The 56,463-nt window shown below is 69.1% G+C and carries 54 protein-coding genes and 2 pseudogenes (1 of these 56 only partly in view); 21 read left to right on the top strand and 35 right to left on the bottom strand.

Translation table 11 applies throughout. The features are described from left to right. The 9 genes from G3I71_RS36710 to ngcE form a co-directional block, all read right to left on the bottom strand. Positions 1-527, bottom strand: partial view of an amino acid permease gene (locus tag G3I71_RS36710; RefSeq protein WP_164321762.1) — the start only. 979 nt of this gene lie to the left of the window's left edge; the window shows 527 of its 1,506 coding nt (coding positions 1-527); the start codon lies at positions 525-527; the stop codon falls past the left edge of the window. Between the two features lie 193 nt (positions 528-720). Continuing rightward, the gene (gene dxs / locus G3I71_RS36705) at positions 721-2,649 is read right to left on the bottom strand and encodes a 1-deoxy-D-xylulose-5-phosphate synthase (protein ID WP_164321761.1); all 1,929 of its coding nucleotides are present in this window, start codon (positions 2,647-2,649) and stop codon (positions 721-723) included. A 308-nt stretch (positions 2,650-2,957) separates the two neighbouring features. Beyond that, on the bottom strand, positions 2,958-4,280 hold the full coding sequence (locus G3I71_RS36700; protein ID WP_164321760.1) for a sugar ABC transporter permease: 1,323 nt from the start codon (positions 4,278-4,280) through the stop codon (positions 2,958-2,960). Beyond that, positions 4,277-5,068, bottom strand: a complete 792-nt coding sequence (locus G3I71_RS36695) for an ATP-binding cassette domain-containing protein (protein WP_164321841.1) — start codon at positions 5,066-5,068, stop codon at positions 4,277-4,279. The genes G3I71_RS36700 and G3I71_RS36695 overlap by 4 nt, the downstream gene beginning before the upstream one ends. Before the next feature lie 258 nt (positions 5,069-5,326). Next, positions 5,327-6,415: a sugar ABC transporter substrate-binding protein gene (locus tag G3I71_RS36690; RefSeq protein ID WP_239149558.1), complete on the bottom strand. Its 1,089-nt coding sequence runs from the start codon at positions 6,413-6,415 to the stop codon at positions 5,327-5,329. Positions 6,416-6,537: 122 nt separating this feature from the next. Further along, positions 6,538-7,737 (bottom strand): ROK family transcriptional regulator, encoded by a 1,200-nt coding sequence (locus G3I71_RS36685; RefSeq protein ID WP_164321759.1) that lies wholly within the window; start codon positions 7,735-7,737, stop codon positions 6,538-6,540. Positions 7,738-7,929: 192 nt separating this feature from the next. After that, positions 7,930-8,856, bottom strand: a complete 927-nt coding sequence (locus G3I71_RS36680; protein ID WP_164321757.1) for a carbohydrate ABC transporter permease — start codon at positions 8,854-8,856, stop codon at positions 7,930-7,932. 5 nt (positions 8,857-8,861) lie between these two features. Next, positions 8,862-9,788, bottom strand: coding sequence for a carbohydrate ABC transporter permease (locus tag G3I71_RS36675; RefSeq protein WP_164321756.1), 927 nt, complete (start codon positions 9,786-9,788; stop codon positions 8,862-8,864). 266 nt (positions 9,789-10,054) lie between these two features. Next, positions 10,055-11,551, bottom strand: a complete 1,497-nt coding sequence (gene ngcE / locus G3I71_RS36670) for an N-acetylglucosamine/diacetylchitobiose ABC transporter substrate-binding protein (RefSeq protein ID WP_203732322.1) — start codon at positions 11,549-11,551, stop codon at positions 10,055-10,057. A gap of 523 nt (positions 11,552-12,074) precedes the next feature. Between ngcE and G3I71_RS36665 the strand changes: the two genes are divergently transcribed. Beyond that, entirely contained in the window at positions 12,075-15,827 is a 3,753-nt protein-coding gene (locus G3I71_RS36665; protein ID WP_164321754.1) for a GH92 family glycosyl hydrolase, read from the top strand. Positions 15,828-15,986: 159 nt separating this feature from the next. Here G3I71_RS36665 and G3I71_RS36660 read toward each other — a convergent pair whose 3' ends face one another. The 5 genes from G3I71_RS36660 to acnA all read right to left on the bottom strand — a co-directional run bounded on the left by G3I71_RS36660 (position 15,987) and on the right by acnA (position 26,354). Further along, positions 15,987-19,274 (bottom strand): GH92 family glycosyl hydrolase, encoded by a 3,288-nt coding sequence (locus G3I71_RS36660; protein WP_164321752.1) that lies wholly within the window; start codon positions 19,272-19,274, stop codon positions 15,987-15,989. A gap of 381 nt (positions 19,275-19,655) precedes the next feature. Further along, positions 19,656-20,756, bottom strand: coding sequence for a lytic polysaccharide monooxygenase (locus tag G3I71_RS36655; protein WP_164321750.1), 1,101 nt, complete (start codon positions 20,754-20,756; stop codon positions 19,656-19,658). 370 nt (positions 20,757-21,126) lie between these two features. Continuing rightward, positions 21,127-22,632 carry a cell wall metabolism sensor histidine kinase WalK gene (locus G3I71_RS36650; RefSeq protein WP_164321748.1) on the bottom strand — a complete coding sequence of 502 codons (1,506 nt, stop codon included), beginning with the start codon at positions 22,630-22,632 and terminating at the stop codon, positions 21,127-21,129. Further along, positions 22,629-23,354, bottom strand: a complete 726-nt coding sequence (locus G3I71_RS36645) for a response regulator transcription factor (RefSeq protein WP_164321746.1) — start codon at positions 23,352-23,354, stop codon at positions 22,629-22,631. The genes G3I71_RS36650 and G3I71_RS36645 overlap by 4 nt, the downstream gene beginning before the upstream one ends. A 282-nt stretch (positions 23,355-23,636) precedes the next feature. Further along, positions 23,637-26,354, bottom strand: a complete 2,718-nt coding sequence (gene acnA / locus G3I71_RS36640; RefSeq protein WP_164321743.1) for an aconitate hydratase AcnA — start codon at positions 26,352-26,354, stop codon at positions 23,637-23,639. A 209-nt stretch (positions 26,355-26,563) separates the two neighbouring features. Here acnA and G3I71_RS36635 point away from each other — a divergent pair, with 209 nt between their 5' ends. Next, on the top strand, positions 26,564-26,761 hold the full coding sequence (locus G3I71_RS36635; protein WP_164321742.1) for a DUF4236 domain-containing protein: 198 nt from the start codon (positions 26,564-26,566) through the stop codon (positions 26,759-26,761). Between the two features lie 71 nt (positions 26,762-26,832). Next, complete coding sequence (locus tag G3I71_RS36630) at positions 26,833-28,362, top strand: UDP-N-acetylglucosamine 1-carboxyvinyltransferase (protein ID WP_164321740.1); 1,530 nt, start codon at positions 26,833-26,835, stop codon at positions 28,360-28,362. Positions 28,363-28,490: 128 nt separating this feature from the next. Here the strand turns inward: G3I71_RS36630 and G3I71_RS36625 are convergent, their stop codons facing one another. Then, positions 28,491-29,717 carry a site-specific integrase gene (locus G3I71_RS36625; RefSeq protein ID WP_239149557.1) on the bottom strand — a complete coding sequence of 409 codons (1,227 nt, stop codon included), beginning with the start codon at positions 29,715-29,717 and terminating at the stop codon, positions 28,491-28,493. A 112-nt stretch (positions 29,718-29,829) separates the two neighbouring features. Between G3I71_RS36625 and G3I71_RS51620 the strand changes: the two genes are divergently transcribed. The 3 genes from G3I71_RS51620 (at position 29,830) to G3I71_RS36610 (ending at position 32,634) form a co-directional block, all read left to right on the top strand. Next, on the top strand, positions 29,830-30,117 hold the full coding sequence (locus G3I71_RS51620) for a mobilization protein (protein WP_239149556.1): 288 nt from the start codon (positions 29,830-29,832) through the stop codon (positions 30,115-30,117). After that, a complete protein-coding gene (locus G3I71_RS36615) occupies positions 30,114-31,832 on the top strand; it encodes a relaxase/mobilization nuclease domain-containing protein (RefSeq protein ID WP_164321734.1) in 1,719 nt (572 codons plus the stop codon). The genes G3I71_RS51620 and G3I71_RS36615 overlap by 4 nt, the downstream gene beginning before the upstream one ends. 277 nt (positions 31,833-32,109) lie before the next feature. Further along, positions 32,110-32,634 (top strand): DUF6328 family protein, encoded by a 525-nt coding sequence (locus G3I71_RS36610; RefSeq protein ID WP_164321732.1) that lies wholly within the window; start codon positions 32,110-32,112, stop codon positions 32,632-32,634. A gap of 134 nt (positions 32,635-32,768) precedes the next feature. On the opposite strand, the pseudogene G3I71_RS36605 reads toward G3I71_RS36610, so the two are convergent. The 4 genes and pseudogenes from G3I71_RS36605 to G3I71_RS36590 all read right to left on the bottom strand — a co-directional run. Next, a pseudogene (locus G3I71_RS36605) lies at positions 32,769-32,975 on the bottom strand (hypothetical protein); the annotation flags it as partial. Between the two features lie 134 nt (positions 32,976-33,109). Then, on the bottom strand, positions 33,110-33,283 hold the full coding sequence (locus G3I71_RS36600; protein WP_164321727.1) for a CsbD family protein: 174 nt from the start codon (positions 33,281-33,283) through the stop codon (positions 33,110-33,112). A gap of 107 nt (positions 33,284-33,390) precedes the next feature. Beyond that, positions 33,391-33,576 (bottom strand): hydrophobic protein, encoded by a 186-nt coding sequence (locus G3I71_RS36595; protein ID WP_203690934.1) that lies wholly within the window; start codon positions 33,574-33,576, stop codon positions 33,391-33,393. 139 nt (positions 33,577-33,715) lie between these two features. Further along, positions 33,716-33,904: a hypothetical protein gene (locus G3I71_RS36590; RefSeq protein WP_239149555.1), complete on the bottom strand. Its 189-nt coding sequence runs from the start codon at positions 33,902-33,904 to the stop codon at positions 33,716-33,718. Positions 33,905-34,635: 731 nt separating this feature from the next. Between G3I71_RS36590 and G3I71_RS36585 the strand changes: the two genes are divergently transcribed. The 3 genes from G3I71_RS36585 to G3I71_RS36575 all read left to right on the top strand — a co-directional run bounded on the left by G3I71_RS36585 (position 34,636) and on the right by G3I71_RS36575 (position 36,804). Continuing rightward, positions 34,636-34,992 carry an ANTAR domain-containing protein gene (locus G3I71_RS36585; RefSeq protein ID WP_164321725.1) on the top strand — a complete coding sequence of 119 codons (357 nt, stop codon included), beginning with the start codon at positions 34,636-34,638 and terminating at the stop codon, positions 34,990-34,992. Between the two features lie 27 nt (positions 34,993-35,019). Further along, a complete protein-coding gene (locus tag G3I71_RS36580; RefSeq protein ID WP_343243172.1) occupies positions 35,020-35,853 on the top strand; it encodes a YhjD/YihY/BrkB family envelope integrity protein in 834 nt (277 codons plus the stop codon). Positions 35,854-35,967: 114 nt separating this feature from the next. Further along, on the top strand, positions 35,968-36,804 hold the full coding sequence (locus G3I71_RS36575) for a DUF1206 domain-containing protein (RefSeq protein WP_164321723.1): 837 nt from the start codon (positions 35,968-35,970) through the stop codon (positions 36,802-36,804). Between the two features lie 156 nt (positions 36,805-36,960). Here G3I71_RS36575 and G3I71_RS50465 read toward each other — a convergent pair whose 3' ends face one another. Then, positions 36,961-37,131, bottom strand: a complete 171-nt coding sequence (locus G3I71_RS50465) for a hypothetical protein (RefSeq protein WP_203690932.1) — start codon at positions 37,129-37,131, stop codon at positions 36,961-36,963. Between the two features lie 185 nt (positions 37,132-37,316). Between G3I71_RS50465 and G3I71_RS36570 the strand changes: the two genes are divergently transcribed. Beyond that, positions 37,317-37,745, top strand: a complete 429-nt coding sequence (locus G3I71_RS36570) for a hypothetical protein (protein WP_164321721.1) — start codon at positions 37,317-37,319, stop codon at positions 37,743-37,745. Between the two features lie 162 nt (positions 37,746-37,907). Here the strand turns inward: G3I71_RS36570 and G3I71_RS36565 are convergent, their stop codons facing one another. The 5 genes from G3I71_RS36565 to G3I71_RS36550 all read right to left on the bottom strand — a co-directional run bounded on the left by G3I71_RS36565 (position 37,908) and on the right by G3I71_RS36550 (position 41,466). Next, positions 37,908-38,624, bottom strand: a complete 717-nt coding sequence (locus G3I71_RS36565; RefSeq protein ID WP_164321719.1) for a GAF and ANTAR domain-containing protein — start codon at positions 38,622-38,624, stop codon at positions 37,908-37,910. Between the two features lie 79 nt (positions 38,625-38,703). Continuing rightward, positions 38,704-39,465 carry an ANTAR domain-containing protein gene (locus tag G3I71_RS36560; protein WP_343243171.1) on the bottom strand — a complete coding sequence of 254 codons (762 nt, stop codon included), beginning with the start codon at positions 39,463-39,465 and terminating at the stop codon, positions 38,704-38,706. Beyond that, positions 39,462-40,124 carry a hypothetical protein gene (locus tag G3I71_RS51615; RefSeq protein ID WP_343243170.1) on the bottom strand — a complete coding sequence of 221 codons (663 nt, stop codon included), beginning with the start codon at positions 40,122-40,124 and terminating at the stop codon, positions 39,462-39,464. Before G3I71_RS51615 ends, G3I71_RS36560 begins: the two co-directional genes overlap by 4 nt. Further along, positions 40,121-40,546: an STAS domain-containing protein gene (locus G3I71_RS36555; protein ID WP_164321715.1), complete on the bottom strand. Its 426-nt coding sequence runs from the start codon at positions 40,544-40,546 to the stop codon at positions 40,121-40,123. Before G3I71_RS36555 ends, G3I71_RS51615 begins: the two co-directional genes overlap by 4 nt. 680 nt (positions 40,547-41,226) lie before the next feature. Next, the gene (locus tag G3I71_RS36550; protein ID WP_164321713.1) at positions 41,227-41,466 is read right to left on the bottom strand and encodes a hypothetical protein; all 240 of its coding nucleotides are present in this window, start codon (positions 41,464-41,466) and stop codon (positions 41,227-41,229) included. A gap of 302 nt (positions 41,467-41,768) precedes the next feature. Between G3I71_RS36550 and G3I71_RS36545 the strand changes: the two genes are divergently transcribed. Next, positions 41,769-42,089, top strand: a complete 321-nt coding sequence (locus tag G3I71_RS36545) for a three-helix bundle dimerization domain-containing protein (RefSeq protein ID WP_164321711.1) — start codon at positions 41,769-41,771, stop codon at positions 42,087-42,089. A 42-nt stretch (positions 42,090-42,131) separates the two neighbouring features. On the opposite strand, the gene G3I71_RS36540 is transcribed toward G3I71_RS36545, so the two are convergent. From G3I71_RS36540 to G3I71_RS36530, 3 genes are read right to left on the bottom strand one after another with little or no spacing between them, the layout of a single operon-like run. Next, a complete protein-coding gene (locus tag G3I71_RS36540) occupies positions 42,132-43,145 on the bottom strand; it encodes an NAD(P)/FAD-dependent oxidoreductase (protein ID WP_164321709.1) in 1,014 nt (337 codons plus the stop codon). Continuing rightward, positions 43,142-43,672 (bottom strand): isoprenylcysteine carboxyl methyltransferase family protein, encoded by a 531-nt coding sequence (locus tag G3I71_RS36535; RefSeq protein WP_164321707.1) that lies wholly within the window; start codon positions 43,670-43,672, stop codon positions 43,142-43,144. The genes G3I71_RS36540 and G3I71_RS36535 overlap by 4 nt, the downstream gene beginning before the upstream one ends. A gap of 55 nt (positions 43,673-43,727) precedes the next feature. Then, a complete protein-coding gene (locus tag G3I71_RS36530) occupies positions 43,728-44,795 on the bottom strand; it encodes a type III polyketide synthase (protein ID WP_164321705.1) in 1,068 nt (355 codons plus the stop codon). 148 nt (positions 44,796-44,943) lie between these two features. Here G3I71_RS36530 and G3I71_RS36525 point away from each other — a divergent pair, with 148 nt between their 5' ends. Next, entirely contained in the window at positions 44,944-45,813 is an 870-nt protein-coding gene (locus G3I71_RS36525; RefSeq protein ID WP_164321703.1) for a UbiA family prenyltransferase, read from the top strand. Positions 45,814-46,108: 295 nt separating this feature from the next. On the opposite strand, the gene G3I71_RS50460 is transcribed toward G3I71_RS36525, so the two are convergent. The 3 genes from G3I71_RS50460 to G3I71_RS36505 form a co-directional block, all read right to left on the bottom strand. After that, positions 46,109-46,855, bottom strand: a complete 747-nt coding sequence (locus G3I71_RS50460; protein ID WP_203732317.1) for a hypothetical protein — start codon at positions 46,853-46,855, stop codon at positions 46,109-46,111. After that, positions 46,852-47,295 (bottom strand): STAS domain-containing protein, encoded by a 444-nt coding sequence (locus G3I71_RS36510; RefSeq protein ID WP_164321701.1) that lies wholly within the window; start codon positions 47,293-47,295, stop codon positions 46,852-46,854. The genes G3I71_RS50460 and G3I71_RS36510 overlap by 4 nt, the downstream gene beginning before the upstream one ends. A 538-nt stretch (positions 47,296-47,833) precedes the next feature. Further along, positions 47,834-48,580 (bottom strand): DUF317 domain-containing protein, encoded by a 747-nt coding sequence (locus tag G3I71_RS36505; protein WP_164321699.1) that lies wholly within the window; start codon positions 48,578-48,580, stop codon positions 47,834-47,836. 368 nt (positions 48,581-48,948) lie between these two features. On the opposite strand from G3I71_RS36505, the gene G3I71_RS36500 reads away from it, so the two are divergent. The 7 genes and pseudogenes from G3I71_RS36500 to G3I71_RS52405 all read left to right on the top strand — a co-directional run. Next, a complete protein-coding gene (locus G3I71_RS36500; protein WP_053744568.1) occupies positions 48,949-49,179 on the top strand; it encodes a hypothetical protein in 231 nt (76 codons plus the stop codon). Further along, the gene (locus G3I71_RS36495) at positions 49,157-49,669 is read left to right on the top strand and encodes a DUF6879 family protein (protein ID WP_203732335.1); all 513 of its coding nucleotides are present in this window, start codon (positions 49,157-49,159) and stop codon (positions 49,667-49,669) included. The genes G3I71_RS36500 and G3I71_RS36495 overlap by 23 nt, the downstream gene beginning before the upstream one ends. A 27-nt stretch (positions 49,670-49,696) precedes the next feature. Continuing rightward, complete coding sequence (locus tag G3I71_RS36490) at positions 49,697-50,542, top strand: helix-turn-helix transcriptional regulator (RefSeq protein ID WP_164321697.1); 846 nt, start codon at positions 49,697-49,699, stop codon at positions 50,540-50,542. A gap of 97 nt (positions 50,543-50,639) precedes the next feature. Continuing rightward, positions 50,640-51,029 (top strand): hypothetical protein, encoded by a 390-nt coding sequence (locus tag G3I71_RS36485; RefSeq protein WP_164321694.1) that lies wholly within the window; start codon positions 50,640-50,642, stop codon positions 51,027-51,029. Next, a complete protein-coding gene (locus G3I71_RS36480) occupies positions 51,026-51,568 on the top strand; it encodes an NUDIX hydrolase (RefSeq protein ID WP_164321693.1) in 543 nt (180 codons plus the stop codon). The genes G3I71_RS36485 and G3I71_RS36480 overlap by 4 nt, the downstream gene beginning before the upstream one ends. An 83-nt stretch (positions 51,569-51,651) precedes the next feature. After that, positions 51,652-51,897 (top strand): hypothetical protein, encoded by a 246-nt coding sequence (locus G3I71_RS36475; protein WP_164321691.1) that lies wholly within the window; start codon positions 51,652-51,654, stop codon positions 51,895-51,897. A gap of 60 nt (positions 51,898-51,957) precedes the next feature. Continuing rightward, positions 51,958-52,212: pseudogene (locus G3I71_RS52405) on the top strand (diaminopimelate epimerase); the annotation flags it as partial. A 176-nt stretch (positions 52,213-52,388) separates the two neighbouring features. Here the strand turns inward: G3I71_RS52405 and G3I71_RS36460 are convergent. Continuing rightward, the gene (locus tag G3I71_RS36460; RefSeq protein WP_164321690.1) at positions 52,389-52,724 is read right to left on the bottom strand and encodes a helix-turn-helix domain-containing protein; all 336 of its coding nucleotides are present in this window, start codon (positions 52,722-52,724) and stop codon (positions 52,389-52,391) included. 64 nt (positions 52,725-52,788) lie between these two features. Between G3I71_RS36460 and G3I71_RS36455 the strand changes: the two genes are divergently transcribed. Then, complete coding sequence (locus tag G3I71_RS36455; protein WP_164321688.1) at positions 52,789-53,634, top strand: SDR family oxidoreductase; 846 nt, start codon at positions 52,789-52,791, stop codon at positions 53,632-53,634. A 188-nt stretch (positions 53,635-53,822) separates the two neighbouring features. Here the strand turns inward: G3I71_RS36455 and G3I71_RS36450 are convergent, their stop codons facing one another. Both G3I71_RS36450 and G3I71_RS36445 read right to left on the bottom strand, forming a co-directional pair. After that, the gene (locus G3I71_RS36450) at positions 53,823-53,972 is read right to left on the bottom strand and encodes a hypothetical protein (protein WP_164321687.1); all 150 of its coding nucleotides are present in this window, start codon (positions 53,970-53,972) and stop codon (positions 53,823-53,825) included. Positions 53,973-53,995: 23 nt separating this feature from the next. Then, positions 53,996-54,835, bottom strand: a complete 840-nt coding sequence (locus G3I71_RS36445) for a hypothetical protein (protein WP_164321686.1) — start codon at positions 54,833-54,835, stop codon at positions 53,996-53,998. Between the two features lie 92 nt (positions 54,836-54,927). Here G3I71_RS36445 and G3I71_RS36440 point away from each other — a divergent pair, with 92 nt between their 5' ends. Then, positions 54,928-55,977 carry a sodium-dependent transporter gene (locus G3I71_RS36440; RefSeq protein ID WP_164321685.1) on the top strand — a complete coding sequence of 350 codons (1,050 nt, stop codon included), beginning with the start codon at positions 54,928-54,930 and terminating at the stop codon, positions 55,975-55,977. Positions 55,978-56,062: 85 nt separating this feature from the next. Here G3I71_RS36440 and G3I71_RS36435 read toward each other — a convergent pair. Beyond that, positions 56,063-56,463, bottom strand: a 401-nt coding sequence (locus tag G3I71_RS36435) for a response regulator transcription factor (RefSeq protein ID WP_164321684.1), incomplete at its 5' end; no start/stop codon positions are given.

Raw genomic sequence — 56,463 nt, 5'->3', positions numbered from 1 at the left:
AGTACGAGGATGCCGGTCAGCGCCAGGACCAGCCCGGCGGCGAGGATGTCGAAGCCGAAGCCGTCGGCCCCGTCCCGGCCGCTGAGCGCCTCCGGCAGGTGCCAGCCGGCGTTGTCGAGGAGCGAGGTGATGTAGCCGGACCAGCCGACGGCCACCACCGCCGTTCCGAGCGCGAACTCCAGTACCAGGTCCCAGCCGATGATCCAGGCGGGCAGCTCGCCGAGCGAGGCGTACGAGAACGTGTACGCGGACCCGGCCACCGGGACCGTGGAGGCGAACTCGGCGTAGCAGAGCGCCGCGAGGGCGCAGACGACCCCGGCGACCGCGAAGGCCAGGGCGACGGCGGGGCCGGCGTTGTTCTTGGCGACCGTGCCGGTGAGGACGAAGATGCCGGTGCCGATGATGACACCGACGCCGAATACCGTCAGATCCAGCGCGGACAGGGATTTCTTGAGCGCGTGTTCTGGTTCCTCGGTGTCGCGGATGGACTGTTCGACCTTCTTCGTCCTGAAGAGGGTGCTGCTCACGGGCGTACCTCCCACGCTGTGTCGTCCCGGACATGATCAAGAGCGGGCGATGGGGGTCCCCCCGGTCGAGTGAAGCCGAGACTGGGGGAGCGCCTGCCCCGGCGCGAGGGATTTCACGCTAATGGGCCGGTTCCACCACCGTAAAGAGTGGGGGAACCGGCCCATTGGGGATCAGTGGTGGGTCAGCCGTGGGTCAGTCGCGGGCGGACTCCACCGACGAGTCGACCTCGGACTGCTCGAACCGTCCGTCGATCCTGGAGACCAGCCCGGTGACCTGGCGGGCGATGTCCGGTGCCGTCAGGCCGATCTCCGCCATGACCTCGGCCCGGGAGGCGTGGTCGAGGAAGCGCGGCGGGATGCCGAAGTCGCGCAGCGGTACGTCGACCCCCGCGTCCCGCAGGGCCTGCGCGACGGCCGAACCGACGCCGCCCACCCGGGAGTTGTCCTCGACGGTGACGACCACGCGGTGCCGCTCGGCAAGCGGCGCCATGGCCTCGTCGACCGGCTTGACCCAGCGCGGGTCGACGACGGTGGTCGAGATGCCCTGCTGGTCCAGCAGCCCGGCGATCTCCAGACACATCGGCGCCAGCGCACCCACGGAGACGAGGAGCACGTCCGGCGTGTCGGTGCCGGGCTCGCGCAGCACGTCCATGCCGCCGACGCGTCCCACGGCGGGTACGGCGGGGCCGACGGCGCCCTTCGAGAAGCGGACGACGGTCGGCGCGTCGTCGACCTCGACGGCCTCGCGGAGCTGGGCGCGGACCTGGTCGGCGTCGCGCGGGGCGGCGAGCCTGAGGCCCGGGACGACCTGGAGGATCGACATGTCCCACATACCGTTGTGCGAGGCCCCGTCGGTGCCGGTGACGCCGGCCCGGTCGAGGACGAACGTCACTCCGCACTTGTGCAGCGCCACGTCCATGAGGACCTGGTCGAAGGCCCGGTTCAGGAAGGTGGCGTACACCGCGAAGACGGGGTGCACTCCCCCGGTGGCGAGCCCGGCCGCCGAGACGGCGCCGTGCTGCTCCGCGATACCGACGTCGTAGATGCGGTCCGGGAAGGCGTCCGCGAACTTCTTCAGGCCGACGGGCTGGAGCATCGCGGCCGTGATGGCGACGATGTCCTCGCGCTCCCGGCCCAGCTCGACCATCTCGTCGCCGAAGACGGAGGTCCAGTCGGCGCCCGAGGCCTTGACCGGCAGGCCGGTGTCGGGGTGGATGGGGCCGATGCCGTGGAAGCGGTCGGCCTCGTCCTGGAGGGCGGGCTGGTAGCCGCGGCCCTTCTCCGTGAGGCAGTGCACGATGACCGGGCCGCCGAACCGCTTGGCGCGGGCCAGCGCGGACTCCAGGGCCTCGATGTCGTGGCCGTCGATCGGGCCGACGTACTTGAGCCCCAGGTCCTCGAACATGCCCTGCGGGGCGATGAAGTCCTTGAGGCCCTTCTTGGCGCCGTGCAGGGTCTCGTACAGCGGTCTGCCGACTACCGGGGTCCGCTCCAGCAGGTCCTTGCCCTTGGCGAGGAACCGCTCGTAGCCGTCCGTCGTGCGCAGGGTGGCCAGGTGGTTGGCGAGGCCGCCGATGGTCGGCGCGTACGAACGTTCGTTGTCGTTGACGACGATGACCAGCGGGCGGTCCTTGGCGTCGGCGATGTTGTTCAGCGCCTCCCAGGCCATACCGCCGGTGAGCGCGCCGTCACCGATGACGGCGACCACGTGATGGTCGTCGCGTTTCAGTACCTGGTTGGACTTGGCGAGACCGTCGGCCCAGCCGAGGACCGTCGAGGCGTGCGAGTTCTCGATGACGTCGTGCTCGGACTCGGCCTGCGAGGGGTAGCCCGACAGGCCGCCCTTCATCTTCAGCCTCGAGAAGTCCTGGCGGCCGGTGAGCAGCTTGTGGACGTAGGACTGGTGGCCCGTGTCCCACAGCACCTTGTCCTTCGGCGACTCGAAGACCCGGTGCAGCGCGATGGTGAGCTCGACGACCCCGAGGTTGGGGCCGAGGTGGCCGCCGGTCTTGGAGACCGCGTCGACGAGGAAGGTCCGGATCTCCTCGGCCAGCTGGTCGAGCTGTTCCAGGCTGAGCCGGTCAAGATCGCGCGGTCCCTTGATGCGGGTCAGCAGCGGCACCCGTGCCTCCTTGCAGTAGAGCTGATCGAGCTTTCGCCGGGCGTGTCGAGTCTAGTGTTCCGCCTTCGCGACCGACGCCCGGCCTCTGCGTGATACGTCACGCGATCGGCCGTACCCAAGAAATGTGTCGCCTATGACACAGCTGTGCCCGGCACCGCGCTTGCGGCACCGGGCACATTTGTCTGAAAGGCCGCCGCAGGCGCCTTTCAGGGGCGCGGGGCTGTGTTCAATTTGCGGCTCCGCCGCGCGGGCGCGACAAGCCACAGCGGGCCGGCAGCAGAAGACCAACCCGCACCCCTACGGCGCTCTCACGCCCGGCCGGCGGCCTTCTGGCTCCGCCGGGACACGGAGTCGATGACGACCGCGCCCAACAGCACCGCACCGGTGATCATGTACTGGATCGACGTGTTCATGTTCAGCAGGTCCAGACCCGTCTGGATCGACTGGATCACCAGCATGCCCAGCAGCGCGGACCATACCGTGCCGCGCCCACCGAACAGGCTGGTGCCGCCGATGACCGCCGCCGCGATGGCGAGCATCAGCGTGTTGCCGCCACCCGCGTTCAGCGTCGCGCTCGCCGTCTGACCGGCGAAGAACATGCCGCCGATCGCCGCGAACCCACCGGAGATGGCGAACACGGTGATACGGATCATCGGCACGTTGATACCGGCCCTGCGGGCCGCCTCGATGCCGCCGCCGACCGCGAAGACCTTGCGGCCGTACGTCGTACGGCGGAGCACGAAGTCCACGATCACCAGCGCCGCGAGGAAGATCACCAGGGCGTTGGACACACCGGCCGAGTTGTTCAGCACGGCCGCGGCGGCGAAGGACGCCACGGCGAGCGCGCCGACCCGCAGAGCGATCTCGCTGGTGGGCCGGAAGGGCACCCCGGCGGCCTTGCGCCGACGCTGTTCACCGAAGGAGCCGACGAGCATCGACAGGACACCGAGACCGGCGAGCAGATAGGCGCCGATGACGGCCTGGTCCATGAAGAAGGAACTCTGGCCGAACAGCTTGACCGGGCCGTGGTCGGCCGGGATGTTGATGGTGCCGCTGGAGCCCAGCAGCCACAGCATCAGGCCGTTCCAGCCGAGGAAACCGGCCAGCGTCACGACGAACGCGGGTACGCCGATCTTGGCGAAGAACCAGCCGTGCAGCGCGCCGATGCCGACACCGGTCGCGATGGTCAGGACCAGCGCAAGCCAGCCGTTCATCCCATGGGTGACCACGAAGACGGCGAAGAGCGTGGACGCGAAACCGCTGACCGAGCCGACGGAGAGGTCGATCTCACCGAGCAGCAGCACGAACACCAGGCCGATGGCGAGCATGCCGGTGGCCGAGAGGTAGTAGCTGATGTTGGAGAGGTTGTCGGCGCTGAGGAAACGGTCGTTCTGGAGCTGGAAGATCGTCCAGATGACGATCAGACCGATGACGACCGGCAGCGAGCCCAGCTCACCGCCCTTCACCTTGCGCTTGAACTCGGTGACGTAGCCCTTGAGGCCCTCGTCGCGGACCAGCAGACGCGGGTCGACGACGGACACCGGCGCCGCGGTCGGGTCGTCGGCGGGTGCCACCGTGTTCTGGTGCTCCGCTCCTGGGTCGGGCTTCACGGTCTTGGACGTGTCACTCACTTTGCCGCCTCCGCGTCGCGACGCCCCGCACGACGGGTCACGGCGTTGTCCGTGGCTCCGGTGATCGCGGCGATGATCTCTTCGTGGCTCGTGGTCTTCACGGGGAAGGAGCCGTTGTTCCTGCCGAGGCGCAGGACGTGGACGGTGTCCGCGACCGCCTTCACGTCGGCCATGTTGTGGCTGATGAGGATGACACCGAGGTTGCGCTCGCGCAGCCGCTCGACGAGGTCGAGGACCTGGGCGGTCTGCTCGACGCCGAGGGCTGCGGTGGGCTCGTCGAGGATGACGACCTTGGGGTCGCCGATCAGGGCGCGCGCGATGGCGACGACCTGGCGCTGACCGCCTGAGAGGCTGGCGATCGGGATGCGCACGCTCGGGATGCGGATGGAGAGCGTGCTCAGCAGTTCCCGGGCGTTCTTCTCCATCGACACCTCGTCGATGACGCCGCGGCGCAGCAGCTCACGTCCGAGGTAGAGGTTGCCGACCACATCGAGGTTGTCGCACAGAGCGAGGTCCTGATAGACGGTCGCGACGCCGAGTCCCTGGGCGTCGTGCGGCTTGTTGATGCTGACCGGGTTGCCCTCCCACTCGATGACGCCCTCATCGATGGGGTGAACGCCCGCGATCGTCTTGACCAGGGTCGACTTTCCTGCGCCGTTGTCGCCCACCAGGGCGACCACTTCTCCGGACTGGACCTCCAGCTCTACGTCGGTGAGGGCCTGGACCGCACCGAACCGCTTGGAGACTCCGCGCAACGCCAACACGGGCGTAGCGGACACGTGAACCATCTCCTTCGCCGCCTGACCGGCGGGGATGCCGCGCTTGGGGTAGGCGCGGAGGGGTGTGCGCGATGGCACTGGATTACAGAACGAACATGCGCGAATCCGGTGCCGATGGCAACGGTTCCGTCCGACGCCCGGCCCGGCAGCGGGGTATGAAGGCCGGGTCGGGCGTCGGACAGGTCTCGCGGGACCGCCGGGCGGTCATGTCCGGGTGAGCGCCTGTGAGGGCTCGCCCGGTGCCGGCGGTCCTGGTGTGGCTGCCGACTACTGAAGACCGGCGGTCTTGCATGCGGCGGCGAACTCGCCGGCGCAGATCTCGGCGACGGTGTAGAGCTTGTCCTTGACCACTGTGTCCGTGATGTTGGCCTTGGTGACCGACACCGGGGTCAGCAGCTGCGAGGGCACCTTGTCGCCGGAGCCGCTGGTCAGGCTCTCGGTGGCGAGCGAGTCGATGCTCTTGCCGTCGAGCAGGTTGACCGCGATCTGGGCGGCGGCGTCGGCCTCCGGCTTGAAGGCCTTGTAGACGGTGCTGGACTGGGTACCGGCGACGATGCGCTGGATACCCGCGAGCTCCGCGTCCTGGCCGGTCAGCGGGATACCGCTGATGCCCGCACCCTTGAGGGTGTTGGCGATGCCACCGGCCATGCCGTCGTTGGCGGCGTAGACGCCCGCGATGTTCTTGGCGCCGAGCTGCGTGATGGCGGCCGACATCTTCTGGGCGGCGACGGTGTCCTTCCACAGGCCGGACTGCTCGTAGGCGATGTCGACCTTGCCGTCGAGGGCTTCGTGCGCGCCCTTCTTGAACTGACCGGCGTTCGGGTCGGCGTCGTCACCGTTGATCATGACGACCTTGGCCTTCGGGGTCGCCTTGGCACCGAGGGAGGCGAGCAGGGCCTCGCCCTGAAGCTGACCGACCTTGACGTTGTCGAAGGAGACGTACGCGGAGACCGGGCCCTGGGCCAGACGGTCGTACGCGACGACCTTGATGCCCTTGTCGACCGCCGTCTGGATGGACGACTTGATGGCGGCGGAGTCCTGTGCGCTGACCACGATCACCTTGACGCCCTTGGTGATCATGCTGCTGACCTGCTGGGCCTGCTTGGCCGCGTCACCGGCGGCGTTCGCGTACTCGACCTTGCAGTCGGAACACAGCTCCTTGACCTTGGCCACGAAGAAGGGCTTGTCGAACTTCTCGTAGCGCGCGGTCACGCTGTCGGGGAGCAGCAGACCGATGGTCTTGTCGCCCGAACCGCTGTCATTGTCGTCGTCGCCGGCCTTGCCACAAGCGGCCACGGCGAGAGCCATGGAAACAGCAGTGGTGCCGATCACGACTCTACGCATCATCGCGTTCATTTGGTGGTGCCTCCCTGACAGGGCCGCAACGCTGCGGCCGAGGTGGCTGGAAGTCAACTCGGCCACACGTGCGACGTCAAGAAGTAAATCCTTAACGGGTTGGCAACGGCTTTGTTCGTTCTCTAGGTGAAGGCAGGAGTGGCTGCGTTCAGCGTGCCGTCCAAAAGCGTCGAATCGCCCATTTCGCTCAACGCGAGAGCGAGCGCTCCGAGCACCTCCGCACGACCTCCAAGTGCCCCTGGAAGAACGGACAGTTGACGTGCCGCACTGGGGATCGCATAGCGGCCGACAGACTCTCTTATGGGACCGAGCACCAGCTCACCGGCCTCGGCGAGATCACCACCGAGGACCACCCTGCTCGGGTTCAGCAGATTGCAGAGATTGGCGACTCCACTGCCGATATGACGGCCGACGTCGGCGATCACGCGACGGCAGCCCGGGTCGCCGTCCCTCGCCAGCCGCACGACACCTTCCATGGTCAGGTCGGTTCCGTGGCTGGACTGGAGGAGCGGCAGCACATAGCGCGCCGCCGCGAAGGTCTCCAGGCAGCCCCGGTTTCCGCAGCGGCAGACAGGGCCGGATTCATCAAGAGTAATATGCCCGATTTCTCCCGCTGTGCCACCCGGACCCCGGTAGATCTTCCCCTCGATCACCAGTCCGGCCCCGACACCGCTCGCGACCTTGATGTACGCCAGGTCCCGCACCCCACGGCCACTGCCCCAGACCAGCTCACCGAGGGCGCCGAGGTTGGCGTCGTTGTCCACGTACACCGGCACGTCGAGGCGCCCGCGCAGCTCCTCACCCGGCCTGGTACCGCTCCAGCCCGGCAGTATGGCGCTGGAGCCCAGGGTGCCCGACTCCACGTCGATCGGACCCGGTACGCCCAGGCCTACGCCGGCGACCTTGGAACGGTCGACGCCCGTTGCTGCGATCAGGCGATTGACCAGCTCTTCCGCCCGGTCGAAGCCCTGCGCGGCGGAGGCGTCCACGTCCAGCGGCTCGGATTCCTCGGCCAGCACCTGGTGGGCGAGGTTGCCGACCGCGACCCGTAGGTGCGTGTGCCCGAAGTCGACGCCGATCACGATGCCCGCGTCCCCGCTCAGCGAGACGGCCCGGGCCCTTCGCCCGCCCGCCGAGGTGGGCGTGACCTCGACGGTTCCGCCGTCCTTCAGCTCGCGGACGATGTTGGACACCGTGGCCGCCGACAGACCGGTGGTCCTGGCGATCTCGGCCTGTGTGAGCGACCCGGCGAGGCGCACGGCCCGTACGACCCGTTCCAGGTTGGCTCGGTGCAGTGACGACTGCGACCCCGGAGTCTCCACGACGACCTCCTGCGCGCGGGACCGCTTCGATGAGGCCCCGTCTATGTCCAACTAGTGAACTCTAAGCTGAGCCGTTCGGGTCACCTCCCGTCAAGAGGTTGAACTGCATCCGAGGTCTTGTACACATAGCTGCGCGCGTGCACGGTTTGCGGTATGCACGCGCGCGTGCAGCGGCTGAACGGAAGGTTCCGGTTACTTCAACGCGCCCGCCGTGAGTCCCGTCACCACCTGGCGCTGGAAGACGATGTACGCGGCGAGTACCGGGATCATCGCCATCACCAGGCCGGCGAAGAGACCCGACCAGTCACCCTTGTAGCCCTGGCTGGCGGCCAGCTGCACGAGGCCCTGGGTGAGGACCCGTTTGTCGGGGTCCGTGTTCAGCACCGTCGGCAGCATGTACTGGTTCCACTGGCCGAGGAAGTTGAAGATGCCCACGCTGATCAGGCCGGGCTTGGCCATGGGCAGCATGATCTGGAAGAAGGTCCGGGAGTGCGAGGCCCCGTCGACGAAGGCCGCCTCCGCCACCGAGGTCGGAAGGGTCCGGAAGAACGCGGTCAGGAAGAAGACCGTGAACGGCAGTGAGTAGGCGATGTAGACCAGGATCAGCCCGTGGATCGTGTTCAGCAGGCCCATGTTGTTCACGACGTAGAACAACGGGACCAGGGCCAGCATGATCGGGAAGCTCATGCCGCCGATGAACAGGTAGTAGATGAACCCGTTGCCCGGGAAGTCGAAGCGGGCCAGGACGTACGCCGCCATCGAGCCGAGCACCAGGGTGCCGATGAGCGAACCGCCCACCACCAGGATGGTGTTGAGGAAGTAGTCGCTCATGTTGGCGTCGGTCCAGGCCCGCGCCCAGTTGTCGAAGTGCAGCTTGTCCGGCAGGGACCAGGGTGAGCTGAAGATCGCGTTGTCGTCCTTGAAGGACGTCATCACCGCCCACAGGAGCGGCATCACGACCATGAACGCCCACAGGACGAGCATGCCGTGCGAGAAGACGTTGAGGACGGTGCCCTCCTTCTTCTCGCGCTTCTCCTTCCCCGGAGCGTTCTCCTTGCGCACGGGCCCTCCGGGCTGCTGGGGAACCGTGTCCGGCGGTGTGCTGTCGGTCGTCTTCATGTGTGTCAGTACTCCAGCCGCTCGCGCCGGCCCAGCCGCATCACGAGGGCCGCGAAGGCCAGCGTGACGACGAGCAGGGCGACCCCGATGGTGGTTGCGTAGGCGGCCTGACCGTCGCGGAAGGCCTTCTGGTACACGTACAGGACCATGACGGTCGTCGAGTAGTCCGGGCCGCCGGGCCCGGTCGTCATGATCTGGACGACCGCGAACGACTCGGCGCCCAGCGCGAGGATGCCCATGTAGACCCAGCCGGACTGCACGGTGTCCCACAGCAGCGGCAGGGTGATCCGGAAGAACGTGGCGGCCCGGCCAGCGCCGTCCAGCAGCGCGGCCTCGTACAGGTCAGCCGGGATCGACGCCATGCCCGCGGAGAACAGCACCACGAAGAAGCCGACCGTCGACCAGACCAGCACCGCCATCACACACCACAGGGCGAGGCTCGGGTCGCCCAGCCAGAGCGGCTGGACGCTGTCGAGCCCGATACCACGCAGCAGCGAGTTGATCGAGCCGCTGTCCGGGTTGTACGCGAAGGCGAACAGCAGGGCGACGATCGCGATCGACAGCACCTGCGGAAAGAAGTAGACGATTTTGTAGAAGGAGGAACCGCTGACCCCGGAAATCACCGGTCCACCACGGCGCCGCTTCCCGCCCACATTGATCATGAAGGCGAAGAACAGCGCCAGACTGATCGTCACCAGCGGCAGCACCAACGCGAACAGAAGGCTGTGCTGCAACGACTTCCAGAAGATGTCGTCGTCGAGCATCCTCTTGTAGTTGTCGAAGCCCACCATCTTGAATTCCGGGCTCAGTCCGGTCCAGTCGGTGAACGAGTAATAGATGGACTGGATGAACGGCCAGATGACGAAAAGTGCGTACAGCCCGAGAGGGACCGCCAAAAATCCCACGATGAAGCGGTACTTGCCGTGCTGCATTACCACAGACCCCGTTCCGTGCGCGGGTGCCGCCGCTGGTGACAGATCATCGGCTTCTAATCGGGTAGGCTCGTCGCCGTACGTTGCGAGAACCAAGCGCGTACATCGTGCTGATCGAGAACCAAGACAGCACATGCACCTCCAGACTTTGCGGCACAAACCGGGCTGGTTTCAACCCGGCTGGTGTTGATCGTGGAAGACCTGTCGGGTCGCTGACCCGCAGGCGGCGTGAGCCAGGAATCCCCCTGCTTCAGCTGGGGGAGGACTCAATGGTGCTTGTAGTGCTTGATCGACGTGTCCTTCGCGGTCTCGTCGGCGTAGTCCTGGATCTTCTTCATGGCCTCGGCCGGGGTGAGCCGTCCGGCCATCATCTCGCCGAGCCCGGACACGCCGATCTTCTCCTTCTGGAGCTGCACGTACCAGTCCTGCAGGCGCGGGTTGACGACGTTGTCGCCGGCCTTCTCGAGCGCCGCCACGCCGGACTTGAGGCCCGGGGTGAGGGTGATGCCGTCGGTGCCGCCGTTGTACGCGGTCAGTGACTTGACCTTGGTGGTGAAGTTCTTCGAGGAAGCCTCGCTGAGCATGATGCGCAGCTGTTCCATGCCACCCGCGGTGTTCTTCGCCTTGGCCGGGACGATGAACGGCTCGCCGCCGGAGGCCCAGATCGTGCCGAACGGCAGCTTGTCGGAGCTGTCGATGCCGGTCGGCGCGGAGACGGCGAGGTCGAAGTCGGCGGGGATGACGTTGGCCGACTCGTTCTCCACCCAGGAGCCGTTCGGGATGAACAGCGCCTTGCCCTTGGCCCACGCGGTCTGCGACTGGATGTGGTCGAGACCGGGGGTGCCCTTGAGGACGTACCCCTTCCTGTAGAGCTCGTAGTACGCCTCGAAACAGGCCTTGACAGCCGGGGCCTTCCAGGCGTTCGGCTCCAGGTTGTCGATCGCGTCGAGGACCTCGACGCCGCCGACCTTGCCGATCATCGCGTAGAGCGAGAAGGGCAGGTAGTACGGGTACTTGCCCGCGTAGGTCCAGCCGGCGATGCCCTTTTTCTTGGCCTTCTCGCACACGGCGAGCATCTCGTCCCACGTCTCCGGGTAGGTGGCGTCGAGCGAGTCCAGGGCCTTCTGGGAGTACCAGACGCCGTACACCGTGTAGGCGTAGTACATGATCCACACCGGGTCGCCGTCGAGCTGGCCCATCTCGACGATGCCCGGCCGCAGCGTGTCGCGGACCTTCTTGTCCGGGTCGTCGTAGGACGGGGCGTCCAGCAGCGGGGTGAGGTCGGCGAGCTGGCTCTTGGCTGCCAGCACACCCATGTCCATCTGCTCGGCGCCGGAGTTGTCGATGAGGTCCGGCGGGGTGCCCTGGTTGAAGCGGGGCTGGAGCGTGGACTGGATCTTCTGGGTGGCGGAGAACTTGACCTTCGCCTTCGGGAAGTTCTGCTCGTAGATCTTGACCGCGTCCTCGGCGTACTCCTTGCCGAAGCCGCCGTCGAAGAGCACGAACTCCAGCTGGGCGGTGTCGTTGACCGCCAGAGGGTTCTTCGCGGTCTTCGTACCCGCCTTGGCCTTGTCCTCGTCTCCTCCGCCGCTGCTCGCACAGGAGGCCAGGAAGCTCATCGTGGGGACGGAGATCAGACCGAGCGCCGCTGATCGTTTGATCAGGTCGCGGCGGCCGAGGCCGGTGGCCGTGCTGCCGGTGGTGGCGCTGATGGTGCCGGTGGTGCGGTCGGTGGTGCGGCTCTCGTCGGAAGTGGATCCCATGCTCAAGTCCTCGCCTTCTCCAGGACTCAGGCGGTGAACCGGATCCTTCCGGCACCGCGATCGGGTCGAACTGGGTCGTGCAGGAAGTACTTAGTGCGTGATGCGCCCTGATCAGAGGGAATACCCGGCGGGCCGCGCGTTCGGCACGTCAAACCACCCTTCCGGCTCCCCTCACACCTGACGTCGGCCGGTCGAACAGTGGCAGATGCCGACAGGTATAGTCCACTTCCCGTCAAAGGGGCAAGATCGAATGCATGGTTGGTCGCGGGTCTTTTCCGAGTTGAGACCTCGCGGAAATATGTGGACCGCACGCATCCCTTTGCGCGAAAAATTCGCGATATTGGGCCCGAATGCCACACCCAACGCCCTTGACACCACTGACCACTTCGCTCCCTACTGGTTCCTGCGCAGCCAAGGTGACAACGTTGTCCGACGGCAGGGAGGGTGCTCTCGCATGCGGCAGGGAGTTCGATACAGGGCTCGGTACGGATGGCAGTTCGGATCAATTCCGGCCATCGCGGCGATGTTCGCACTGGTGATCGGTGGGCAAGGTGCGGCGACCGCCCTGCCGGTCACCGCACAGGCCGCCGACCGGGAGTTCGTCTCCTCGTTCGAGGCGGGTGAGCCGGCGCCGGACTGGCTGAACACCGTCGACACGGGGCCGGACGGCACGAAGCGGGCCTCGGGTGTCGACGGCGGCTACAGCAGCGGCATTCCGGGCAATGCGACCGACCATGTGACGGACGTACGGGCGAGCGGCGAGAACACCGGCGGGGGCGAGGTGAAGGAGAACCTCGTCGATGGTGTGCCGGGGACCAAATGGCTGACGTTCGCCTCGACCGGTTGGGCGGAGTTCGACCTCGACGAGCCGGTCAGGGTGGTCACCTACGCGCTGACCTCGGCGAACGACCACGCCGAGCGCGACCCGGCGGACTGGACGCTCCAGGGCTCGGCGGACGGGACGACGGGCTGGAGGACCCTCGACAGCCGCACGGGCGAGTCGTTCGCCGAGCGGTTCCGGACCAGGTCGTACGACCTGTCAGAACCTGCCGAGTACCGGCACTTCCGGCTCGACATCGGACGGAACAACGGGGGCGCCATCACGCAGCTCGCCGATGTCCAGTTCTCGACGGGCAACGTCGACGCGCCCGTGCCCCGGGACATGCTGTCGCTGGTCGACCGCGGCCCGAGCGGCTCACCGACCGCGAAGGCCCGCGCCGGTTTCACGGGCAAAAGGGCGCTGCGGTACGCCGGAACACACCGGGCGGCCGGACGGGCGTACTCGGCCAACAAGGTGTTCGACGTGAACGTGGCCGTCGACCGGGACACCGAACTGACGTACCGGATCTTCCCGTCCATGGCGGACGGCGATCTCGACTACGCCGCCACGAACGTCTCGGTGGACCTGGCCTTCACGGACGGAACCCTTCTGAGTGAACTTCGGGCGGTCGACCAGCACGGCTTCGCGCTGACGCCGCAGGGGCAGGGCGCGGCCAAGGGGTTGTACGTCAACCAGTGGAACCATGTGACCTCGCGGATCGGGGCGGTGGCGCAGGGGAGGACCGTCGACCGGGTGCTGGTGGCGTACGACTCGCCGGCCGGTCCCGCGAGGTTCCGGGGCTGGATCGACGACGTGACGCTCCGGTCCGTCGCCCCCGAGCCGCCTCGGGAACACCTGTCCGACTACGCGCTGACGACCCGGGGCACCAACTCCAGCGGCGGCTTCTCCCGGGGCAACGACTTCCCGGCGACGGCAGTACCGCACGGCTTCAACTTCTGGACGCCGGTCACCAACCCGGGCTCGCTGAGCTGGCTGTACGACTACGCGCGGGCCAACAACGCCGACAACCTGCCGACGATCCAGGCGTTCAGCGCGAGTCATGAGCCGAGCCCCTGGATGGGCGACCGGCAGACCTTCCAGGTGATGCCGTCGGCCGCCGCCGGCACCCCGGACACCGGCCGTACGGCACGGGCGCTGGCCTTCCGGCACGAGAACGAGACCGCCCGGCCGTACTACTACGGGGTGCGGTTCGAGAACGGCGTCAAGGCCGAGATGACGCCGACCGACCACGCGGCGGTCCTGCGCTTCACCTACCCCGGCGCCGACGCGAGCGTCCTGTTCGACAACGTCACCGACCAGGCGGGCCTGACCCTCGACCGGGACAACGGCACCTTCACCGGCTACTCGGACGTGAAATCGGGACTGTCGACGGGAGCGACCCGGCTGTTCGTGTACGGGGTGTTCGGCGACGACGCGGTGGTCACGGAGGGGGCGTCGAGCGGGGTCAAGGGCTATCTCCGGTTCAGGGCGCCGACCGGGGTGGTGACGCTTCGGTTGGCCACCTCGCTCATCAGCGTCGAGCAGGCCAAGGCCAATCTGCGACAGGAGATTCCGGACGGTACGTCCTTCGAGACGGTACGGGCCGGTGCGCAGCGGCAGTGGGACGGTCTGCTCGGGAAGGTCGAGGTGGAGGGGGCGACGCCGGACCAGCTGACGACGCTGTACTCCAGCCTGTACCGGCTGTATCTGTACCCCAACTCCGGTTTCGAGAAGGTCGGTTCGAAGTACCGGTACGCGTCTCCGTTCTCCCCGATGCCGGGTCCCGACACCCCGACACACACCGGGGCGAAGATCGTGGACGGCAAGGTGTACGTCAACAACGGCTTCTGGGACACCTATCGGACGACCTGGCCCGCGTACTCACTCCTGACGCCTCGTCAAGCGGGTGAGATGGTCGACGGGTTCGTGCAGCAGTACAAGGACGGCGGCTGGACCTCGCGCTGGTCCTCCCCCGGGTACGCCGATCTGATGACGGGTACCTCGTCGGACGTGGCGTTCGCCGACGCCTATGTGAAGGGCGTCGGTTTCGACGCGAAGTCGGCGTACGACGCGGCCGTGAAGAACGCGACCGTCGTACCCCCGACGTCGGGCGTGGGCCGCAAGGGCATGGCGACCTCGCCCTTCCTCGGCTACACGAGCACCGAGACGCGTGAGGGCCTGTCGTGGGCACTGGAGGGCTACCTCAACGACTACGGCATCGCCCGGATGGGCCAGGAGCTCTACCGGGAGACGGGGAAGCAACGGTACAAGGAGGAGTCCGAGTACTTCCTCAACCGTGCCCAGGACTATGTGCGGTTGTTCGACACCGGGGCCGGTTTCTTCCAGGGCCGGAACGCGCGCGGCGACTGGCGGGTGGAGTCGTCGGCGTACGATCCGCGTGTCTGGGGCTACGACTACACGGAGACGAACGGCTGGGGTTACGCCTTCACGGCTCCGCAGGACAGCAGGGGCCTGGCTAACCTGTACGGCGGCCGGGCGGGCCTCGCGGACAAGCTCGACGAATACTTCGAGACCCCGGAGACGGCGTCACCGGAGTTCGTGGGCTCGTACAAGGGGGTCATCCACGAGATGACGGAGGCCCGGGACGTCCGGATGGGCATGTACGGCCACTCCAACCAGGTGGCCCATCACGTGAACTACATGTACGACGCGGCCGGCCGGCCCTGGAAGACACAGAAGAACGTCCGCGAGGTCCTGTCCCGTCTCTACACGGGCAGCGAGATCGGTCAGGGCTACCACGGCGACGAGGACAACGGCGAGCAGTCGGCCTGGTACCTGTTCTCGGCGCTCGGCTTCTATCCACTGGTCATGGGCAGCGGCGAATACGCCGTCGGCTCCCCGCTGTTCACCAAGGCAACGGTGCATCTGGAGAACGGCCGGGACCTGGTGATCAAGGCCCCGGACAACAGCGCGCGGAACGTGTACGTACAGGGCCTGAAGGTCAACGGCCTGCCCTGGACGTCGACTTCACTCCCCCACTCGTTCGTCTCCCAGGGCGGAACCCTGGAGTTCGACATGGGCCCCGAGCCCTCGGCCTGGGGAGCGTCGAAGAACGCGGCCCCGGTGTCGATCACCCAGGACGACGAGGTGCCGACTCCGCGGGCGGATGTGGTGACCGGCGGGGGCCCGTTGTTCGACAACACGTCGTCGACGGACGCGACGGTGACGTCCGTGCAGCTACCGGTCACCGGCGGCACGAAGGCCGTCCAGTACACGCTGACGTCCTCGGACCGTACCGAGGCTCCGACGGGCTGGGTCTTGCAGGGCTCCTCGGACGGCAAGAACTGGCGGACGCTGGACCGGCGTTCGGGTGAGTCGTTCAGGTGGGACAGGCAGACCCGGGCGTTCTCGGTGGCGTCCGTGGACTCGTACACGCGCTACCGGCTGGTCCTCGACGGTGAGTCGACGCTGGCGGAGGTGGAGTTGCTGGGCTGACCACCATTTTCCACGCCCGCTTCGCCGGTCAGGGGTCGGGGAAGCGGGCGGGGAGGCGGGCAGTAACCGACGTAGTGCGTCTGCGTGTTGGTGGGCGTACTTGAGCATGGAGCGCCGGTTGTGGACCGTGCCGGGATGTCGGGGACGGTCAGCCGGTCGTCAGCCGGTCGCGAGGGTGAAGACGTGCAGGTCGGCGTCGGCCGGGAGGCGGACGCTCACGATGTTCCGGCCCGCCGGTGCCTGGAACGGGCTGGTGGCGAAGACATACGTCGGGACCGGGTCCCGGCCCGCTCCCGAGACGTTCCGGTACGCCGTCCTCGCGACGACCTCGTTGCCGTACCGGACGGTGCCCGTGCCGCCGCCCAGCGTCCAGTCGGTGAGGGACAGGTCGACCGTGTCGGTGGTGCCGTCGGTGTAGGTGACAGTCGCCTGGGACCGGCGGCTGCCGAAGACCGCGCTGCCGATGAACGACAACTGGGATGCCGGGGTGGGGAGTTGGATCGTCCGGGCGTTCGCCGACGCGTTGTCGGGGCGGCCCGGCGGTGAGGCCGGCCATGTGAAGGCCAGGCCCGTCGCCAGCCTGCCCCGCGCGCCCGGGGCCAGGTCCGCCGCTGTCAGGGCCTGGCGTGAGTAGCTCCAGCCGCCGCCGTCGTAGTCGGCCTCGGTGTGGTCGCCGGTGTCGTCGGAGGCGCCTGTGTTGTTGTAAGCGGCGAGGAGGGAGCCGGGGGCCGCCACCGTGAGGGAGATCGGCTGCTCGAACGCCGTGTCCGTCGATGTCACCTTGATCCTCGCCTCGTGGAAGCCCTGCTCGACTCCGGGCTGCGCGGCGAGCGTGATCCGTTGGGTGCCGTCAATCACCTGTCCGGAGGCGGGCGTTGCCGTTACGCCGGTCGGGGTGTCCACCTCGAAGCGCACCTCCGGGCCCGGGGTGGCGGCGCCCGTCAGGAGCAGTGCCCGGACGTCCACCTGCGCGCTGCCGCCCGGCGCGAGCGTCGCCGTGGTGGGGCCGACGCCGATCTGGTACGGCTGCTCGCCCGCCCGGAAGGACGGCGGGGCGTCGGACGGAGCGGTGCCCCAGGTGGGGTTCGGGGTGGCGGCCAGGGTGTAGTCCAGGGTGCCGCCGCGCCGGACGAAGGACGCCGGGAGCCAGGGACGTTCGCTCGTACGGCCGTTGACCGTGAGGGACTGGACGTACGGGGCGTCCGCCGCCGCTCCCCGTGCGCGGATCGAGATGTCGTTGCCGTACGGGCGGTTGATCTCGATCCTCGGGAACAGAGGTGCGGCCAGGATCAGTTCGGCTCGGGACGGCACCTGTGGGTACATCCCGAGTGCGGCGAAGACGTACCAGGAGGACATCGCACCCAGGTCGTCGTTGCCGGGGATGCCGTCCGGGCGTGTCGACCAGAGCCTCGTCATCGCCGCACGCACCGTCTCCTGGGTTTTGTGCGGTGCGCCCGCGTAGGCGTACAGGTAGGGGACGTTGACCGAGGGTTCGTTGTCCAGCTCGGACTTCTCGCCGCCGCTGCCGGTGAGCGCCCAGCTGCCGTCGGCGTGGTTGAAGAAGGCGTCCAGGCGGCCGACTGCCGTGGCCGTGCCGCCCATCGCCGCGAAGAGGCCCGCCGGGTTGTGCGGGACCATCCAGGTGTACTGGGCCGCCGTACCCTCGACGAAGCCGTTGCCGGTGGCCGGGGTGAAACCGGGGGCCCAACTGCCGTCCGCCTTACGGTTGGTGATGTAGCCGCCGCTTCGATGAGCCGCGATGTCGAAGTTGTTCTGCCACCACTGGGCGCGCTTCATGAAGCCGTCCGCCGTCCTCGTCCTTCCCGCCGCGCGAGCCAGTTCGGCGAGGGCGAAGTCCGCGCCCGACATCTCCAGCGTCTCCGCGGCGCCACCCCACGCGTTGGACACCGACGGCATGTAGTGGTGCGCCAAGTACTGGTCCAGAGAGGGGCGTTGGCCGACCGAGAGGACGGGCCTGCCCGCCGGGGAGAGGTCCTGCCGCGTCGGTACCGTCGCCGCCCGGAGCAGGGAGTCCAGCGCGCCGCGCAGGTCGAAGTGTCTGCCGCCGAAGGCGCGGATGCCTGCGAGGGAGGCGGGTGAGGGGTCACCGTTCATGACGTGGGTGCCGCTCGCGCCGTGCAGCCAGCGGTCCCACAACCCGCCGTTCTGCCGGGCGAGTTCGTAGAGGGACTGGGCGATGTCCGAGCCGGCGCCGGGGTCGAGAAGGGTGAGCAGCTGGACCTGGGAGCGGTAGACGTCCCAGCCGGAGAAGGTGCCGTACTGGTTGTCGTGGCCCGCCCGGACCGGATGGATCCCGCCGTCGCCGCCCCGGTAGCGGCGGTCGGTGTCGCTGATGACGTTCGGGTGGAGGAGAGAGTGGTAGAGGGCGGTGTAGAAGGTGGTGCGTTCGGCTTCCGTGCCGCCGCCGACCTTGATGGCGGCGAGCCTGTCCCGCCAGGCGTGTCGGGCCGCGTACCGGACCGACGTGAAGGAGCGGGCGGGCGGGTTCTCGGCCGCGAGGTTGGCCTCGGCGCCCGCGCGACTGACGTACGAGACACCGACCTTGACGCCCACCGGGCCCGTGCCGGGCTCGAACTCCACATATCCGCCTGCCCCCTTGCCCGCCACGGGACGGCCGCGGTTGGCGGTGAAGCCGCCCGTTCCGCCGGACGCGGAGGTGGTTCCCGGGCTCAGCCGGTCGTCCTGCCAGGTGCCCGTCGCCTTGAAGGCACGGTCGAAGCGGGCCGTGAAGTGGAGGGTGTAGTAAGGGCGTCGGCCTTCGGGGTCGAGGTGGCCGCAGAAGTTGCCGGAGGTGACCGAACCGGAGACCGTACGGGCGACGGGGTCGATCGTGACCGTCGAATCCGTCGAGCCCACCTCGGAGTTGGCGGTCCGGATCAGCATCGACGCCGGTCTGCCGGGCGGGTAGGCGAAGCGTGCGGAGCCTGTGCGGGTGGTCGCCGTGAGGTCGGCGGTGACACCGGAGGCCATGCCCACCTTGTAGTGGCCGGGCTCCGCCGTCTCGTCGGCGTGGCTGAAGTCGGCCGCGTACACCGCGTCCTCGGTGTCGCTCGCCGGGGAGGACGTGACCTGACCGGCGTACGGGAAGAACGGGATGTCGCCGCTGCCGCCCGCGCAGCCCGTGCCCGACATGTGGGTGAGGCTGAAGCCCCTGATGCGGGTGGTGTCGTAGTGGTAGCCGCCGGGGGCCGCCGTGCGGGTGGCGTCGCCCCGGGTGTTCTCGGGGCTCCAGGAGAGCATGCCGAACGGGACGACCGCGCCCGGGAAGACATCGCCACCGTTCCTGGTACCGATGAGCGGATCGACGTATGGAGTGGGGTCCTGGACCAGGGGGTTCGCGGGTGCCGCCGTCGCCGCGAGCGTCGGGGTGGGCGTGCCGAGCGCCAGGACGGCGGTCAGCAGCAGGGACGTAGGGCGGACACGCATGACGCGGCCCCTCCTCCTTCGGACGGGTCGCGCACAGGTCGCACAAGCCGCGGGGACAGTGACGGTCGCCAGCGGTACCACGGGAGGTCGAGCACCTCCGAGGGGACGCGCACACCGGTCACGCGTGCGGGGTGCCGGGTCCACTCCTCTGGGGGACCGTGGAGGGGAGGCAACCGGTTTGACGATGGTGTCCACTGGGGCGATAGAGTGTTGTCCAGACCACTGGACAACGTTGTCTCCAACTGGTCACGTCCCAGACGCACTCCACCCGGGCCTCATCCCCCGTGCCGGCCCGGCTCGCGGACCCGGTGGGTATCGACCACCGGGTCCGCCCTGAGCGTCCTTGCACCTGGTTGATCTCGAATGTGCGGCCCCGCGCGGCTAACCGACCCGGCAGGGCAGGGTAGTCGCCGTATCACCGCCCGAACCCCGGACGACGTATCCGAACGTCGCGGTCCTGCCCGGATCGAGCGAGCCGTTCCAGCCGGCGTTGTGGACCATCACCGCCTGGCCGTTGTAGGTCGCGTTGCCGTTCCAGAGGCTGTCCACCGTCTGGCCCGCCGGGAGTGTCCAGTCGACCATCCAGCCGAGCATCGGCACGGTCCCGGAGTTGGTGACGGTCACCTCGGACTGGTAGCCGCCGTTCCAGCTGCCCGTCGTACGGCGACTTGCGGTGCATGCGCCGGGCGGGGGCTCGGTGGGCGGGTTGCCGGGGTCCTTGATGCCCGTCACCTCGCCGTTGCCGCCGTCGAAGACGACGTCGGAGCAGGAGTAGAAGGTCTCCGCGCTGTCGGAACGCTGCCACACCATGTAGATGAGGTGGCGCCCGGACTTGTTCGCCGGAAGCGTGCCGTTCCAGGAGTAGTTGGCCTCGACGTTGCCCGGGGTGCCGTTGAGCGGCGGGTGGTCGACGCTCAGGAACGGCTGGGACTCGATCGCGTCCCAGGTGAGGGTCTTGGTCGGGTCGAAGCCGTCCTTGGTGATGTAGACGTAGAACCAACCCGGGTGCGCCGCCCACGCGTTGTACGAGAAGTCGACGTTGGCGCCCGAGGTGAGGTGGGTCACCGGCCAGTCGGCGCTGGGGGTGTTGAACCCGGTGAAGTTGGTGTTGCCGCCGCTGCACAGCTGGCCGTCCGGGACGAAGCCCCGGGTACGTCCCGCGCCGTCCGAGCGCAGCACCGAGAACCAATTGTAGAACGGCGTGGTTCCGCTGACCTGTTGTGCCGTCTTGCAGGCCGGGTTGATCGCCTTGATCTCACCGGTGTCCGTGAGGGCGTCCTCCCAGCAGAGGAAGGTACGGCTGCCGGGTTTCATCGGGGTGCCGTGGGCCTCCGCGTCACCGCCCGCCGTGACGACCAGGCCGAGGGCCGGGATCGCGGTGAGGAGTGCCAGGAGGATGAGGAAGAAGGCTCTGCCTCGGGTGGGTAGCGGTAATCGGCGTGGGGTGCGGGGGGAGGATGGGGACAGTGATGTCAGGGCCATGTCACGTTCTCCTTCAGTCGTACGCGATGCGCCGTACGTCGTGCGGTACGTACGGAACGTGCGGGTGAAGGGGCGCGCCCGACTGGGGACGCGCGTGATGCGCGATGCGCACGGTGTGATGCGTGGGGGGTGGTGAGGTGGGAGCGACTCCCGCTTACGGGTTCCGGTCCGCTCGGTGTGGGAGCGCTCCCACCTCACCCTCCTTTGAAGCTAGCGCCGCGCGGTGCCGTTGTAAACGCCTGACACACGAGGACCGCACCCGGATGGCTGCGGCTCTCGCGAAACCTCAAGCCGAAGAGGGCAGTTGAGGGCAGGAGTTGGGAGCGGGAGCCGGGGGGGCGGGAGCCGGGGTACGCCCCGGTCACCACGGTCACCGCCGGAGGGGCGTACGGAGTTCAGGTCGCGACGTCGTCGGCGGCACCACTCTCGCGGTGGGCAGTCCGATCGTGAACTCGGTGTGTCCCGGGGCGCTTTCGACGTCGATGGTCCCTCCGTGCGCGGCCACGATGGCCGACACGATGGCGAGGCCGAGGCCCGAGCCCCCGTCCCGTGGGCCGCTGCGGGCGCGGGAGACGTCGGCCCGGGTGAAGCGTTCGAAGACGGACGGGAGCAGGTGCGGCGGGATGCCGGGACCGTCGTCGCGTACGCGGATGACGCACCGCTCACCCACGACCTCCGCCGAGGCCAGCACCGTCGTACCGGCGGGTGTGTGGACGCGTGCGTTGGCCAGCAGGTTGGCCACCACCTGGTGCAGCCGGGCCTCGTCGCCGAGGACCAGCGCCGGGGAGTCGAGGAGGAGCGCCAGTTGCCAGTGGTGATTCTCGCCCGCCGCCCGCGCGTCCCACACCGACTCGGCGACCACCGCCGCGAGGTCCACCTCGGCCGACTGCAACGGCCGCCCCTCGTCGAGTCGGGCGAGCAGCAGCAGGTCCTCCACGAGCCCCGTCATCCGCGCCGACTCCGCCGACACGCGCCGCCAGGCCAGCGCCGGCTCGATCCGCTGCGTACCCCGGTTCATGAGTTCCGCGTATCCGGCGATCGAGGCGAGCGGGGTACGGAGTTCATGGCTGGCGTCGGACAGGAAGCGCCGCATGCGTTCCTCGTCGGCCTGGCGTTCGGCGAGGGACGACTCGACGTGGTCGATCATCCGGTTGAGGGCGGCGCCGACCTGGCCGGCCTCGCTCTGCGGGTCGGTGTCGCGTTCCGGAACGCGGGTGAGGCCGACGACCGCGCCCCGGCCCAGCGGCGCGCGCGAGACCTCGACCGCGGTGGCGGCGACCCGGCCCAGGGGCCGCAGTTGGCGTCGTATGACGACCGCGCAGACGCAGCCGGCGATCGTCAGTCCGACCACGGCGACCGCGGCCTCGATGACGACCAGGCCCTGGATCATGTCCTGGACGTCGTCCATCGGCAGCCCGGTCAGCACGCGGACGCCGTTGTCCGCGGTGCCGCCGATCGCCGTGATCCGGTAGGTGCCGAGGCCCGGCACGGTACGGGTGTGCATCGTGCCGTCGGCCCTGATGCCGGCGAGTGCCGACCGCTGCTCGGAGGTCAGGTCCCGCGGCGCCGCGTCCTGGGAGACGACCTGGGCGGTGAGCAGGGTGCCGTCGGGGGCGAGACGGGCGGCCAGGGTTCCGGCGGGCTGGCCGCTCTCGTTGAGGAAGCCGAGGCCGGTGTCCAGTTCGGGGTGGAGCGCGGCGCCGCCCTGGCTGCGCGCGACGGCGTTGGCGACGCGGTCGTCGAGGCTGCCCAGCAGGTACTGGTGCTGGGCGAAGATGGTGGTGACCGCCATGGCGGCGCACACCACGGCCAGGGTGACCCCGATGAAGAACAGCAGCCGGGTCCGCAGTGAGCGCCCGCGCAGACGTACGGTCATCTCCCGTCCTCCCCGGCCCTGATCGCGTACCCGAGTCCGCGCACGGTGTGGATCATCGGGGCCCGCCCCTTGTCGATCTTGCGGCGCAGGCTGGAGATGTACACCTCGACGAGGTTGTCGCCGCTGTCGAAGCACCTCGTCCACACATGGTCGAGGATCTGCCCCTTGCTGAGCACCTGGCGCGGGTGGCCCATCAGCAGGCTGAGCAGGTCGAACTCCTTGGCGGTGAGCTGGACGGGCGTGCCGTCGCGGTGCACCTCGCGGCTCTCCCCGGTGATCACGAGGTCGCCGAGGACGCGTACGGAGTTGTCGGTGCGCGTCTGTTCGGCGCCGCACCGGCGCAGCAGTCCGCGCAGCCGCAGCACGACCTCCTCCAGGGAGAACGGCTTGGTGACGTAGTCGTCGGCGCCCGCCTCCAGTCCGTCGAGACGGTGTTCGAGGGCATCTCGGGCGGTGAGCATGAGGACGGGCAGCCGCGGGCGCTCGTACCGCAGCCTGCGGAGCACCTGGAGTCCGTCGAGGTCGGGAAGCATGCCGTCGAGGACGACGGCGTGCGGGGCCGAGGAGCGGGCGATGCGCAGCGCGCTCTCGCCGTCGAGGGCGGGGTAGGGGCGCCAGCCCGCCTCGGTGACGGCCACGCACAACAGTTCCGTGAGCGCCGGTTCGTCGTCGACGATCAGCACACGGACGTGACCGCCGCGAACCCCAGAAGTGCCAGACATGTCCTGATCGTGTCCCTGTTTCCTGGCGGAATCCTGTGTTCAACCTGAGCCTCAGCCGTGGGAGACCCTCCCGGAGACAACGGACGCGCTCTCGGATGCGCTGCCGGATGCGGTCAACTCCCTTGGCCGAAGGCGGCATTGACGCTCCTCGGCCACCGGAATCCCTTGAGCGGAAATCTGTACGGCGACCACGCTGGTCACCGGCTTCCGCTCCCCGGGCACGCGAAGGGCCGCACTCCCCGCCCGAGCGGGGAGTGCGGCCCGACTGCCCTACCGGATCGGCTAGTTGCGGATCAGGTTGCGCAGTACGTACTGCATGATGCCGCCGTTGCGGTAGTAGTCGGCCTCACCGGGGGTGTCGATACGGACGACCGCGTCGAAGTCGACGCCCGTGTCGGTGGTCACCTTGACCGTGCGCGGGGTGGTGCCGTTGTTCAGCTCCTCGACGCCGGTGAAGGAGAAGGTCTCCTCGCCGGTGAGGCCGAGGGACTCGGCGGTGGCGCCCTCCGGGTACTGGAGCGGGAGCACGCCCATGCCGATGAGGTTCGAGCGGTGGATGCGCTCGTACGACTCGGCGATGACGGCCTTGACGCCGAGGAGCGCGGTGCCCTTGGCGGCCCAGTCGCGGGACGAGCCCGAGCCGTACTCCTTGCCGGACAGGATGACCAGCGGGATGCCCTGCTCGATGTAGTTGCGCGAGGCGTCGTAGATGAACGCGACGGGCGCGTCCGGCTGGGTGAAGTCGCGGGTGTAGCCGCCCTCGGTGCCCGGCGCGATCTGGTTGCGCAGGCGGATGTTGGCGAACGTACCGCGGATCATCACCTCGTGGTTGCCACGGCGGGAGCCGTACGAGTTGAAGTCACGGCGCTCGACACCGTGCTCCGTGAGGTACTTGCCACCGGGGGTGTCGGCCTTGATCGCGCCGGCCGGGGAGATGTGGTCGGTGGTGACCGAGTCGCCGAGCTTGGCGAGGACGCGGGCGCCGGCGATGTCCGAGACCGGGGTGGTCTCCATCGTCATGCCCTCGAAGTACGGGGGCTTGCGCACGTAGGTCGACTGCGGGTCCCACTCGAAGGTGTTGCCGCTCGGGATCGACAGCGCCTGCCACTGCGCGTCACCCGCGAAGACGTCCTTGTAGGACTTGCTGAACATGTCCTCGCCGATGGCGTTCGCCACGACGTCGTTGACCTCGGCCTCGGAGGGCCAGATGTCGGCCAGGAAGACCGGCTTGCCCTCCTGGTCCACGCCGAGGGCGTCGCGCGTGATGTCCACCTTCATGGAACCCGCGAGGGCGTACGCGACGACCAGCGGCGGGGACGCCAGGTAGTTCATCTTGACGTCGGGGTTGATCCGGCCCTCGAAGTTGCGGTTGCCGGAGAGCACCGAAGTGACGGCCAGGTCATGGTCGTTGACGGCCTTGGAGACCTCGTCCGGCAGCGGGCCGGAGTTGCCGATGCAGGTGGTGCAGCCGTAGCCGACGAGGTTGAAGCCGACCTTGTCGAGGTAGGGGGTGAGCCCCGCCTTGTCGAAGTAGTCGGTGACGACCTTGGAGCCCGGGGCGAGGGTGGTCTTGACCCACGGCTTGCGGGTGAGGCCCTTCTCGACCGCCTTCTTGGCCACCAGCGCGGCGGCGACCATGACGTACGGGTTCGAGGTGTTGGTGCAGGACGTGATGGCCGCGACCGTCACCGCGCCGTGGTCGATCTCGTAGGTCGAGCCGTCGGGGGCGGTCACGGTGACCGGGTTGGACGGGGCGCCGTTCGGAGCGACGGCCGGGGAGTCGGAGGCCGGGAAGGACTCCTTGCCCGCCTCGTCCACGGCGTCGACGTAGTTGCGGACGTCGACCTTGAACTGCTCGGCGGCGTTCGCGAGGACGATACGGTCCTGCGGGCGCTTCGGGCCGGCGATGGAGGGGACGACCGTCGAGAGGTCGAGCTCCAGCCTCTCGGAGAAGTCGGGCTCGGCGGCCGGGTCCAGCCAGAGGCCCTGCTCCTTGGCGTACGCCTCGACGAGCGCGAGCTGCTGGGCGTCGCGGCCCGTCAGCTTCAGGTACTTGATGGTCTCGCCGTCGATCGGGAAGATCGCGGCCGTGGAACCGAACTCCGGCGACATGTTGCCGATGGTCGCGCGGTTCGCGAGGGAGGTGGCGGCCACGCCCTCGCCGTAGAACTCGACGAACTTGCCGACGACGCCGTGCTTGCGGAGCATCTCCGTGATGGTCAGCACGAGGTCGGTGGCGGTGGTGCCGGGCGTCAGCTCACCGGTGAGCTTGAAGCCGACGACGCGTGGGATGAGCATCGAGACGGGCTGGCCCAGCATCGCGGCCTCGGCCTCGATACCGCCGACGCCCCAGCCGAGCACACCGAGGCCGTTGACCATGGTGGTGTGGGAGTCGGTGCCGACCAGGGTGTCGGGGTACGCCTGGCCGCCCCGGACCATGATCGTACGGGCGAGGTGCTCGATGTTGACCTGGTGGACGATGCCGGTGCCCGGCGGGACGACCTTGAAGTCGTCGAAGGCGGTCTGGCCCCAGCGCAGGAACTGGTAGCGCTCCTTGTTGCGGCCGTACTCCAGCTCGACGTTCTGGCCGAAGGCCTCCGGCGTGCCGAACTTGTCGGCGATCACGGAGTGGTCGATGACCATCTCGGCCGGGGAGAGCGGGTTGACCTTCGCCGGGTCGCCACCGAGGGCCTTGACGGCCTCACGCATGGTGGCGAGGTCCACGACACAGGGCACGCCGGTGAAGTCCTGCATGATCACGCGGGCCGGCGTGAACTGGATCTCCTGGCTGGGCTGCGCCTGCGAGTCCCAGCCACCGATGGCCCGGATGTGGTCGGCGGTGATGTTCGCGCCGTCCTCGGTACGGAGCAGGTTCTCCAGCAGCACCTTCAGGCTGTACGGAAGGCGAGCCGAGCCTTCCACCTTGTCCAGCCGGAAGATCTCGTACGACTCGTCGCCCACGCTGAGCGTGCTACGGGCGTCGAAGCTGTTCGCCGACACGACAGTCTCCTTCATTGATGTGCGCGTTCCACCGCATCCTGCCGCCACGACTACTTGGCCGATCCGCTAAGGTAAGGCTAAGTTAGGCAAGCCTTAGTGGCAGAGGTATCTCGATGTCGAGATAACTCTAGTGCATGGGTGGCGAATGGGCATGCCCGGTTGCCGTGTGATGTAGCCATCACCGCGCCGATCCGGGGTAAGCGACCTCCATGGCACTCACATTCCGCAAGAGCTTCCGGATACTCCCTTGGCTCCGACTGAACATCAACAGGCGATCCATGTCGTTCACCACAGGCGGCGAGCACGGTCCGCGACACACGCGCAGCACCACAGGACGTCGTACGACATCGATGAATCTGCCCGGACCTTTCGGGTGGCGGAAGACCCGCACGAAGAAGGACGACTGACCAGCCGTCACCAGTCACCCGAACAGATCCCACAAGAGGCGTCATCTCATATCTGAGATAACCTCGACCCCATGGCAGACGACTACCTCGTACGTATCGGCAAGCTCATCCGTGACGCCAGACAGCATCGGGGCTGGACACAGACACAACTTGCCGAAGCGCTCGGCACCAGTCAGAGCGCGGTCAACCGCATCGAGCGCGGCAATCAAAACATCAGCCTTGAGATGATCGCTCGAATCGGTGAAGCGCTCGACAGTGAGATCGTCTCCCTGGGGTACGCGGGTCCGATGCATCTGCGGGTGGTCGGCGGTCGCCGCCTCTCCGGCTCGATCGACGTCAAGACCAGCAAGAACGCGTGTGTCGCGCTGCTGTGCGCCTCGCTCCTCAACAAGGGGCGCACAGTACTGCGCCGCGTCGCCCGCATCGAAGAGGTGTACCGCCTGCTGGAGGTGCTCAACTCGATCGGCGTACGGGCGCGATGGATCAACGACGGCGTCGACCTGGAGATCGTGCCCCCGGCCGAGCTGAACATGGCGGCCATCGACGCCGAGGCCGCCCGCCGGACCCGCTCGATCATCATGTTCCTCGGCCCGCTGCTGCACCGCCTGGACAGCTTCAGGCTGCCGTACGCGGGTGGCTGCGACCTCGGCACCCGGACCATCGAGCCGCACATGATCGCGCTGCGCCGGTTCGGGCTGGACATCGCGGCGACGGAGGGGCTCTACCACGCCCGGGTCGACCGTTCCGTCTCCCCCGGCCGCCCGATCGTGCTGACCGAGCGCGGGGACACCGTCACCGAGAACGCGCTGCTCGCCGCCGCCCGGCACGACGGGGTGACCGTCATCCGCAACGCGTCCTCCAACTACATGGTCCAGGACCTGTGCTTCTTCCTGGAGGCCTTGGGCGTACGGGTCGAGGGCGTCGGCACGACGACGCTCACCGTGCACGGCGTACCGACCATCGACGTCGACGTGGACTACTCGCCCTCCGAGGACCCGGTCGAGGCGATGAGCCTGCTGACGGCGGCGGTCGTCACGGAGTCCGAACTGACCGTGCGCCGGGTGCCGATCGAGTTCCTGGAGATCGAGCTGGCGGTCCTGGAGGAGATGGGGCTCGACCACGACCGTACGCCAGAGTACTTCGCGGACAACGGCCGTACGCGGCTGGTCGACCTGACGGTCCGGCCCTCCAAGCTGGAGGCGCCGATCGACAAGATCCACCCGATGCCGTTCCCGGGTCTGAACATCGACAACGTGCCGTTCTTCGCGGCCATCGCGGCCGCCGCCCAGGGCAAGACCCTCATCCACGACTGGGTCTACGACAACCGCGCGATCTATCTGACCGACCTGAACCGCCTCGGCGGACGCCTCCAACTCCTCGACCCGCACCGGGTCCTGGTCGAGGGCCCGACCCGCTGGCGAGCCGCCGAGATGATGTGCCCGCCCGCGCTCCGGCCGGCGGTGGTGGTCCTGCTGGCGATGATGTCGGCGGAGGGCACGTCCGTGCTGCGCAACGTGTACGTCATCAACCGGGGTTACGAGGATCTGGCGGAGCGGCTGAACTCGGTGGGGGCGCAGATCGAGATCTTCCGGGATATCTGAACGACGGATGCCGCCGCACCCTTTCTGACCCGCATGAATGCGGGTCAGAAAGGGCACGGCGGCACCTGTGGGATTTCTCTGGGACTTTGGACTTTGGGTCGGGACCGGGCTTCTGCCGGTCGGCCGGGCTACGCGAAGACCGCGTCGATGGCGGTGCTGCCGCGCGCACCGGCGCGGGGCAGGAAGTGCGCGTACTTCCGCAGGGTGAACCCGGGGTCGGAGTGGCCGAGCCACCGGGCCAGGGACACGACCGACTCGCCGGCCTCCAGTTGCTCGGAGGCGTAGAAGTGGCGCAGGGCGTGGTAGCCGTGTTCTCGGGACGGCTCCCAGACTCGGGCCCCGTCCAGGGCGCTCTCCTCCAGCGTGGCGATCACGCCGGCCCCTGCCAGGGCCGGCTTCCAGACGTAGGAGTTGAAGAAGTTCCGGTTGACCGCCTTGCGCTCGCGCCCCGTCACCAGGAGGTTGTACGTCCTCGGCCGCCGGTGCTTGGCCTCCACCGGCGTCTCAGCCGGGCGCGGGTCGTCCCACGCCATGGTGACCGGCACGGGTTCGTAGACCTCCATGTGCTGTCGTATGGCCTTGGCGACGCTTGAGGGCAGGGGCACGTCGCGGACCTTGCGGCCCTTGGGGAGCGCGAAGCACAGCTTTGTCCGCACCATCTTGATCTGACGGCGGACGTGGACGACTTCCGCGTCGAAGTCGATGTCCTCCATGGACAGGCCGAACGCCTCTCCCTGCCGGAGTCCGAGACCGGCTCCGATCTCGACGAGGACGCGATAGCGCTCGGACAGAGTTGCCCGGACCGCCAGGACACGGTCGGGCGGCCACGCCTCGACCCTGCCGGGCGCGGCTGCCGGAGGGCGGACCGTACTCGCGCGGCACGGGTTGCGTGCGAGACGGCGGTCTTCGACTGCGGCCTGGAGCACGCCCGACAGCGTCGCCCAGACGAGGCGGATCGACGTAGGGCCGAGGTCCTTCTCCAGCCGCTTCTTCCATCCCCGCAACGCCTCCGTTCCGACGCTGTTCAGCGGCAGCACACCGAGGTGCGGGACGATGTGCCGACGGACCCGCTGCTCGATGCGTTCGAGAGTGGACGGGTCGCCGCTCTGGGTGGGCCACCAGTGGGTCGCGATGTAGTCCTTGAGGGAGATGGCTCCGTCGCGTGGATCGACGAACTCGCCTCGGCGGGCGTCGGTCTGGGCCTGGGCGAGCCAGGTCTTGGCATCCGCAGGGGGAGCGCTCGAACCCGACCCCGCCCCGGGGGTGGCGGAGCCCGTCCGGCACCAGGGGGCGCCGGACGGGAAAGCTGCGACCGAGGGCGGATCGCAGCCAGGCAAGGCCAGTCGCAAGGGCAAGGCCAAGAAGGGGAAGTCGCGTCCGCGCGACAAGAAGCAGCGCCCTGCCCACAGCGTCCGCCTCAACCAACAGGAGCTCGCCATCATCCAGTCCGGCGCCGAGCACGTCGACATGAGCGTGGCCGGGTTCCTGGCCCACTCCGCCCTTGCCGCCGCTCGCGACCAGTCCCGCACCGCAGCAGCCATCGCCACGGAACGGGACATCCTGACCGCGCTGTTCGGCGTGCGCCGTCAGCTCGACTGGGCCGGCAGCAACGTCAACCAAGCCGTCAGGGCCCTCAACTCCGGTGGCGACGCACCCCACTTCGCCGCCGCCCTAGCCGATCTGCAACGCGCCGCGCAGGCAGTCCAACGGGCGGCCGACAGGATCACCAACCGGCAGGAGGAGCAGGCGGCTTGATCCCCCGGATCCACAAGCAGGGCAGCAGGACCCTCGGACTCCTGATCTACCTGTACGGCAAGGGCACCCACGAGGAGCACATCGACCCACACCTGGTCGCCTCCTTCGACGGTATGGCGCCCGATCCCGGCCGCGATCCCTCAGTGACGGAGAAGGATCTCCGGCACCTGCTCGACCAGCCTCTGTCCCTTCTCGACGCGGACCAGCGTCCCGACGAGCACGTCTGGCACTGCTCGGTGCGGGCCGCGCCCGACGACCCGATCCTCAGTGACGAGCAGTGGGGCGACATCGCCCGCCGCATCGTCGCCGCCACCGGCATCGACCCCGGCGACGGCGCCGGCTGCCGCTGGGCCGCCGTCCGCCACGCAGACGACCACATCCACATCATCGCCACCCTCGTACGCGAAGACGGTCGCCACCCCGACCATCACCGTTCCGGCAAACGCGCCCAGGCCGAATGCCGCCTCATCGAGAAGGAACTCGGCCTGCACCAGGTCGCACCCGGGGACGGCACCGCCGCCAAACGCCCCACCAGCGCCGAACGCCACAAGGCCGAACGCGAGGGCAGGGAGCGGCCGGCGTCCGAGGAACTGCGGGAAACCGTACGACGGGCAGTGGCAGGAGCCACGAGCGAGGAGGAGTTCTTCGATCGCCTGGCCGCCGCCGGCCTTCTGATCCGCAAGCGCGTTGCACCCTCCGGCGACCTGCTCGGCTACAAGGTCGCCCTCCCGGACAACCGCAACGGGCAGAGGGAGCCGGTCTACTACGCGGGCTCCACCCTCTCCCCCGACCTGTCCCTGCCCCGTATCCGCAAGCGCTGGTCCGGTGACGCCTCGATGCAGGGTGCCGACACGCCCTCGGACCAGGCCACGGGCCCGGCGCCGAGCGATCCGGCCACCGCGCGCCGCAGGACAGCCGCTGCGGCATGGCAGGCGGTGCTGGTCATGGACAACGGTGAGGACGGCCAGGTGGCCGCGTACGTCGCGGCTGCCGGGGAGGTCCTGGACGCGCTCGCCAAGACCTCCGCCGCCCACACCCGCACCGAACTGCGTCAGGCCGCCGCCGTATTCGAGCGGGCCACCCGCTCCCGCATCAGGGCCGAACACGGGCACGACCGCGCCTTGCGCCAAGCTGCCCGCGACCTCGTCTACAGCGGTCCGGCGCTCGGCCGGGGGGAAGACGGCGCCACCACCGCGATGGCGATCGACATGCTGTTCTTCCTGGTCACCGCTGCCGCCCACTGGCATGCGAAGAAGGAGCACGCCCAGCAGGCCGCCGCCGCCCGCGAGGCCGCCGAGCACCTGCGCACCGCCTACCAAACCGCAGCCAGTATCCCCATGGGCGCGCTCTACCAGCGCGGCCGGCGCCTGTCACAACCGCTGCGGCACCAGCAGGCCGCTCGTCTACGCGCGGCGGTACCCGAGCTGGCCGAGCAGATCCTGGCCGAGCCGGGCCGGCATGCCCTAGCAGCCACTCTCGCCGACGTTGAGAGCACCGGACACGACCCGGCCACCTTGCTGGCCGAGGCCGCCGGACGGCGGGAGCTGGGCACCGCCGGTTCTGTCAGTGACGTGCTGGTGTGGCGGTTGCGGCGCATGGCCGACCTGCCCGCCGACGCCTCCGCAATGCCTGACCACACCATCGCTGCGGCGACGGGCGGCCGTGCTGTCCGGCCCTCGCCGAGCCGAGACGAACGGCCCGGAAAGGTACGGTGATCAGACTGAGCTTGTTCCGCTTCGACAGCCACCATCGGTGTGGAGTTCACGCCACGAGAGCGGCCTCGTAGCCAGTGGGACTGAGGTAGCCGAGCCGAGGCTGCAGCCACCGCAAGACAGCTCAGCAACCAGCTCCGCAAAGCCAACGGCGCGGCCGACCAGGTCCGCTGGTACCGGGACGTCCGTGTCCGCTGCAGCATCGTCGTCGCGACCGTCATGTGGAATGCTCTGTCCGGCCGGGGGACCGTTGCGGGGCTTTCGAGTAGGTTGGCAGGACATGGCTGAGGAGAATTCCCGGACGCCGCGCGAGGAGACGACGCTGGAGCGGGCCGATCGCAACTTCGGCGAGCTGCTCCAGGAGCTGAGGATCATCCAGACCGGGGTCCAGATCCTGTTCGCGTTCCTGCTGACGCTGGCCTTCACCGCCCGCTTCTCCACGCTCGACACGGCGCAGCGCACCATGTACATCACGACGCTGCTGCTCGCGGTGCTCGCGGCGGCCCTGTTCACCACGCCCGCCGCGTTGCACCGCACGTTGTTCCAGCGCGGGGCCAAGCCCGAGATCGTCATGATCTCCTCACGGCTGGCGGGAGCGGGTATGAGCGTCCTGATGCTGACCCTCACCGGTTCCGTGCTGCTCGTCGTCGACGTGGTGCTCGGCCGGGTCGAGGGCGTGATCGCGGGGAGTGCGACGCTGCTGGTGTGCGGTGGCCTGTGGGGGGCGTTGCCGCAGTTCGTCATGCGGCACGCCGCACGGTCCGAGGCCCGGGCTGTCTCGGAGCCGCCGGCCGGATCGGACTGAGTGCTTCGGTCAGCACACAGCCGCCGCGGTCGGCCGGTGTGGTTCGCCTACCGGGTTCCTGCGGCGGCTGTGCTTCCTGCGGGGAGGACGGTGTCACTGGCCGGCGAGCGCTGACATGTGGAGCAGCCGAGTGTGAGGGAGCCGTGCCGCTGCACACGCTCGTCGAGATCCCGCTCGGCCGCCTTGGTGTCACCGTCGTGGTCGGCGACGGCACGGTCGTACTCGGGTCCGAAGCGGCGCTTCAGCCCGCGCCCTCCACCGGCCCGGAAGCGTCCACGTCCAACGACGAAGAAGATGACCGCCGCGATGACGATCACGGCGATGATCACGATGGTGAGCACAGCGGCCTTCTCCGGCTCTCGGCTCGTAGGCTGTTCGGCTTCGTTGCCGTTCCGGTCAATTCCTGTGGGCTGATTCCGGGTTGGCCTGCCGGATGGCGTCCACGCGGCGTGGGCACCATCCGGGGCGTTGGTGGTCAGGGCTTGAAGGCGTCCTTGGCCTTGTCGCCCGACTGCTTCAGGTTTCCGGATACCCGGTCGGTCCTGCCTTCGCGCTGCAGTCGCCTGTTGCGGGTGGCCCGGCCGACGCGTTCGGTGACCCGGCCCTTGAACGCCTGGGTCTTGTGCTTGATCGTCTGTCCGACGCTCATGAGGTTGTCCTCTGCTCGTTCGCTGGATGGGCTCCCGCGCGATTGCTGCCGTACAGGCCGCCGTTCCCGCGGGTGGGAGGGCACCTTGGGAGAGTGCCTGGTGTCGATTACCCGCGGCTGCGGCCGTATCGGCGGCTGCCACCGCTCCGCCTGCCGCCGCCGCGCCCGCGCTTGGCGAAGCCGACGATCCAGACGACCAACAGTACGGCGGCGACCCACCAGAGGGCCTGCATGGTGAAGCCGAACCCGAACACCATCAGGATCAGCAGAAGGAGAAGAATCCACAGGATCATTGCCGGGCCTCCAGATCGCGGAAAGTTCCGAGTTCCGCGGGGTCCGGGCGAAGCGGGAAGGTGGAATGCGCCGACCGAGTGATCCGGAGTGGCATAGCCCTACGCCGTGCTTCCAGCCAACGCCCGGCGACTTCCCTTGTCAACGCGTGCCGACACGGGCGAGCTCGGCGAGGTGGGCAGGGGCCGCTGGGGCGAACGGAGCCTCGGCGGGAGCTTCGGCCGGCTCGGCAGGCGGCACCGGAAGGATGCGGTCCTCCCACCAGGACAGGCCCATGACGGTGGCGAGGAGGACGAAGGGGAGTACTGCCGGGACGATGAGTACGTACATGTGTGCCACCTGCGGTGAATGCCGTGCGAAGCGGCGGGCGGCGGATCGTGCCCGTCTGGGGCGCATCGAGGCCGCGCCGGGACGGCGTGGCGACGGCGGGCGGGTGCGGGGAGCGGCCCGTTGGGGGCGGGGTGGGTTCCGGCACTGATGCGCGAGGTGCGCCCTCAAGGGAGCGCGAGAGGTGAGCGACGCTGCCGGGGGCTCGGGCCGTACCGTGCACGCTAGCCCTCGCCGCACGCCCTGAACAGACGGCAAGTGGCCATCCGGGCCTGGCGGAGGACGCCGCGGCTACTGACGTGAGCAGCTTTCCGCAACCCATGGGCAGGGCTACGCTGTTCGAACAGGCTCCGGCCCCCGGCGTGATGCCCTGCTCTGCTCCGGGGAGGCCCGCCGTGTTCGCCCTGCTTCTCGTTGTCGCCGTGATCCTGTTCGGTTTCGGCTTCCTCAACCCCATCTGGTGGATGGCCGCGTCCGTGTTGCTCTTCGACTCCACGCGCTACGGCCGCGATCGTAGCCGTGGTGGACGGGTCCGATTTCGGAGGACCGCCGGGAGGGGATCGGCAGGACCGCTGGGACCGTCGCTACAGCAGTCAGCACCGAGGGCGCTGGAGGCGCGAGGACCGGCGGGACCGCGAACACCATGGGTGACCGATGAAGTTGCCTGACATCCAGAGGTTCCGGGACGGCTTCGGCCACGCCGGACGCGCCGAGATCGTGGAGAGGCAGATGCCATGCATCGCACAGCCATGCTTCCGGAGGACTGGTGGGATCTGACGGCCGAGGCCCTGACAGAGGACCCGGCGGGTCAGGACGTCGTGGCGCTGCGCGCCCGGGTCGACCGGCTGCGGCGGGCGCTCGCCGGCCGCGCGGTCGTCGATCAGGCATGCGGCATGGTGATGGTTCTGGCACCGTGTTCCAGTGAGCGTGCATGGAGCCTGCTGGTGGACGTGTCGCAGCACTGCAACGTCAAGCTCCGGGACGTGGCCGCGGCTCTGGTCGCCACCACGAAGGATCAGGAACTTCCCGAGGCGATTCAGCGCGAGTGGCGTCGCGCGCTGCGGCGTCTTCACGCGCTGGAGCGGCGGTGACGGCTCACACGTTCACGGCTGTGCGGTGTGTTCCGTGATTCGGCGGCCGGGCGGGGATGGCGGCGCAGCAAGGAGATCGAACTGGGGCCGAGGTCGCTGGGCTTCGCAGCGCTCGGATTCCTCACGCTGGTGCCCCTGTTGATCGTTGTCTCCGCGGCCGATCCGGAGCACGGGCGGGGGTTCGCGCAGTGGCTGGGGGACGGGCTCGGTGTGTCGAGGGCGGCCAGGGACGAGATCGGGCAGCTGTTCGCGCGGCCCGGCCAGGTGCTGCAGACCACGACCGCCTTCGGCCTGGCCGCACTCGCCGTCTTCGGGCTGACGTTCGGGGCGGCGGTGCAGACCGGCTACGAGAAGGTCTGGGAGCTGCCCCCGGCCCGCTGGTATGCCAGATGGCGGCACGTGCTGTGGCTCGCCGTGCTCGTCGGGTCCCTCTACCTGACCGCCACCACCACGCTGTGGCGTCATTCGCCGGCCGGCACACTGGCCGCGACGCTGAGCGCCGTCCTGTTCTTCTGGTGGTCGCAACGGATGCTGCTCGGCGGGCGGATCGCCTGGAGCGCCCTGCTGCCGGGCGCGTTGGTGACGGCGCTCGGGCTGCTCGGTCTTCGGGTCTTCTCCCGTCTCGTCTTCTCACCGCTGATCGCCTCCAGCGCCGTCACCTACGGTCCCTTCGGAACCGTCCTGGTCGTCCAGTCCTGGCTGGTCGGTGTGGGCGTCGTCGTATTCGGCGGCGCGCTCACGGGCCGCCTGCTGCACGAGGAACTCCCCCGCGTGGCACAGGCCCTGAAACAGCGGGCCCGGCGACGACGGCCCCGGGGCCGGGACAACCGCGCCGGTGACGCCCCGGACGACGACCGGTGACCTGGCCGGTAGCGCTCCGGCCGTCGCTCGCCGAACCCGCGCATCAAACCCCCGGTCCAGGGCACTCGGGAGCGGTGGACGCGTATCGCGCGCCCACTCCATGGGGAGGACAACGTGACGTCGTCCAACACGCAAGGGCGCGGCCAGGCCGTGAAGTCCGCGGCCCGTACCACCCAGAACGAGACGCTGACCGCCGCGGGGCGGGCGGGCTTCGTCGCACGGGGCGTGGTGTACGTCCTGATCGGCGCCCTTGCCATGCAGATCGCCCTCGGCAGCAGTGGCGGCGAGTCGGCTGACCGGCAGGGCGCGCTGGCCCAGGTCGCGGAGCAGCCGTTCGGGAAAGTGATGCTGTGGGCGATGGTGGTCGGCTTCGCCGCCATGGCCTTGTGGCGTGGTTCCCGCGCCGTGCTCACAAGGGGGCCTCGACGGAAGGCGGGTTCGCGGATCCTCGACGGCGGACGGGCCGTTTTCTACGCCTCCGTCTGCTGGGCAACAGCCACGTATGCCGCCGGGGGTGGCCAGGGGTCCAGCGGCAACGCCCAGTCGCAGGACTGGACGGCAGAGGCGCTCAAACTGTCGTACGGCCAGGTGCTGGTGGGGGCCGGGGGCTGCCTCCTGATCGGCATAGGCGGGGTACTCGCCGTCCGGGCGGCCCTGCGGAGCTTCCTGAAGCAGCTGGACACCGGCTCCATGAGCCACCGTACGAAGCAGGTCGTCACCGCTCTCGGCGTGGGCGGCGGCGTGGCGCGTGGCGTGGTGTTCGCCGCAGCGGGGGTCTTCGTCCTGGTAGCAGCCGTCCACTTCGACCCGGACGAGGCCAAGGGCGTGGACGCGACACTCCGGAGCTTCACGCAGACACCGGCGGGGCCATGGCTCCTGGTCGCCGTCGCGATCGGACTGATCCTCTTCGGCGTCTTCTCCTTCGCCTCGGCCCGCTGGCGCCGACTGTAGAAACGGTGACCCAGGCCGGATCTGCCGACTCCTCCTCCCGCAGGCTCGCCCTTGGACCGGGCCGTCACCACGCACCGGTCAGCGCGACAGCTCCGAACCGTCCCGCTGCTGCCACCAACCGCATGTGAGCGGCGGTCCGCCATCTACCACCACGCGTCAGTGGGCCGGGCGTCGCCGCGAACGCGATACCGAGCGCACGACCAGGTACAGCACGGCGGCGATGACGACCAGCACGCCGGTGGAGAGCAGATACAGCATGCCGTCGACAACAGCGCCGATGACGACCAGCGCGACGGCGCAGCCGAGAAGAACCAGGAAGAAGGCCATGGTGCTACGCCTCCCGGGGTTGTGGCGGATGGGCGGATCAGAGGTCGTCCGCCCAGTGGTGCCGGTGTCCTCCGGTCTCGCCTCTACCTCAGTTTCAGGGTAGTCGCAACCTCTGGCGGTGGCGTGCCGGGCAGAACGGTTCTACCGTGGGGAGAGGGGGAGGAAGTAGATCCCGGGAGCACGCCATGATCATCCTCGGACTCGTCATTCTCGTCGCCGCAGTGGTCATCGGCGTCGCCGGCGTTCTTTCCAACAGCGGCAGCGCCCATGACTTCACCGGTGGATTCTCGGTCTTCGGAGTCGATGTCACCGGCTCCACCGGCACCCTCTTCCTCTGCGGCATCGTAGTCGGGGCGGCGGCTCTGCTCGGGCTGAGCCTGACTCTGACCGGTGCACGCCGTACCCCTCGCCGCAGACGCCCTGCACATCGCCGGCTCGAACCGTCTGCGCGCGGGTCGGCCACAGCCGAACAGGAACGCGGTGGCCCGATCAACGAACGCGACACCGACCGCGCGCAGACGGCTCAGGCGGAGGAGGATGGCGCAGACCCCGCCGGACCGGTCGAACGCCCCCGCCACAAGGACCACTGGTTCCGCCACCGGGCCGCTCACTGACGATCCGGGTCGGCCGCCTGACTGTCTGCCGCGCGCCCCCGGTGCGGGTTGCCGCTGGATGCCGCTCTTCTCAGCTGTGGGTACGCAGGGAGCGGCTCATGATCCCGAGCGTGGTTCTTCGTGCTCGGGCAGCTGCGTGCGGTCATCCCCTCGGCGACGGTGTCAGGCCGCCAGTCCGGGGAGGGGTTCGGATTCGTCGATGAAGGCGCGGGCCACGTCGGAGAGGCGTCGGTTGTGGGAGCGGGCGTAGCCGCGCAGGGCGGTGAAGGCCCGTTCCATGTCGATGTTCTGGCGTTCGGCGAGTTTGCCCTTGGCCTGTTCGATCAGTACGCGGCTGTTCAGCGCGGTCTGCAGCTGTTCGTTGAGGACGGTGCTGCGGTGGGCGGACCGTTGCTGTAGCAGGCTGATGGTGGCGACGTCGGCCAGGGCCTGGGCGACGAGGGTGTCGGCCGGGTCGAAAGAGTTGGGGGTGGTGTGGAAGAGGTTGAGAGCGCCGACGGTGTCGTCCCGCAGGCGCATGGGCAGGGCCTGGACGGCGCCGAACCCGCTGCGGTGGGTGGCCGTGACGAAGCGCGGCCAGCGGGCGGCCTCCTGGGCCAGGTCGGGGACGATCACCGGCGTGCCGGTGCTGAAGCACTCCAGGCAGGGGCCCTCGTCGTTCTGGAGCTGGAACAGTTCCAGCAGGCGTACCTGTTCGTCGGAGGCGGCCATGACGCGGAGTTTGCCGTCGCGGTCGGCGAGCAGCACCCCGGCGGCACTCGCGTCGAGCATGCTCACGCAGCGGTCGGTGAGCAGGCGCAGGAAGTCGATCAGGTCGAAGTCGGCGACCAGGCTGTCCGCCAGCTCGACGAAGGTCTTGGCCAGTAGCTGCTGATTCATCACGCACACCCTCGATTGAGACCAGTCCCGCCGGGAGGGGGCGGGAAGCGCAGCACGTTCGTCGGCCGGAGCCGCTGGGTCAGTCGCCGTCGTCGGTCCGTTTCGGTTCGCTGTCCGGGAAGAAGCGGAGCCGGTGGGCCACCACGTCGGCGGCCACGTCGGCGAGCCGGTGCCCTTGCGCATAAGCATGGGCGCGGAGCCGGACGAAAGCTTCGTCGATGCCGACGCCGAGCTGGACGGTGAGGATGCCGGTGGCCTGGTCGATCTCCGCCCGGTATCCGCCCAGGTCCTCGAAGCCACGGTCTGCCAGTGCTCCGTCGACCGGCGCGCCCGTCTCCTCGATCCGCGCGTCGAGCAGGAGCAGCGTCGCGAGATCGGCGAACGCCAGCGCGTCGGCCAGCTCCTCCGCGTCCAGCACCGTCGGAACGTCGGCATACAGGTCCAGGACTCCCGGGCTGATCGCCCCCATCTGCAGGGGGAACGCGAAGACCGCGCGCGCCCCGGTCTCCAGGGCCGCGTCCGCGAACACGGTCCAGCGGTCCTGCAGCCCGCCGGTCAGCAGATCGGGCGTCAGGACGGCCGAGCCGTGCGTGAAGGCATCCACGCACGGCCCTTCGCCCAGGGTGAGCTGGAGCTCCTCCAACTGTTCGCTGATGTCGTCGGTGCTGCACAGCGGGTGGCTCGTGGCGGTCCTGGACATCGCTGATATCCCGGCGCCGCCGACCGGCAGTGCGGCCACGGCCGCGGTGCACACGTCCATCACGCCGACCCGGGCGCCGCGTCGGGCCGCCTGTTCGGCGACCAGCACCTGGATGCGGGCCGAGCGGCTGTCGGCCCTCACCCGGGCCACCGCGTCCAGGCATCGTGATCCAGGCCCTCCAGCCGCGCCGTGGTTCGTTCCCCGAGGGGGAACACCAATGCACGGAACATGGTCGGGCCCGGCCGCCACACCTCTCCGACGTCCAGCCATCCCGAGGAGCGGAGCGACGCGAGAGCCGGGTGATCGTCCGGGTCCACCAGGGTGGCACCGAGGGATGCCTGGTGGGCGCTCAGCAGCCGCTCCTGCAGACGGCGGGCCACGCCCTGGTCCTGTGGGTGCGGCTGTACCAGGATGCTGGTGATCGCGAAGACGCAGCCGGACGCGGTGAGCTGCTCGATGCTCTGTGGCAGTGCTCCGTCGAACCCGAGCCACCAGAAACCGTCACTGGCCACCGGGAATCCGAAGGCGTACCCCACCAGGTGGTCCGTCTCCGCGATCACCATGGCGAACCCCGGCCGCCGGATGTCACCGGCAAGACGGGCCAGGAAGTCCAGGCGGCTACGGCTGCGGTACGCCGCAGCGGCGGACCTCTGGCGGGAGTCGACGTACAGATCCGCCAGCTCCCCGCCCAGTCCCTGCGCCAGCCAGCGGTTCACGCGGCGCAACCGGACGGCGTCCATGGTCGACGACTCGCCTGCCTGGGGCTTGTGCGGCTGCCGCTGCTCCGGCTGGGCCTTCACCGCGCATCGCCCGAGAGGACAGGCACCAGCGGAACAGTCCCGTGCGGCTGGGCTGGAACAGCCGGAGCGGGGTCGTCCCCGAGAGGCGGTGGCAGATGCCCGAGCGGCAGGCCCAGAAGCAGGAACCCGCAGCCGGTGAGGTCGAGGATCCGCCCCAGTGACGGTGGCGGGTTGTACAGCCGGAGGACTCCGCCGGCGTCAGTGGTGCGCTGCGCGGCGTAGAGGAAGACGTTGAGGCCGCTGCAGTCGCAGAAGGTCACGGAGGTGAGGTCGACATCGACGATGCGGATGCCGTCGCTCAGGCATCGCGCCAGTGCTGTGCGCACCAGCGGTGCCGATCCCAGGTCGATCTCGCCGGCCAGAGTGATCAGTGCCCGTTCGCGTCGGTCATGACGGTGGATGGTGAACGGTGAGAGGGGCATGACGCCTCGGTTCAGAAGAACATCCGGCAGCGAGATGGGAGCGCCGGGAGTCCCGGCTCCTCTTGGCGCGCTGCCGACAGGGGCGTACGTTCGGCGGAGGCGGAGCGACGGCCGGTCCAAGGGCCTGTACAACAGGACAGAGGACCCGTCCGGTTCTCTCCAGGGATGCGCCGGGTGACGGACGAGAGGTCCGCTCCCCGCAGACATCTGTGTCGCGAAACGACAAGCCGCCGGGGTCTGGGACGCTTATACAGCAGCGTAGTCCTCGCGCGGTGCGACAGACGGTCCGAAGCTGCCCCATCTCAGGATGTGGCCGGTGTCACAGCGCAGCGGCGCGCTCACATCCGGTGCCCTGCACGGTACTTGGGCCCCAACACGAAGCCTGCGGCGAGCGGCCGCTCAGGTACGGCAGTCCGTCGACTGCCCGAGGAGGTGGCTTCGCATGACGGAGCCGAACGGTTCAATCCTGCGGAAACCCGATCCCGATGAGCCCCGCACTGGCATGGGCACGACTCTTCAGACCCCGCAGACCAGCCAGGACCGCGGTCCCCAGTCGCGAGGCGGGCAGGGGCAGGTACTCCGCCCCATCGCTCCTGCGCAACTCGGCCCGGCTGGTGGGTAATCCGCGGCGGCTCCGCGTCTCGGATCCGTCGGCGCGAGGATGGAACGCATCACTTTGCTCAGCGTCGGCTTCCGCTTCTCCGGCTGGTCCGCCGGGCGGAGCTTCCCCTGGTGGAGCTTCCCCTGGTGGAGCTTCGCCGGGCGGACCAGCCGGACCCCACGCCTGCCAAGTGCAGGGCGAGGAAAACAAGCCCGGCGAGCATGAGATTCGTCGGGCTGAAGGCCACCTGGGTCGACGTCTCGCTGACACGGATGACGAAGGCGATGACGAAGAGCGCGGCGGCCACGAATGCAAGCATCTGTCTACCCCTGCCGATGGACGACGAGCCACACGTGATCCCGGTGGCTGCGACGCTGCCTGCCGGGTTCCCCGGACTGCGTCGATCAGTCGCGCAGATCCCGTGCCGGGGTCGGCGGCGACCTCTTTCAGCCGCCCGGCCCGCAGGTCGGCCCGTCCGACCTGTCGAGCTCATGAACAGATCTGGTGGGCCGTTGCACGGACGCTATCCGTGCAACCCTGGGAAGTGGACAGGCCGCCATCGAGCACCCGGATACTGATCGGATGCCGCGGCCGGCCATCTGCGACAGTGAGGAGCGCCCCATGGGCGCGAACACGGCCGAAGCTGCGGTGCCTGACCGTATACAGGAGCTGGCGGACCGGCTGACGGCCTCCTACGACAACCTGCTGACGGCCGCAGTCGTGCGGGATGTGGTGCAGGACTGCTACCAGCCGCTCAGCAACGCCCGTATCCCCACCTACGTGCCGATCCTCGTCGAGCACAACAGCCGCGCCAGGCTACGGCAGCTCACCCGGCGCTCCGATCCCACGGCTCTCCTTCGCGAGCACTCCGACGGGACGCGAGACCACTCGATGACGAGGGCGTATCGAAAGGTTCGAGTCGCCCTGACCCGCTCGGCATAGGCACGGCGCCCACGGCTTTCGGCAGGGGAAAGGGCCGGTCCGCTACTGCAGCGCGTGGACGGCGGCTGAGAACAGCGGGGGCATCCGGAATGCTGCGGGGACGATGAGGCGGGCGGTGCCGGGACGGCGGCTCGCGGCCAGCAGGGCCCCGGTCAGCAGCCGGTGGCGGCAGGTCAGCCGCGTCCAGGCGCGCTCGTACTCCTCCGGGCGGTCCGCGGCCAGGCTGCGGATGGCGGCCCCGGCCGTCGCCAGCGCGAGGGCGATGCCCTCGCCGGTGAGGGCGTCCAGGTAGCCGGCGGCGTCGCCGACGAGCAGGACACGGCCGGCGGTTCTGCGGCGCACCCGCTGCCGCAGCGGTCCGGCGCCGCGTACCTCCGTCGCGGCCGGGCCGCGCAGCGACGCGGTGAGGGCCGGGAAGGCAGCCAGGTGTTCGTCGTACCCTCGACGGCGGCGGCTGAGGATCGCGACGCCCACCAGGTCGTCGTCGACCGGTGTCACATAGGCCTCGCCGTGCCGGGACCAGTGGACCTCCACGAAGTCCGTCCACGGTTCGACGCGGTAATGCCGACGTAGTCCGTAGCGGCCGTGGGGGTGGTTCGGCAGTTCCAGTCCCAGGCTGCGGCGCAGGGGGGAGTGCAGGCCGTCGGCGGCGATCAGCCAGCGGGCCGTGGTTCCGGCGGCGGTGACCGTGTCCGCGTTCTGGCGCACCTCGCCGATCTTGCCCGGCAGCATGCGTACGCCGAGGTCGAGAGCGCGCCGGTGCAGTGCGGAGTGCAGCGTCGTACGGCGGATCCCCAGCCCGGTGTGGTCGCGGAAGGACGCTTCGGCACGGGTGGCGCCGTCGACATAGCGGATGCCGCGCAGTTCGCGGCCGGTGACCTCGACGCCCAGTGCTCGCAGCGCGGCGACGCCGCCGGGCATGACTCCTTCTCCGCAGGCTTTGTCCACGGGCGTGGTCCGGGGTTCGACGACGACGACCTCCAGGCCGGCGAGCGCGCCGTGGATGGCGGCGGCCAGCCCGGCGGGTCCGCCGCCGGCCACCAGTACGTCGATCATGCCGACGCCGGTGTGGTCGCGGCGGCGAGGGCCTGGTTCTCGCAGCGGATGCGGACGGTGAGCAGGGCGGCGTTGAGCACCGTGAACACGGCCGCGGTGACCCAGGCGGTGTGGACGAGTGGCAGGGCCACGCCCTCGGCGACGACGGCCACGTAGTTCGGGTGCCGCAGCCACCGCCACCGGTAGGGGCCGCCGGTCACCAGCGGCAGGCCGGGTACGACGATCACCCGGGTGTTCCAACGGGGTCCCAGGGTCTGGATGCACCACCACCGCAGTGCCTGGGCGCCCGCGAGCACGGCCAGCATGGGCCAGGCCAGGGCGGGTAGGAAGGGCCGGTCTGCCAGCCATACCTCGGCCGGGCAGGCGATCAGCAGGCCGGTGTGGAGGGCGACCATGGCCGGGTAGTGGCCCTGCCCGGTCTCGGTCGCGCCGCGGGCGGTGCTCCACCGTTCGTTGCGGCGGGCGACGACGAGTTCGGCGACGCGCTCGGCGGCGACGGCGGCCACCAGCAGTCCGTACCAGATCATGTGTCCCTATGTCCTTCGCGTTCCTAATGTCCTTCGTGTCTTTTGGCGGTCCGAACTACCAGCGCAGCAGGACGAGTTCGCTGGCGAAGCCGGGTCCCATGGCCAGCAGTACACCCGGGGTGCCGGGCGGCGGGCGGCGTTGGGCCAGGGTGTCGCGCAGTACGTGGAGCACCGATGCCGAGGACAGGTTGCCGACGTCGGCCAGATGACGCCAGGTCACATCGAGTGCGTCGTCGGGGAGGTCGAGGGCCTCGGTGACGGCTTCCAGGACCTTGGGGCCGCCGGGGTGGCACACCCAGGCGGTCACGTCCTTCGGTTTGATCCCGTGGTCGCCGAGGAATCCCTCGACGTCATCGGCGAGGTAACGGCGCACCACATCGGGGACCTTCGGGTCGAGGACGACCTGGAAGCCGGTGTCCTTGATGTCCCAGCCCATGACCTGCCCGGTGTCCGGATACAGGTGGCTGCGGGTGTCCACGATCGTCGGGGCGGCGGTCTCGTCCGGGCGGCCCGGACGGTTCGTGCCGCAGGCGACGACCGCGGCGGCGCCGTCGCCGAACAGCCCGGTGGCGACCAGGTTGGCCATGGAGGCGTCGTCGTGCTGGAAGGTGAGCGAGCACAGTTCGACCGACAGCAGCACCGCCACCTGGTCGGGCCGGCCCAGCAGGTAGTCGTGCATACGGGCCAGGCCGGCGGCGCCACCGGCACAGCCCAGGCCGAACAGAGGCAGCCGTTTGACGTCCGGCCGCAGCCCGAGACGGCCGACCAGCCGCGCGTCGATCGAGGGGGTGGCGATGCCGGTGACGGAGGTGAAGATCAGCAGGTCCACGTCGGCGGCGGTCAGGCCGGCCGTGTGCAGAGCGCCCCGGACGGCCTGGGCGCCCAGGTCGATGGCGGCGGCGATGAAGACGTCGTTGGAGGCGCCGAATCCGTCCAGCTCTCCGTACCGTTCGAGCGGCAGCGTCATGTGACGTGAGCCGACCTTCGCGCTGCGGTGCAACCGGTCCAGGACCCTGCGGTCGGTTCCCTCGGGCAGGCAGGTGCGGGCCACCATGTCGGTGATCTCGGACTGGGTGCGACGGTGCGGTGCCAGGACACCGTGAACGGCGGCGATCCGCGTCATAGGGTTCCCGTCCGGTTACCAACTCGGGTGAGCTGCTCCCCACGTGTTCCCCGGAACAGGACTTCGACACCACGAATCGCCCGTCCTGCCGTTCGCCTCGGAGCGCGTATGCCGGCCGGGTGGGAATCGGGCGCCTACCATCGGCTGGGTGGGCACTCCCGAGCACTCGACGACCGGCACCCCTGAGGCGAGTTGGGCCGCCCGGGTGGCTGGTCTGGCCGGGGCGTGCCACCCCGGGCCCGTCGTGGCGGTCACCGCTCTGATGGCTGCGCTCGCCGTCACCGCGGGCCAGGGCGCCGCGCGTTGTGTCCTGACCGCCGCCGCCGTGCTGACCGGGCAGTTGTCCGTCGGCTGGTGCAACGACGCGTTCGACGCGCGCCGGGACATCGCCGCCGGCCGCCGGGGCAAACCCGTCGTCGACGGCACGGTCGGCGTGACGCAGGTGTGGGTGGCCGCGTATGCAGCGCTGGCGCTGTGCGTTCCGCTCTCGCTCGCCTGCGGCCTGTGGGCGGGCGCCGTCCACCTGGTCGGAGTGGCGGCGGCGTGGGCGTACGACCTGCGGCTCAAGGCGACAGCATGGTCCTGGGCGCCGTACGCGGTGGGCTTCGCCGCGCTCCCGGCGTTCGTCGCGCTGGGCTTGCCGGGGCAGCCCTGGCCCGCCTGGTGGGTTGTCACCGCCGGGGCTCTGTTGGGGGTCGGCGCCCATCTGGGTGACGCGCTGCCGGACATCGCCGGGGATCTGGCGATGGGCGTACGGGGATGGCCGCACCGGCTGGGCCCGCACCGCGCACGGCTGCTGCTGCCGGTACCGCTGGTGGCCGCGTCCGCGGTACTGGTGCTGGGACCCGCCGGACCACCCGGCAGGTGGGGAGTGGCGGCGCTCGTCGTGACCGCTCTGGTCGCGGTGGCGGGGACGGTGCTGGGACGCCGCTGGGAGCGGGCCGCGTTCGCGGCGGCGGTCGCCGTGGCCGTGGTGGACGTGACATTGCTGCTGGTACGCAGCACCGGGATCGCCTGACCGTGTCGTCTCAGACCATATGAAACCCACCGGCGGAAGCGGGAGTTGACCGATCCCCGCTGCTATTGCCGTCCAGCGATGACCAAGCGACGATGCCACCGGCCGTCCGCACCACGACACGCTGGTGACGGCGGCCTGCGATGCGTTGGAGGTCGGTCGTCACCGTCGGACGATCAGGCCGTTGAGGGGTTCGGTGCCGTCGACGAATGTGCGGGCGAGGGCGGACAAGCGGCGGTTGTGGGCGCGGGCGTAGGCGCGCAGTGCAGAGAAAGCCTGGGCCCGGGTCGACCGGCCGTCAGCCCTCACTGGACACGCCTGTTACCTCGCTGCTCATCCGGTGATTCCGACGTGCGTGCCTCGCCCCTGATGCTCCTGAAGCTCCTGCGGCCGCTGGATCCCGCATGGTGCGCGAGGCTCCCGGCTCCGCCGCCTTCCCCTCTCCGAGGGGAAGGACCAGGACCCGCAGCACCGTAGGACCCGGTGGCCTGTAGACCAGGCCGATGTCGCGCCATCCGCGTGACCGGAACCCGGCACAGGCGGCACGGTGGGTCCGGTCCACGAGGGTCGCGCCGAGCAGAGCCCGGTGGTCGGCGAGCAGCCGCTCCTGCAGACGGTCGGCCAGGCCGTGGTACCGCCCGGAGGGACGGACCACCATCCCGCTGATGGCGAAGACCTGTCCGGACGCGGTGAGTTGCGCGACCTCTGGGGGGAGCGGTCCGCGGAAACCACTCCACCAGGTGCCGTCACGCGGCACGGGGAATCCGAACGCGTACCCCGCCAAGTCCGGTGCCTGTGCGGTCAGCAGGGCGAATCCCGGTCGCCAGGTGTCACGCGTGAGACGGCGCAGGAAGTCCTTCCGGCCCCGGTACTCCCCGCCGGGTGGCGTGTCACAGGACTCCGTATACAGGTCCGCCAGGTCCTCCCGCAGACACTCGGCCTGCCAGCGATTGAGCCGACGCAGACTCAGGGGCCTCGTGCCTGCGGTGAGCGGCTGACGGTCCGCGCGCCTCCGCGACCGGATCGACCCGGGTGAGGCCGTCACAGCACACCGCCCGGAAGCGCAGGCAGCACAGGCAGCACAGGCAGCACAGGAGCGAGCCAGTGCGCGGCCGGGTGCAGATGAGAGGGCCACGGGGGCGGCCGGCTCCCGGCGAAGGCGTCCGGGAGGGCGAGGAAGAGGGAACCGGATCCGGTGAGGGCGACGAGCCGTTCCAACGCCGGGCTGGGGTGGTGCAGTTGCAGGGATCCTCCGGCCGCGACGGTGTGCATCAAGGCGTAGAGGAAGGCGTTGAGACCGCTGCAGTCGCAGAAGGTCACGGCGGTGACGTCGACGTCGATGGCGCGGATGCCGTCGCGCAGGCACCGCTGCAGTGACGCGTGCACCAGGGGCGCCGAATGCAGGTCGATCTCACCGGTCAGGATGACCAGCGCCCGATTGTCGGTGTCGTGCCGGTAGACGTTCAGGAGGGGTGGGCTGTTCATGGGCGGGGTGCCTCGGTTCACGAGGCCGTGCCGGGCTCCCGGTACGGCCGTACTGGCGTGCGGGCAGGTGAATGACCGATCCAGCAGCCGATGTTCCGGGGCGTTGGACCCAGCCGGTTCCCTCGGGGATGCGCTGGGCGACCGGACGAGTGATCCGCTCTCCGCAGGCGTGTGCGCCAAGCAGCGGTGGCCCGCCGGGGTCTGGGACGTCCGTACGCAGCATAGTCCTGAGGCTGCTCCCACGGTTGGCTCGGCAGCGGCGCATCGCGATGTTTACACGGTGGTGATCGGACGGCCCCGACGGGTCCGCACTGCCGCACTCGACACGGGCGGGCGATGGCCCGCCGGCCCGCGTGAACCGACGCACAGCGGTAGATGCCGCACCAGCCACTCCATGTGCCGACATGTAGTTGGTGGTGGGGGTCGGGCGGTCCGTCCCGCCGAGCAACAGCTCGACGGGACGAAGCAACCGGACTCGAATTGACCAACAGCGTCAATCGCACCCCCAGGCCACCCGACCAGCTTGGCACGACCGCCGTCAGCAGCGGACGACGGTGAGCCGCCCCTTGGCGCTCTTGGGCACTGTGCGGCGGAGCACCGGGACCGGTGAGGCAAGCGATGACGCGAACACGGCCACCAAGTCGTGGGGGACGCTGGCGCTGAAGCTGGCACACCACAGATATGCGGCGCCGAGCACGGGTTCCGCCCACGCCTGCCAACCCACCAGGTCAGGGCGCGGATCGGCGTCCTCGATGAGCGGCGGCACCATCTCCAAGGAGACACTGGAGGACAACCCGGGGTCCGTGGCGGTGGTTCGGGGACGGTCCACATCGCGGATCCAGCCCCGGGCGCTGAGCGCGTCGAGGACCGTCTCAGGCCCGTCGAAGCCCGCGTCGGGTGCCTCACGGGCGTCGATCGCCAGGAGGAGATCGGCCAGCGCCTCGTACGGAACGCCGGTGGTGAAGTACGCGTTCCACTCCGTCATCACGGACGTGGCATGCGGGCGGGCACTCAGTTGCCAGGCAACGGGCAGTCCGCCCAGCTCGAACGGGCAGGCCGCGAGGATCCACTCGGCGCCGCACAGCCCGTCCGGGCTCACATACAGCAGGGTGTGGCGCGAGGTGGGCCACATGCTCCAGCCGAGGCCGATCAGGGTGTCGCCGATCCGCTCGGCGAGAGCGCCGTCGTCACCGGCGAGGTGGTGCGGGGTGACCCAGTACACGGGGTCCGGCAAGTTGGGACGGGAAGGATCGCTGGAGTGGTGCGGTTGCAGGGGCGCCTCCATACGCTCGGGATGGGATACTGACCGTCTTTGACCTGCGTTTTCGTAAGGTCGTCCACGTTGACATGCCCGTCCGCAGAGCACCAGTGGTTTCGGGATCGTCCCTGTCTGCCTCCGGCGAACTGGTGAATCGGCGAAGTGATCCGCGCCCACTTGCATCGACCAAGGTTTCCCGGCGAGGAGGGGCGGACAGCAATCGAATCCGGCCATCTCAGGGATCCCTCCGGCTGGCCTGCCGCTCGTCGCTCTGCCCTGGCCGCGTAAGGTCAACTTCCGTACTCCTGGCAAGTTTCGGCAAGTTCCTCGTTTCACGGCACCGTCGCGGGCAAGCTCTGGCACAGAGATCGTTACCGGCGTCCGAGGAGGACATCATGGCCCTGCGTAAGCTCGGTAAGGACCCGGAGAGTCCCAGTGGCGGCTCCCCCACCATCTACCTCGACGAGGAGAAGGACAGCTACCTCGTGCAGGGGCTGAAGGTGGAGGACATCGAGCGCCTCGGGCAGATGGACATCCCCGGCCATGAGTCGGTGGTGGAGATCCCCCGGCGCATGGTGCAGTTCTTCCTGGAGGTGAAGAAGGCTGATGAGGACCCCGACGTTTGAGGAGCTGTTCCGCGACTGCCAGCGGACGGCTGTCCATCTGGAGATGCGCGACAGCTACATGAAGTCGGACCCGGCCTTCGTCGACTGGAAGGCCGGTACGAGCTTCGACCCGGCTGAGCGCTGGTCCGACTGGCTCAGCCTCGTCACGGAGGCGACCTCGCGAGGCGTCGAGGTCCGCCGGGCCCGTGTCGTGTCGACGCCCGTCAGCGAGTACATCCGCTTCGAGTACGACGTGACGGACGGCCTGAACATCGCCGCCGGCGAGGACGTGCGCTGGCTCTCCCGGCGCAACGCAACGGGCCTCGCGCTTCCGGGCAACGACTTCTGGCTTTTCGACTCCAGCCTCGTCCTCGTCAACCACTTCGACGGCGACGGCGAGAACATGGAGGTGGAACTCACCGACGCCCCTGAGGTCGCGAAGCTCTGCGAGTCGGCCTTCGAGGCCGTGTGGGCGCGGGCAACACCTCACGCAGAGTTCCAGCCGGCCTGACAGATCGAACGGCACCTTCGCAGCGACATGACATCGCCATCTTCGAGCGTTCAGGAAGCCCGCAGGGCCCTGGGGAAACGCCTGAGCGAAATCCGGCTCGAAGCCGGGCTCACCAAGCGAGCGTCGGCCACCAGCCTCGGCTGGCACGAATCGAAGTGTTCGCGCTTCGAGAGCGGCACTCGCCCGCCCTCGGAGCGCGACCTTCGTGCGTGGGCTGCCGCTTGCGGCGCACAGAGCGCGGTCGAGGATCTCGTCTCGACGGCCCGTGGCATCGAGGGCATGTACGTCGAATGGCGCCGGATGGAGCGCACCGGCCTGAAACAGGCCCAGGAGTCCGTCCTCCCCCTGTGGGAACGCACTCAGCGCTTCCGCATCTACTCGCCGTGGCTGATTCCCGGCCCGGTGCAGACGGGCTCGTACATCACCGCGCTGCTCACCTCCATTCGCGACCGTCGCGGCCTCATCGATGACGTGCCGGCGGCCGTCAGAGTGCGTGTGGAGAAGCAGCAGATCGTGTACGGCAACCACACGTTCGCCATCCTTCTGGAAGAAGGAGCGCTCCGAAAACGCATAGGCGGAACGGAGGTGATGGCCGGTCAACTCGGCTACCTGCTCAGCGTCATGGCGCTTCCCTCGGTGAGCATCGGCATCATTCCTGACGACGCCGACCGCTCCAGCCTCTGGCCCGTCGAGGGCTTCTTCCTGTACGACGACCACACGGTCCACGTCGAACTCGTCTCGGCCCACCTCGCCGTCACGCAGAAGCACGAACTTGCCATGTATGCCCAGACGTTCACGGATCTGGCCGAACTTGCCGTCTACGGCCCGGCCGCACGCGAAATCATCACGGCAGCCATCGAATCCCTGGGGTGAACGCCGGGCAAGTTCCGACACACTCGTAGAGCCCCTCCTGTCGCTCTTCCTAGCGTTACTGGCACGGCTGGAACACGTGCGCTGAAGGGGCGAAGCGGTGATCACTGTGGCAAGTAGTGGCAAGGCATCGAGAGCAACCGACAGCGCTGGGACCGAAGCTCCCCCGGTCGACGTCGAGACGATCTCCGAGAGCACCGACGCGGTCCTCGCCATGCAGATGGCCACCTCGACCCGCAAGGACATGGACGTGTCACTGCCGGAGATCATCGGGCACCTCAACCTTCTCCTCGGTGAGGATCTGGGGGCAGACGAGGACGAGGACGTGCGGGAACTGTTCCGCACGGGGTACCGGCTCCTCGACCTGCAGAACCGTCCGACCTCTGAGACTCCGTCGTTCGGCGCCTTCATCTACCTCCGGGATGCCGCCGACATCACGCGAAGGCTCCTGTGGATCTATACCCAGCGCCACGGGCTCGGTGCCCCGTGAGTGTCAGGGAGGACCAGATCATCCGGGAGCTGTCCCACTACATCCACGAGCACCCTGACGAGAAGATGGCGCTGATGCCGGTGTACGACGCCGCCCGCGACCACGCACAGCGCGGGACCTGCGCCCACAGCCGGCGCTGCCCCCTCGTGACGACGGGCGCGGTCGTCGTCGACGAACGCAATCGCGTCCTGTCCCTACGGTACGAAGGAGCCTTCGCCCTTGCCGAAGCGGAGCCGGAAGCACAGGACGACTCACTCAGCGGGGCTGCCCTGCGTCTGTTGGCCGAGGCGGTCGGCATTCGCGAGGTGTGGACGGAACCCGACAGCGAGGGCCCCTTCCTGATCGACGTGACCCGAGCCGGGCAACACGGGTATGGCCCCCGCCTCCGGATCGGCTTCCGATACCTCTTCCGGGCCCACTCTGGGGCCGTCGCCCCCTTGGTGATCGAAACGGGCGCAGCGGCCTGGATGCCCCTCGGGGAGATCGGTATCCCGTCAGTCCGCAACCGCCTTCACGGCCACCTGGTCGGTGCCCCATGAGCCCCCGGAACCAGCAACTCGCCTACGTGGCAAGCCTCTTGGCACTCGGCGGCTCGATCCCCCTGGCCATCTGGAGAGGCTGAATGTACGAGCGCCGCACCACCGACCCGACTCCTGCACCCCCTCCTCCCCTCGGCACCATCGCCGGTCAGAGGCAGCCCAGTGATGTCCGCATAGGCGACTTCGTGTGCCTCGACGGGCAGTACCTGCCGGTCCGCGACATGAGGTCCGCCGGCACCTCGGGGCACCGGGTGCTGATCTTCGACGGGCACGCCCCGTGGGTCATGAACAAGCCGACGACCACCTATCGGCCCATCGAACTCCTGTGACCCCGGGCCCTTTTGGGCCATCACGAGAACTGTCACCTCAGCCCAGCGAGGAGCTTTGCCATGCGCTTCCGCAAGATCCACGGAGCGGCGAACGACTTCGTCCTGTTAGCCGACCCCATGCCGGACAGCGAGAAGGACTGGTCGAAGGAGGCGGAACGCCTCTGTGCCAGGCGAACCGGCGTAGGCGCGGACGGCCTTGTCATCAGCAGCCTGATCAGCATCAGCCCGGTCGTCCTCGAAGTCTGCTGCTTCAACGCCGACGGCTCGATCGCAACGATGTGCGGCAACGCCCTGCGGTGTACCGCCTGGGCCGCGCACCACGACCACGGCTTCCGCGAGATGAGTCTCCGTATGGCGTGGCGGAACTGCTGGGCAAGCACGGGCTGCGGCTGCGCTTCGAGGAGGTCGTCCACCACGACGACAACGACGCCCTGCGGCAGCGGCTCGCGTCCTCGCCGTGACCGCGTCCGGGCCGCCGGGCCAGGTGTACGTCAGGCGGTGACGCCGCCCTCGGGATCCGGCACCGCCATGGCCCACGTCCCCATGGCCTCCAGGACCTCGCGCAGTCCCTCGCCGAGCGGGGTCAGCGCGTACTCGACGCGCGGCGGGATCTCCGCATAGCTCGTGCGGGTGACGATGCCGTGCCGCTCGAACTGGCGCAGCCGGCTGGTCAGGGTGTGCGGGCTGATGCCGGGCAGGGCCTCGCGCAGCTGGGTGAACCGGTGGGGGCCGTGGAGCAGTTCGCGCACGATCAGGGTGGCCCACGGTCCGTTGAGCAGCGTAAGGAAGCGGGCGACACCGCACTCGGGCAGACAGGGATCGGTCACAGTTTTGACCGTACCCCATTAGTGCAGTTGATGTAACTGGTGCACCGCATGCACTAATGGCGCCATGACCTACGTGATTCATGGCTCCACCGGCGCCCAGGGTGCCCCCGTCGTCGCCGCTCTCGCCGCCACGGGCAAGTCCGTGACCGCTCTGACCCGCAATCCCGACGCCGTCGTGCACGGCGCGCAGCATGTCGTGGCCGCCGGATACTCCTCCGCCGCCGACCTGACCGACGCCTACCGAGGTGCCGAGGGGGTCTTCGTCCACCTGCCGGTGGCCTCCGAGGAGGACCGTCAGACCTACGCGCACAACATCCTCACCGCCGTCCGCGAGGCCCCGCCGGCCCGCGTGGTGTTCTCCACCAGCGGCTTCCCGATCGATCCGGCCATCGGCGGTGCCGCCGCGACACTGGCCGCCGGCCTGGCCGACTGCGGCGTGTCCCACGCGGTCATCGCGCCCGAGCTGTATCTCGAGAACCTGCTCATACCGCACGTCATCGGCTCGGTCCGCGAGCGCGGCGTTCTGCCCTACCCGATTCGGGCCGACTTCCCCGTCTCCTGGGCCTCCCACCTGGACATCGCCGACGCCGTCGTCGCCCTGCTCGACCGCACGGACGTCACCGGCGTGGTCTCCGTCGGCCAGTACCCGGCGATCACGGGGCCGGATCTGGCCGAGGCGTTCGGCGCCCGGCTCGGACGGGACGTGGTCTTCGACCAGACCACCGCCGAGGAGTTCCGTACCTCACTGGCGCCCCTGATCGGAGAGAGCGCCGCCGCTGACATCGCAGGGGCCTACCAGGCGATGAGCGCCATGCCCGGACGCTCGATCGCGCCGGAGATTTCCGCCGAGAAGCTGCTGGGAGTCACCCCCCGGACCACAAGCCAGTGGCTGGCCGACATCGGCCTCTGACCACAACCGCTGTCAGCTCCGGCCAAGCCTTCAAGTACTACCGACCGCCCAGGCCGGGACCCGCCCTGACTTCAACACGCTGAACTTGACAGGGAAATCCCGTGGTTCCTGCTGGCCTGCGTTCTCCTGCGGTGGCGCCTGCGTACTCCCTGGAGGTGCGGTGCGGGGGCAGTGCCCGCACCGCACGGTCAGCGTCCGGGCCAGGGGTAGCGGCGGGCGAGGATCGTCCACTCCTCATCCGCCCGGCCCGGTACCAGGCGGCCGTCCGTCTCCCACTGCCCGGCAAGCGCGGTGAAGATGGGCTCCAGTTCGGGGCGCGGAACCGTTTCGCTGACCACCTGCCCGCCACGTCGAGAACAGCTCAGCTCCCCTGCCGCGCCGCGCTCTGCGGCTGCGTGACGTCCTTGCGCGTCACCGCCAGGTAGACGACCAGGCCGAGGATGACCGCGAGGAACAGCGCGCTGGTGACGACGGTGCCGAAACCGAGACCGCCGTCGCCGGTCGGCTGGGAGAGGTAGTCGCCGATCGAGGCCCCGAGCGGGCGGGTGAGGACGTAGGCGATCCAGAAGCTCCACACCGCGTCCAGGCCCAGCGTGAAGTGCGCGAGCGCGACGGCGCCGATGGCCAGGGCGAACAGGACGGCCGCGAGCCAGTACCCGAGGTTCATACGCTCGGAGACCAGGTCACCGGCCGCGGTCCCGAGGGCGAACGTGAACAGCACGGCCAGCCAGTAGAACGCCTCACGGCTGGTGGTGTCGATGCTGTGGATGGACAGGGTCCGCTCACGCCGGTACCAGACGGCGAAGACGAGCGCGAGGAGGAGCGCGAAGACCGTGGTGGTCGTCTCCAGCGGTACGCCCATGTTGTCGGTGAGGTTGTCGCTGACCAGCGTGCCGACGACGCTGATCAGGGCGACGGCGAGCCAGTAGACGCCCGCGCGGTAGGCGGTCGTACGGAACTGCACGACAAGGACGACCGCGAGCAGCGCGCTCATCAGGACCGACACACCGGTCAGGCCCAGACCGGTCTTCTCGTTGAGCAGGTCCGCCGCGGTCTCGCCGACGGTCGTGCACAGCACCTTGATGATCCAGAAGTAGGCGGTGACTTCGGGGACCTTGTTCCAGCGCAGGCGGTGGGAGGGGCGGGCGGAGGCACTCGTGCCCGGTTCGGCCTCAGGTGTCTCGGAGAGTTCGTAGGTCATGGGGCGGGACGCTGCCAGCGGTTACCTGAACGCATCCTGACTGCCGCGCGGCTTTCCCGGGCCGCCGCGTCCGGCCTGATCACGATGGGCCGATGCACATCCGCGCCGCGTCCTGGCTGCGGCATCGGCTCGGCCGTGCCGTGGTTCTCGCCTATTTCCTCGCCCTGTTCCTGCCCGGACCTGGACTGTGGCTGCGCCGACCCCATCTCTTACCGCCGGCCCACCTGACGCTGCACACCGCACCGCTCCTGCTGTCCCTGGTGCTGTTCTCGGCCGGGCTCCAGGTGCCCGTCCGCGAGCTGGGCCGCCTGCTGCGGCACCCGAAGGCGCTGCTCGCCGGGCTCGTGCTGCACCTGGCGATCCCGCTGGCGGTCGTGCCGTTCGTCGCGTTGCTGCTGCGGCGCACCCCCGACTCCGACGGCGGCAGCGGACTGCTCACCGCGATGATCCTCGTCGTGGCGATGCCCGTCGCCGCGGGAGCCACCGTGTGGACCGACAAGGGCGACGGCGACCAGCCGACGATGGTGGGCCTCGTCCTGGCCTCCACCCTCCTCAGCCCGCTCACCACCCCCTTGCTGCTGGAGACGCTGGCGCCGCTGCTGAGCGGTGGCTACGGGCAGGTACTCGTCGACACCGGCAGGCTGGCCCAGGGCGGGTTCGGCCTGGCCACCGTGGTCCTGCCCTGCGCGGCGGGCCTCCTGGGCGCTCTCGTCCTGCCCGCGCGGTGGCTGCGCCGTCTGCACAGGACGGTGCTGCCGCTGGCCTTGACCGGGTCGCTGTTCCTGACCTACGTCAACGCCAGTGGTGCCCTCGGATCCGTCCTGGCCCGGCCCCGCCCGCTGCTGTTCGCCGCCGCCCTGGCCGTGGCCGCCATGGTCTGCCTGCTGTCCTTCGCTCTCGGCCGGGTCGCTGCCCACGTCCTGCGGCTGGAGGCGGGTACCGCCTCGTCACTGACGCTCGCCTGCGGCATGAACAACAGCAGCGCGAGTGCGGTCCTGATCACCGCGTCCCTGCCCGACAAACCGCACCTGCTGCTGCCGGTCCTCGCCTACGGGTTGCTGCAGAAGACCGCCGCGAGCCGGATCGTCACCCGCCTCCGGCGCGATCCTGCTCCCAGTCCCACTCCCCCGGCAGGCCCCTGAGCGGGCCTCAGCCGAAGCCCTCTGGCCCGGTGTCCCGGCCGGGGCGGGCAGACTGCCCGGCCTTTCCCGGCCGCGGCTCGTCGGTTCAGTCCACGCTGGGCCGGGCGAGGCCGTGGTCGTAGGCGAAGATCACGGCCTGGATGCGGTCGCGGGCGCCGATCTTGGTCAGGACGCGGCCGACGTGGGTCTTGACGGTGGACTCGGACAGGACGAACCGGGTGGCGATCTCCCCGTTGGTCCAGCCCTTGCCCACGGCGACGAGGATCTCGCGTTCGCGTTCGGTGAGGGAGCACAGCCCCGGGTCCTCGACGGAGTCCGCTCGGTGGGCGGGAACGTAGCGGGCGAACTCGTCCAGGAGCCGGCGGGTGAGAGCGGGCGCGATGACGGCGTCGCCCACCGCGACGGCCCGGATGCCGGCGAGGAGTTCCTCGGGGCGCGCGTCCTTGAGGAGGAAGCCGCTGGCGCCGGCGCGGAGGGCGGCGTGGA

The sequence above is a fragment of the Streptomyces sp. SID12501 genome (assembly GCF_010550245.1).
GTDB lineage: Bacteria > Actinomycetota > Actinomycetes > Streptomycetales > Streptomycetaceae > Streptomyces.
Note: the sequence above shows the minus strand (reverse complement) of the source record. Positions and strands in the feature narration are given on the sequence as shown.

Bases quoted from the DNA above. Each gene is read 5' to 3' on its own strand.
- G3I71_RS36695 (WP_164321841.1), bottom strand. From the start codon at position 5,068: ATGGTTCACGTGTCCGCTACGCCCGTGTTGGCGTTGCGCGGAGTCTCC.
- G3I71_RS36690 (WP_239149558.1), bottom strand. From the start codon at position 6,415: ATGAACGCGATGATGCGTAGAGTCGTGATCGGCACCACTGCTGTTTCC.
- G3I71_RS36680 (WP_164321757.1), bottom strand. From the start codon at position 8,856: ATGAAGACGACCGACAGCACACCGCCGGACACGGTTCCCCAGCAGCCC.
- G3I71_RS36675 (WP_164321756.1), bottom strand. From the start codon at position 9,788: ATGCAGCACGGCAAGTACCGCTTCATCGTGGGATTTTTGGCGGTCCCT.
- ngcE (WP_203732322.1), bottom strand. From the start codon at position 11,551: ATGGGATCCACTTCCGACGAGAGCCGCACCACCGACCGCACCACCGGC.
- G3I71_RS36665 (WP_164321754.1), top strand. From the start codon at position 12,075: ATGTTCGCACTGGTGATCGGTGGGCAAGGTGCGGCGACCGCCCTGCCG.
- G3I71_RS36660 (WP_164321752.1), bottom strand. From the start codon at position 19,274: ATGCGTGTCCGCCCTACGTCCCTGCTGCTGACCGCCGTCCTGGCGCTC.
- G3I71_RS36655 (WP_164321750.1), bottom strand. From the start codon at position 20,756: ATGGCCCTGACATCACTGTCCCCATCCTCCCCCCGCACCCCACGCCGA.
- G3I71_RS36650 (WP_164321748.1), bottom strand. From the start codon at position 22,632: ATGACCGTACGTCTGCGCGGGCGCTCACTGCGGACCCGGCTGCTGTTC.
- G3I71_RS36645 (WP_164321746.1), bottom strand. From the start codon at position 23,354: ATGTCTGGCACTTCTGGGGTTCGCGGCGGTCACGTCCGTGTGCTGATC.
- G3I71_RS36635 (WP_164321742.1), top strand. From the start codon at position 26,564: ATGGCACTCACATTCCGCAAGAGCTTCCGGATACTCCCTTGGCTCCGA.
- G3I71_RS36630 (WP_164321740.1), top strand. From the start codon at position 26,833: ATGGCAGACGACTACCTCGTACGTATCGGCAAGCTCATCCGTGACGCC.
- G3I71_RS51620 (WP_239149556.1), top strand. From the start codon at position 29,830: ATGAGCGTGGCCGGGTTCCTGGCCCACTCCGCCCTTGCCGCCGCTCGC.
- G3I71_RS36610 (WP_164321732.1), top strand. From the start codon at position 32,110: ATGGCTGAGGAGAATTCCCGGACGCCGCGCGAGGAGACGACGCTGGAG.
- G3I71_RS36600 (WP_164321727.1), bottom strand. From the start codon at position 33,283: ATGAGCGTCGGACAGACGATCAAGCACAAGACCCAGGCGTTCAAGGGC.
- G3I71_RS36595 (WP_203690934.1), bottom strand. From the start codon at position 33,576: ATGATCCTGTGGATTCTTCTCCTTCTGCTGATCCTGATGGTGTTCGGG.
- G3I71_RS36590 (WP_239149555.1), bottom strand. From the start codon at position 33,904: ATGTACGTACTCATCGTCCCGGCAGTACTCCCCTTCGTCCTCCTCGCC.
- G3I71_RS36585 (WP_164321725.1), top strand. From the start codon at position 34,636: ATGCATCGCACAGCCATGCTTCCGGAGGACTGGTGGGATCTGACGGCC.
- G3I71_RS50465 (WP_203690932.1), bottom strand. From the start codon at position 37,131: ATGGCCTTCTTCCTGGTTCTTCTCGGCTGCGCCGTCGCGCTGGTCGTC.
- G3I71_RS36570 (WP_164321721.1), top strand. From the start codon at position 37,317: ATGATCATCCTCGGACTCGTCATTCTCGTCGCCGCAGTGGTCATCGGC.
- G3I71_RS36565 (WP_164321719.1), bottom strand. From the start codon at position 38,624: ATGAATCAGCAGCTACTGGCCAAGACCTTCGTCGAGCTGGCGGACAGC.
- G3I71_RS36555 (WP_164321715.1), bottom strand. From the start codon at position 40,546: ATGCCCCTCTCACCGTTCACCATCCACCGTCATGACCGACGCGAACGG.
- G3I71_RS36550 (WP_164321713.1), bottom strand. From the start codon at position 41,466: ATGCTTGCATTCGTGGCCGCCGCGCTCTTCGTCATCGCCTTCGTCATC.
- G3I71_RS36545 (WP_164321711.1), top strand. From the start codon at position 41,769: ATGGGCGCGAACACGGCCGAAGCTGCGGTGCCTGACCGTATACAGGAG.
- G3I71_RS36540 (WP_164321709.1), bottom strand. From the start codon at position 43,145: ATGATCGACGTACTGGTGGCCGGCGGCGGACCCGCCGGGCTGGCCGCC.
- G3I71_RS36535 (WP_164321707.1), bottom strand. From the start codon at position 43,672: ATGATCTGGTACGGACTGCTGGTGGCCGCCGTCGCCGCCGAGCGCGTC.
- G3I71_RS36530 (WP_164321705.1), bottom strand. From the start codon at position 44,795: ATGACGCGGATCGCCGCCGTTCACGGTGTCCTGGCACCGCACCGTCGC.
- G3I71_RS36510 (WP_164321701.1), bottom strand. From the start codon at position 47,295: ATGAACAGCCCACCCCTCCTGAACGTCTACCGGCACGACACCGACAAT.
- G3I71_RS36505 (WP_164321699.1), bottom strand. From the start codon at position 48,580: ATGGAGGCGCCCCTGCAACCGCACCACTCCAGCGATCCTTCCCGTCCC.
- G3I71_RS36500 (WP_053744568.1), top strand. From the start codon at position 48,949: ATGGCCCTGCGTAAGCTCGGTAAGGACCCGGAGAGTCCCAGTGGCGGC.
- G3I71_RS36490 (WP_164321697.1), top strand. From the start codon at position 49,697: ATGACATCGCCATCTTCGAGCGTTCAGGAAGCCCGCAGGGCCCTGGGG.
- G3I71_RS36475 (WP_164321691.1), top strand. From the start codon at position 51,652: ATGTACGAGCGCCGCACCACCGACCCGACTCCTGCACCCCCTCCTCCC.
- G3I71_RS36455 (WP_164321688.1), top strand. From the start codon at position 52,789: ATGACCTACGTGATTCATGGCTCCACCGGCGCCCAGGGTGCCCCCGTC.
- G3I71_RS36445 (WP_164321686.1), bottom strand. From the start codon at position 54,835: ATGACCTACGAACTCTCCGAGACACCTGAGGCCGAACCGGGCACGAGT.
- G3I71_RS36440 (WP_164321685.1), top strand. From the start codon at position 54,928: ATGCACATCCGCGCCGCGTCCTGGCTGCGGCATCGGCTCGGCCGTGCC.